Source organism: Vagococcus sp. AM17-17 (assembly GCF_003471765.1).
Classification (GTDB): domain Bacteria; phylum Bacillota; class Bacilli; order Lactobacillales; family Vagococcaceae; genus Vagococcus; species Vagococcus teuberi.
The window spans coordinates 57,672-115,342 of record NZ_QRJY01000003.1 but is presented as its reverse complement, the minus strand read 5'-3'; the positions used below and the strand labels follow the sequence as shown (position 1 = coordinate 115,342).

At 32.9% G+C, this 57,671-nt stretch carries 50 protein-coding genes, 1 pseudogene and 1 CRISPR repeat array (2 of these 52 cut by a window edge); of the genes and pseudogenes, 16 read left to right on the top strand and 35 right to left on the bottom strand.

Annotated features, from left to right (window positions below):
- A CRISPR array of direct repeats spans nucleotides 1-201; the repeat unit is 36 nt; unit sequence GTTTTGGAAGCATTCAAAACAACATAGCTCTAAAAC (it extends 100 nt beyond the left edge of the window).
- A 110-nt stretch (nucleotides 202-311) separates the two neighbouring features.
- The 6 genes and pseudogenes from csn2 to DW196_RS06200 all read right to left on the bottom strand — a co-directional run bounded on the left by csn2 (nucleotide 312) and on the right by DW196_RS06200 (nucleotide 8,771).
- Nucleotides 312-968, bottom strand: a complete 657-nt coding sequence (csn2, locus tag DW196_RS06225; protein WP_158563535.1) for a type II-A CRISPR-associated protein Csn2 — start codon at nucleotides 966-968, stop codon at nucleotides 312-314.
- Complete coding sequence (cas2, locus tag DW196_RS06220) at nucleotides 961-1,296, bottom strand: CRISPR-associated endonuclease Cas2 (RefSeq protein ID WP_071456516.1); 336 nt, start codon at nucleotides 1,294-1,296, stop codon at nucleotides 961-963. Before cas2 ends, csn2 begins: the two co-directional genes overlap by 8 nt.
- Entirely contained in the window at nucleotides 1,293-2,162 is an 870-nt protein-coding gene (cas1, locus tag DW196_RS06215; RefSeq protein WP_199566562.1) for a type II CRISPR-associated endonuclease Cas1, read from the bottom strand. The genes cas2 and cas1 overlap by 4 nt, the downstream gene beginning before the upstream one ends.
- Nucleotides 2,159-6,166 (bottom strand): annotated as a pseudogene (gene cas9 / locus DW196_RS06210) (type II CRISPR RNA-guided endonuclease Cas9). Before cas9 ends, cas1 begins: the two are co-directional and overlap by 4 nt.
- A gap of 265 nt (nucleotides 6,167-6,431) precedes the next feature.
- Nucleotides 6,432-8,432 carry a transketolase gene (tkt, locus tag DW196_RS06205; protein ID WP_118250642.1) on the bottom strand — a complete coding sequence of 667 codons (2,001 nt, stop codon included), beginning with the start codon at nucleotides 8,430-8,432 and terminating at the stop codon, nucleotides 6,432-6,434.
- Between the two features lie 96 nt (nucleotides 8,433-8,528).
- Nucleotides 8,529-8,771, bottom strand: coding sequence for a DUF896 family protein (locus DW196_RS06200; protein ID WP_071456512.1), 243 nt, complete (start codon nucleotides 8,769-8,771; stop codon nucleotides 8,529-8,531).
- A gap of 146 nt (nucleotides 8,772-8,917) precedes the next feature.
- Here DW196_RS06200 and lexA point away from each other — a divergent pair, with 146 nt between their 5' ends.
- The 6 genes from lexA (at nucleotide 8,918) to DW196_RS06170 (ending at nucleotide 14,534) form a co-directional block, all read left to right on the top strand.
- Nucleotides 8,918-9,538, top strand: coding sequence for a transcriptional repressor LexA (gene lexA, locus DW196_RS06195; protein ID WP_118250641.1), 621 nt, complete (start codon nucleotides 8,918-8,920; stop codon nucleotides 9,536-9,538).
- Between the two features lie 109 nt (nucleotides 9,539-9,647).
- A complete protein-coding gene (locus tag DW196_RS06190; protein WP_071456510.1) occupies nucleotides 9,648-9,836 on the top strand; it encodes a hypothetical protein in 189 nt (62 codons plus the stop codon).
- Between the two features lie 48 nt (nucleotides 9,837-9,884).
- Nucleotides 9,885-10,928 carry a M42 family metallopeptidase gene (locus tag DW196_RS06185; RefSeq protein WP_187363585.1) on the top strand — a complete coding sequence of 348 codons (1,044 nt, stop codon included), beginning with the start codon at nucleotides 9,885-9,887 and terminating at the stop codon, nucleotides 10,926-10,928.
- Between the two features lie 359 nt (nucleotides 10,929-11,287).
- Nucleotides 11,288-11,911 carry a 50S ribosomal protein L25/general stress protein Ctc gene (locus DW196_RS06180; protein WP_118250639.1) on the top strand — a complete coding sequence of 208 codons (624 nt, stop codon included), beginning with the start codon at nucleotides 11,288-11,290 and terminating at the stop codon, nucleotides 11,909-11,911.
- Nucleotides 11,912-12,063: 152 nt separating this feature from the next.
- Nucleotides 12,064-13,236: a hydroxymethylglutaryl-CoA synthase gene (locus DW196_RS06175; RefSeq protein ID WP_118250638.1), complete on the top strand. Its 1,173-nt coding sequence runs from the start codon at nucleotides 12,064-12,066 to the stop codon at nucleotides 13,234-13,236.
- Between the two features lie 20 nt (nucleotides 13,237-13,256).
- Nucleotides 13,257-14,534 carry a hydroxymethylglutaryl-CoA reductase, degradative gene (locus DW196_RS06170; RefSeq protein ID WP_071456506.1) on the top strand — a complete coding sequence of 426 codons (1,278 nt, stop codon included), beginning with the start codon at nucleotides 13,257-13,259 and terminating at the stop codon, nucleotides 14,532-14,534.
- A 37-nt stretch (nucleotides 14,535-14,571) separates the two neighbouring features.
- On the opposite strand, the gene DW196_RS06165 is transcribed toward DW196_RS06170, so the two are convergent.
- From DW196_RS06165 to DW196_RS06150, 4 genes are all read right to left on the bottom strand, one after another.
- The gene (locus tag DW196_RS06165) at nucleotides 14,572-16,353 is read right to left on the bottom strand and encodes an oleate hydratase (protein ID WP_118250637.1); all 1,782 of its coding nucleotides are present in this window, start codon (nucleotides 16,351-16,353) and stop codon (nucleotides 14,572-14,574) included.
- 130 nt (nucleotides 16,354-16,483) lie between these two features.
- The gene (locus DW196_RS06160; protein ID WP_118250636.1) at nucleotides 16,484-17,263 is read right to left on the bottom strand and encodes a sulfite exporter TauE/SafE family protein; all 780 of its coding nucleotides are present in this window, start codon (nucleotides 17,261-17,263) and stop codon (nucleotides 16,484-16,486) included.
- A 68-nt stretch (nucleotides 17,264-17,331) separates the two neighbouring features.
- Nucleotides 17,332-19,485 carry a UvrD-helicase domain-containing protein gene (locus tag DW196_RS06155; RefSeq protein ID WP_118250635.1) on the bottom strand — a complete coding sequence of 718 codons (2,154 nt, stop codon included), beginning with the start codon at nucleotides 19,483-19,485 and terminating at the stop codon, nucleotides 17,332-17,334.
- A gap of 153 nt (nucleotides 19,486-19,638) precedes the next feature.
- Complete coding sequence (locus tag DW196_RS06150; protein WP_187363584.1) at nucleotides 19,639-19,782, bottom strand: hypothetical protein; 144 nt, start codon at nucleotides 19,780-19,782, stop codon at nucleotides 19,639-19,641.
- On the opposite strand from DW196_RS06150, the gene DW196_RS06145 reads away from it, so the two are divergent.
- The 4 genes from DW196_RS06145 to DW196_RS06130 all read left to right on the top strand — a co-directional run bounded on the left by DW196_RS06145 (nucleotide 19,782) and on the right by DW196_RS06130 (nucleotide 24,146).
- A complete protein-coding gene (locus DW196_RS06145) occupies nucleotides 19,782-20,237 on the top strand; it encodes a hypothetical protein (protein WP_118250634.1) in 456 nt (151 codons plus the stop codon). The genes DW196_RS06150 and DW196_RS06145 overlap by 1 nt on opposite strands.
- A 203-nt stretch (nucleotides 20,238-20,440) precedes the next feature.
- On the top strand, nucleotides 20,441-21,076 hold the full coding sequence (locus DW196_RS06140) for a TrkA C-terminal domain-containing protein (protein WP_117973103.1): 636 nt from the start codon (nucleotides 20,441-20,443) through the stop codon (nucleotides 21,074-21,076).
- Nucleotides 21,077-21,214: 138 nt separating this feature from the next.
- The gene (locus DW196_RS06135; RefSeq protein ID WP_071456500.1) at nucleotides 21,215-22,432 is read left to right on the top strand and encodes a glycine betaine/L-proline ABC transporter ATP-binding protein; all 1,218 of its coding nucleotides are present in this window, start codon (nucleotides 21,215-21,217) and stop codon (nucleotides 22,430-22,432) included.
- Nucleotides 22,425-24,146: an ABC transporter permease/substrate binding protein gene (locus DW196_RS06130; protein WP_118250633.1), complete on the top strand. Its 1,722-nt coding sequence runs from the start codon at nucleotides 22,425-22,427 to the stop codon at nucleotides 24,144-24,146. Before DW196_RS06135 ends, DW196_RS06130 begins: the two co-directional genes overlap by 8 nt.
- A gap of 39 nt (nucleotides 24,147-24,185) precedes the next feature.
- On the opposite strand, the gene DW196_RS06125 is transcribed toward DW196_RS06130, so the two are convergent.
- The 4 genes from DW196_RS06125 to ahpC all read right to left on the bottom strand — a co-directional run bounded on the left by DW196_RS06125 (nucleotide 24,186) and on the right by ahpC (nucleotide 27,553).
- Nucleotides 24,186-25,007: a hypothetical protein gene (locus DW196_RS06125; protein WP_118250632.1), complete on the bottom strand. Its 822-nt coding sequence runs from the start codon at nucleotides 25,005-25,007 to the stop codon at nucleotides 24,186-24,188.
- Nucleotides 25,008-25,011: 4 nt separating this feature from the next.
- Nucleotides 25,012-25,332: a PadR family transcriptional regulator gene (locus tag DW196_RS06120; RefSeq protein WP_071456497.1), complete on the bottom strand. Its 321-nt coding sequence runs from the start codon at nucleotides 25,330-25,332 to the stop codon at nucleotides 25,012-25,014.
- Between the two features lie 120 nt (nucleotides 25,333-25,452).
- On the bottom strand, nucleotides 25,453-26,979 hold the full coding sequence (gene ahpF, locus DW196_RS06115; RefSeq protein ID WP_118250631.1) for an alkyl hydroperoxide reductase subunit F: 1,527 nt from the start codon (nucleotides 26,977-26,979) through the stop codon (nucleotides 25,453-25,455).
- Between the two features lie 10 nt (nucleotides 26,980-26,989).
- Nucleotides 26,990-27,553, bottom strand: coding sequence for an alkyl hydroperoxide reductase subunit C (gene ahpC, locus DW196_RS06110; RefSeq protein WP_118250630.1), 564 nt, complete (start codon nucleotides 27,551-27,553; stop codon nucleotides 26,990-26,992).
- A gap of 251 nt (nucleotides 27,554-27,804) precedes the next feature.
- On the opposite strand from ahpC, the gene DW196_RS06105 reads away from it, so the two are divergent.
- Nucleotides 27,805-28,416: an HAD hydrolase-like protein gene (locus DW196_RS06105; protein WP_118250629.1), complete on the top strand. Its 612-nt coding sequence runs from the start codon at nucleotides 27,805-27,807 to the stop codon at nucleotides 28,414-28,416.
- Nucleotides 28,391-29,380 carry an aldose epimerase family protein gene (locus DW196_RS06100; RefSeq protein ID WP_118250628.1) on the top strand — a complete coding sequence of 330 codons (990 nt, stop codon included), beginning with the start codon at nucleotides 28,391-28,393 and terminating at the stop codon, nucleotides 29,378-29,380. The genes DW196_RS06105 and DW196_RS06100 overlap by 26 nt, the downstream gene beginning before the upstream one ends.
- A 43-nt stretch (nucleotides 29,381-29,423) precedes the next feature.
- On the opposite strand, the gene DW196_RS06095 is transcribed toward DW196_RS06100, so the two are convergent.
- Entirely contained in the window at nucleotides 29,424-30,284 is an 861-nt protein-coding gene (locus DW196_RS06095; protein WP_118250627.1) for an ROK family protein, read from the bottom strand.
- Nucleotides 30,285-30,703: 419 nt separating this feature from the next.
- Here DW196_RS06095 and DW196_RS06090 point away from each other — a divergent pair, with 419 nt between their 5' ends.
- Nucleotides 30,704-32,038: an FAD-dependent oxidoreductase gene (locus tag DW196_RS06090; RefSeq protein WP_118250626.1), complete on the top strand. Its 1,335-nt coding sequence runs from the start codon at nucleotides 30,704-30,706 to the stop codon at nucleotides 32,036-32,038.
- A 60-nt stretch (nucleotides 32,039-32,098) separates the two neighbouring features.
- Here the strand turns inward: DW196_RS06090 and DW196_RS06085 are convergent, their stop codons facing one another.
- Entirely contained in the window at nucleotides 32,099-32,911 is an 813-nt protein-coding gene (locus DW196_RS06085) for a hypothetical protein (RefSeq protein ID WP_071456490.1), read from the bottom strand.
- A gap of 500 nt (nucleotides 32,912-33,411) precedes the next feature.
- Between DW196_RS06085 and DW196_RS06080 the strand changes: the two genes are divergently transcribed.
- Complete coding sequence (locus DW196_RS06080) at nucleotides 33,412-33,981, top strand: LysM peptidoglycan-binding domain-containing protein (RefSeq protein ID WP_118250625.1); 570 nt, start codon at nucleotides 33,412-33,414, stop codon at nucleotides 33,979-33,981.
- Nucleotides 33,982-34,005: 24 nt separating this feature from the next.
- Here DW196_RS06080 and DW196_RS06075 read toward each other — a convergent pair whose 3' ends face one another.
- From DW196_RS06075 to DW196_RS06005, 15 genes are all read right to left on the bottom strand, one after another.
- Complete coding sequence (locus DW196_RS06075; protein WP_118250624.1) at nucleotides 34,006-36,465, bottom strand: heavy metal translocating P-type ATPase; 2,460 nt, start codon at nucleotides 36,463-36,465, stop codon at nucleotides 34,006-34,008.
- A gap of 11 nt (nucleotides 36,466-36,476) precedes the next feature.
- Complete coding sequence (locus DW196_RS06070) at nucleotides 36,477-36,917, bottom strand: CopY/TcrY family copper transport repressor (RefSeq protein ID WP_118250623.1); 441 nt, start codon at nucleotides 36,915-36,917, stop codon at nucleotides 36,477-36,479.
- A gap of 89 nt (nucleotides 36,918-37,006) precedes the next feature.
- Nucleotides 37,007-38,788: an ATP-binding protein gene (locus DW196_RS06065; RefSeq protein WP_118250622.1), complete on the bottom strand. Its 1,782-nt coding sequence runs from the start codon at nucleotides 38,786-38,788 to the stop codon at nucleotides 37,007-37,009.
- Nucleotides 38,788-39,495 carry a response regulator transcription factor gene (locus DW196_RS06060; RefSeq protein ID WP_071456485.1) on the bottom strand — a complete coding sequence of 236 codons (708 nt, stop codon included), beginning with the start codon at nucleotides 39,493-39,495 and terminating at the stop codon, nucleotides 38,788-38,790. The genes DW196_RS06065 and DW196_RS06060 overlap by 1 nt, the downstream gene beginning before the upstream one ends.
- Nucleotides 39,496-39,605: 110 nt before the next feature.
- Nucleotides 39,606-40,505 (bottom strand): phosphate ABC transporter substrate-binding protein PstS family protein, encoded by a 900-nt coding sequence (locus DW196_RS06055; protein WP_118250621.1) that lies wholly within the window; start codon nucleotides 40,503-40,505, stop codon nucleotides 39,606-39,608.
- A 210-nt stretch (nucleotides 40,506-40,715) separates the two neighbouring features.
- A complete protein-coding gene (gene clpX, locus DW196_RS06050; RefSeq protein WP_071456483.1) occupies nucleotides 40,716-41,981 on the bottom strand; it encodes an ATP-dependent Clp protease ATP-binding subunit ClpX in 1,266 nt (421 codons plus the stop codon).
- 151 nt (nucleotides 41,982-42,132) lie between these two features.
- A complete protein-coding gene (gene tig / locus DW196_RS06045) occupies nucleotides 42,133-43,416 on the bottom strand; it encodes a trigger factor (protein WP_071456482.1) in 1,284 nt (427 codons plus the stop codon).
- A gap of 108 nt (nucleotides 43,417-43,524) precedes the next feature.
- Nucleotides 43,525-44,475: a hypothetical protein gene (locus DW196_RS06040; RefSeq protein ID WP_071456481.1), complete on the bottom strand. Its 951-nt coding sequence runs from the start codon at nucleotides 44,473-44,475 to the stop codon at nucleotides 43,525-43,527.
- 75 nt (nucleotides 44,476-44,550) lie between these two features.
- Nucleotides 44,551-44,784 carry a YkuJ family protein gene (locus tag DW196_RS06035; protein WP_071456480.1) on the bottom strand — a complete coding sequence of 78 codons (234 nt, stop codon included), beginning with the start codon at nucleotides 44,782-44,784 and terminating at the stop codon, nucleotides 44,551-44,553.
- An 89-nt stretch (nucleotides 44,785-44,873) separates the two neighbouring features.
- Nucleotides 44,874-45,740 (bottom strand): NAD(P)-dependent oxidoreductase, encoded by an 867-nt coding sequence (locus DW196_RS06030; RefSeq protein ID WP_118250620.1) that lies wholly within the window; start codon nucleotides 45,738-45,740, stop codon nucleotides 44,874-44,876.
- 108 nt (nucleotides 45,741-45,848) lie between these two features.
- Nucleotides 45,849-46,895: a lysylphosphatidylglycerol synthase transmembrane domain-containing protein gene (locus DW196_RS06025; RefSeq protein WP_118250619.1), complete on the bottom strand. Its 1,047-nt coding sequence runs from the start codon at nucleotides 46,893-46,895 to the stop codon at nucleotides 45,849-45,851.
- An 18-nt stretch (nucleotides 46,896-46,913) separates the two neighbouring features.
- Nucleotides 46,914-48,119, bottom strand: a complete 1,206-nt coding sequence (locus DW196_RS06020; RefSeq protein ID WP_071456477.1) for a glycosyltransferase family 4 protein — start codon at nucleotides 48,117-48,119, stop codon at nucleotides 46,914-46,916.
- Entirely contained in the window at nucleotides 48,120-49,148 is a 1,029-nt protein-coding gene (locus DW196_RS06015) for a glycosyltransferase family 4 protein (protein WP_071456476.1), read from the bottom strand. It lies immediately after the preceding gene.
- A gap of 171 nt (nucleotides 49,149-49,319) precedes the next feature.
- Nucleotides 49,320-51,041 carry a phosphoenolpyruvate--protein phosphotransferase gene (gene ptsP / locus DW196_RS06010; protein ID WP_071456475.1) on the bottom strand — a complete coding sequence of 574 codons (1,722 nt, stop codon included), beginning with the start codon at nucleotides 51,039-51,041 and terminating at the stop codon, nucleotides 49,320-49,322.
- Nucleotides 51,041-51,307, bottom strand: a complete 267-nt coding sequence (locus tag DW196_RS06005) for a phosphocarrier protein HPr (protein ID WP_071456474.1) — start codon at nucleotides 51,305-51,307, stop codon at nucleotides 51,041-51,043. The genes ptsP and DW196_RS06005 overlap by 1 nt, the downstream gene beginning before the upstream one ends.
- 434 nt (nucleotides 51,308-51,741) lie before the next feature.
- Between DW196_RS06005 and DW196_RS06000 the strand changes: the two genes are divergently transcribed.
- Nucleotides 51,742-53,901: an ATP-dependent Clp protease ATP-binding subunit gene (locus tag DW196_RS06000; protein WP_118250618.1), complete on the top strand. Its 2,160-nt coding sequence runs from the start codon at nucleotides 51,742-51,744 to the stop codon at nucleotides 53,899-53,901.
- Nucleotides 53,902-54,018: 117 nt separating this feature from the next.
- Complete coding sequence (locus DW196_RS05995) at nucleotides 54,019-54,327, top strand: DUF1827 family protein (protein WP_071456472.1); 309 nt, start codon at nucleotides 54,019-54,021, stop codon at nucleotides 54,325-54,327.
- A 54-nt stretch (nucleotides 54,328-54,381) separates the two neighbouring features.
- Here DW196_RS05995 and DW196_RS05990 read toward each other — a convergent pair whose 3' ends face one another.
- From DW196_RS05990 to DW196_RS05975, 4 genes are all read right to left on the bottom strand, one after another.
- On the bottom strand, nucleotides 54,382-55,827 hold the full coding sequence (locus DW196_RS05990; protein ID WP_118250617.1) for a DUF4179 domain-containing protein: 1,446 nt from the start codon (nucleotides 55,825-55,827) through the stop codon (nucleotides 54,382-54,384).
- The gene (locus tag DW196_RS05985; protein ID WP_118250616.1) at nucleotides 55,824-56,372 is read right to left on the bottom strand and encodes an RNA polymerase sigma factor; all 549 of its coding nucleotides are present in this window, start codon (nucleotides 56,370-56,372) and stop codon (nucleotides 55,824-55,826) included. Before DW196_RS05985 ends, DW196_RS05990 begins: the two co-directional genes overlap by 4 nt.
- Nucleotides 56,373-56,474: 102 nt before the next feature.
- Nucleotides 56,475-57,560 carry a non-hydrolyzing UDP-N-acetylglucosamine 2-epimerase gene (wecB, locus tag DW196_RS05980; RefSeq protein WP_118250722.1) on the bottom strand — a complete coding sequence of 362 codons (1,086 nt, stop codon included), beginning with the start codon at nucleotides 57,558-57,560 and terminating at the stop codon, nucleotides 56,475-56,477.
- A gap of 29 nt (nucleotides 57,561-57,589) precedes the next feature.
- A protein-coding gene (locus DW196_RS05975) for a hypothetical protein (RefSeq protein WP_118250615.1) crosses the window boundary here: on the bottom strand, nucleotides 57,590-57,671 show its end. Its footprint extends 476 nt past the window's final position; the window shows 82 of its 558 coding nt (coding positions 477-558); the start codon falls outside the window, past its right edge; the stop codon is at nucleotides 57,590-57,592.

Here is a 57,671-nt window from a genome sequence, read left to right as displayed (position 1 = left end):
ACAACAATACGAAATAAGGAGAATAAATCATGGTTTTGGAAGCATTCAAAACAACATAGCTCTAAAACACGGGTAAAGCAACCCTAACAGTATATCTTGTTTTGGAAGCATTCAAAACAACATAGCTCTAAAACTGTTATTTACTTTGTTAGCAGAGAAAACAGAGTTTTGGAAGCATTCAAAACAACATAGCTCTAAAACCTCGTAGAAAAAGATTTCGTAATCGCACTATAGAGACTCATAGCAGGTCTTTTGTTTTAAATGCTTCATTTTTAATTTTTCAAAGAGCTCTATTTGTACTTATTATACCATTAATTCTTATAAAAATAAAAATCCTCATCCAATATATAATTTGAGAAGCCTTTCATCTCATATCTTTCAATAAATAACACATCAACTTGATTTAAGCTAATAAATTCTAATAAAGACTTCATTTCATTGATTGATAAATACACACTAACATTTATAAAAACTAAACATTTTTTCTTATTTAAATATTTATAAACCTCAATAATCGTCAATATTTTTTGAAAAATAGATCCTTGCTCCACATCTATTTTTATGCCTAATGATTTAAATAGCTCTAGTATAGTTATCTCATCCATAATTAAATCTAGATTGTGGTCTACCAACTCATCTGAAATTATTGTTGTTATCTGATTTGTTAAAAACTCTATCTTTGTTTTCGTTTCAATATCGATATTTAATTGATTTTCTAAATCAGTATATATTAGCTTAATTATTGATGACGAATTAACATCAAATCTTAAAATATCTGTAATTAAAATCATGTCATTTGATTTCAAGTTATTATACTTAGAATCAAATAGTTTAATATCATTTGTTTCATCTATCCGATACAATTCTTGGACTACTTTAGTAAAATACGGTTGATTCTTGATAACAAAATATAATGGGCCATCAATCACAATAGGCGTATCTAATAAAGAAATATTCAATTTAATCATAATCATCACCTAAAAAAACAACTCTACTATCAGAATTACCGATACTCATATCTTTTTCTCCTGATAAATAAACCATACGTGCAAACTGTTTCTCTGTAATATTCAATACAGTTATAAGACCATCTTCAGGATTATTCTTTTGTAGTCTGGCTAGCATCGCTTTTGAAGATGTATCATTAAGTAATAGCTTGCTATAAACAGAAAATTGATGCATTAAGAATCCCTCATTAATCAAGAACTTTCTGAATTTACGATAAGCTTTTCTGTTTTCTGCTGTTTCTGTTGGCAAATCAAACATTACTAACATTCTCATATATCTATAACTCATATCCTGAAACTAGGAATACCTTCCATCTCTCCGTTTAATTTTTTTACCACTTTTTTGGTATAGTCACTTACAATATTAGTTAAATACATATTTTTATTATCATATTTATATGTATTACTAAATAATTCAAATAAATGTCGTTTTATTTGAATGAAATCTTTGCCTTGATGCTCATAGACTAGTTCATCAACAAGACAACGAAAAGGTTCCATCACATCACTTGCTAAATTATAGCTATTAAACTGATTACTATGCTTTAATCCCAATTGCGTAATACAACCATTTTTCACAATCTCTCTAGCAAATAAGCTCATAATTAAAGTATATCCATAATTCAGAGCACTGTTAATATCAGAATCATCACTCCTAGAAAAATCGGAACCAAACAATGTATTGAAATAAACTCTTGCAGCATGACCTTCACGGTTAGATGGATCAAGTGGTTGCAACTCATCATGTAAATATAAAAGGGAATCTGATTTTTCATGATAACTCTGATACTTTAAAAAAGTACTTTGGTTCAAAATTTTCTGCGAAATAATATCTGTCCATACTTCAATCTTAATTTCTTCTCCCCAATTAACTTGCTTAGATACTTGTAAACTACTATCATGTCTTCCATAGAAAGGAAGTAACTTACCAATTGGCAAACGATGGTCGTCACAAAATAGTATCAGAATATTTTCATCAACTAAACGCTTAACCAACATAGTAGTCAATGTAATATCTGTTGTTTCAAGTAATAGTATATCTATTTCAGATAGATGTATCATTTCACTTTGTTCGGGTGAGCGATATATTAAATGATTGTTTTTATAACTTATTTTTGAATGCGTGTTTATTACTATAACCCGCCAACCCATTATAATTTCTCCAAATCTATGCGAGTTTCATATAATCCGGTAATTGATTGGTAAATCAGTACACTTTCAAAAAGCTCTTTGATATCTGAAACTCTAGTATATCGGTATCTATTAATTTTCACTCCAAAATAATCAAAATCCATTGCTACCCCAAAACTAGTAAATTTCATTAAATTCAGACTGGATTTCGCTACGTCTAATATATTTACTTCCTTATTTTCACTATACTGTTTGTTAATTTTATTTAGGTTATTATCTGCTCCTATTAATTCTTTGGAGTAAGTATTTACTTCGTCCATCAATTTATCATAGTTTTGTCTATGCTCATTGATATATGTTAGGCTTTCTTTATTGCCATCGATTGCTTTTTGAGAATGATACAATAGTTCTACTAAAAAGCTAGGTAAAACAAATTGATTTCCTTTTTGTAACTCAGTTGCACTAGCTAACATCCGTCTCTTACCAGTCTTTGTTTCAAATAAACTGTATTTGGATAATTCTAGTAAAATCATCGGATTTGTATACCCTGTTTTTTCTAAATAGCTTTCTTTATCTTTTTGATATTCTATTATTTTAATCAACGGAATACCTACTACTTCATTTGTTAAAATTTGTTTTTTACCTTTTTTATATCGAATAAATAAACTAAGTGCAATCATGGGTTCTTTATAGCCACCATATTTTTTTGTATCTAGATTATTTTTAATCGGTATCAGTTTATTAGAATTACTGTGCGGATGAATCGTTTCTTTATAAAAACGCCCTTTTTGTTGTTCCACTTTTTTTACTATGTTCATTTGTCTATATTCTAATACTTTTTTAACCATCGAAATATCTTTATGTGACCATATTATTTCGCCGTTCTCATCTACTGATGGGGTTTCAGCATCAAAAAAATTCATAATATTTGTATACATATTTAATTTATCAGTTGCTGATAATCGTTTTTTTAATCCTTGCTTAGAAAATTCACCGTAGACAAATTCCCCCCTTAAATTTGGATACTTTTTCAGTAGTGTTGTCCCAACTACAGCATTTAGATAGGCATCATGAGCATGATGATAATCATTTAAATCTCGTAATTTATATAACCTGAACTTACTTCGAAATTGACTAGTTAGTGACGATTTTAATGTCAATACATTCACTGTTCGTTTTATATTTCCTTTTTCATCTTTTTCAACATTAAACTTTTCATCTAATAAACGTGCAACGTGCTTTGTAATCTGTCTTGTTTCAACTAATTGCCGATGAATAAATCCGGCTTTATCTGCTTCTGTTAACCCACCTCTTTCAACTTTTGTTAGATTATCAAATTTTCTTTTCGACATAGCTCCACTTTTTAATAATTTTTGCCAATAAGGCTTATTTCTCTTAACAACTTCTTTACTAGGAACATTATCTTTTTTCCCACGATTTTCTTTTGACGATACTAACACTAAGTTATCTAATGAATTGTCAGTAATAAAACTTTGTGGAATAATATGATCAATATCATGAGAAGATAATTTTGTAATATCCAAAGATTGTCCCGTATATAAGTCAATTCCATTTTGTAAGTAGTACAATAATAATCGATTACTTTTTAGTTCTTCATTTGACGGTAGTTTATTTTTCAATAAATCACTTTCAAGTTCCTTTAAACTTTTTTCTATCTGAGATTGTCGTGTATTACTTCTGTTAGTTCGTTGATTTTCTCGTGCCATCTCAACCACAATGTTACTTGGGTGTGCACCCATAATATCAACAATTTCATCGACTATTTTTAAACTCTGTAATATCCCTTTTTTTAACGCTGGACTCCCTGGTAAACTATTAACTAAATCTTCTTGTGATTTAAACTCTTTCTCACGTTGTTCTTCTGCAATAATATCGTTAAATGACAATAATGGGTCATTGATTAATTGCATAAAGTTCCTATTATTATTGGTTGGAAAACCATCATCATTTATTAAAAAATCAAGAATTGTCTTTTGACTTTCTTTGTCTTTTATACCTACTAATAATTTTTTTGATAACCTTCCCCAACCTGTATAATGACGTTTCTCTAATTTTTTTAACGTTTTATCAGATAATATCCCTTTGTACTGTGTTAATTGTTCCCGTATCATTTTTCTATCTTCAAAGAGGGTTAATATTTTAATGATATCTTCAATTATCTCTTCATTAGATGATTCATCTAAAAATTCCTTTGGTACACCTTGCTTAATCAAATCATGGTATGTGCTATAAACAGCATTAAAAGATTCTTCTATCCCTTCAACTGTTGTAACAGTAATTAAGTACTGATTTTCTAAGTAATTAATTAAATCTTTCTTAGTTACTTTTCTCTTTGATTTAAATAACTCTTCAAATATAGATATTTTTTCATCACTTGAAAAATTTAAAATTTTGCCTCTATCATCTTTATACTTAACTTTTGTCAATTCGTTAAAAATAATATATTTTTGATAAATTAGACTATTCTTTGGTAGCACTTTTTCATTTGGTAAATACAAATCGTAATTAGTCATTTTCTCAATAAACTTTGTGGCTGATTGAGATAAATCTACCTTTTCTTCCAAGTTCCAAGGAGTAATACTCCCTTTTTCTTTTCGAACAACCCATGAAAATCTACTGTTTCCATAAGCTAATGGGCCAACATAGTAAGGTATTCTAAACGTTAAAATCTGTTCAATCTTTTCTATATTTTCTTTTAAAAATGGGTAATGTTCACTTTGATTATTTAAAATTGCACTTAATTCTTCTAAATGAATTTGATATGGAATAACTCCATTATCATATGTCCTTTGTTTCCTTAAAAAGTCCTCATTTTCTATGCTATTTAAAAAAGATTCAGCATCAGATGTTTCAGAAAGTAACTTTTTCATATATTTATAAAAATCTTCTTCTCCTACTCCACCATCAATATAACCAGCATATCCATGTTTACTAGAATCTTTAAATACCTCATAATACCTATCAGGTAAATAAGATTTAATATAGTTTTTTAATTCTGCTAATTCCTTATGATGTTTCTTATATCTACTAATCATGCTAGATGATAATTTTGCATGACTTGATTCGTCAGTATTAGATAAAATATTAGACAATTCTATCGCGTCATAAACTGCCTTTGCAGATTCAAACAAATCTGCATAATCATCCCCAATCAACCCCAAGAGTATTTCAATATCTTGCTCATATTCTTCAGATGAATACTGTAGTTTTATTCCTTCCTCTAAATTGAATATTTTAGTAAAGTTTCCTTGGTTTCCAACAATCATTTTTACTAATTGTCCAAATAATGAATTAGATTTTTCTTTGGGAAAGTTATTTAATATACTCTCAGATTTCTTACTTCTTGACCCTTGTTCATTGATAATTTGATTTATTCTAATTTCACTATTTAAAGTTTGATAGTTTTCTTCGTCAATAAAGTCACTTTGATTATATACATTAATAAATTTTTCAAAACTATCATTAATAGAAACATTATTTGTCGAAAAGTTTCCTTCTATCAAAAAGTGTCCTCTATATTTTATAATATGAGAACAAGCTAAATAAACTAATCATAAATCTGCTTTTTCAGATGAATCTGCTAATTTTTTACGTAAATGGTAAATAGTAGGATAGATTTCATGGTACTCCTTATCTAACTTTTCCGTACCAAAAATTGGATAATGTTGGTATTTTTTATCTTCTAATCTTAAAAATGTTTCTCCTAACCTATCAAAAAAGTGTTTATCAATTTCAGACATAGGGACAGAAAAGATTTCTTGCAAGTAGTTTATTCTATTTCTTCTTCGAATGTATCTTCGGCGAGTTACTCTTTTTATACGTGTATCCTCTGCTGTATGTCCTTCTTCAAATAAACGAACTCCCCAGAAATTCTTCTTAATATATTTCTTAGTAGTATTGCCTTTTATTAACATTTTCTTTTTTATTAAGTCATTATTACTACCAATCACACTCCACCCCACACTACTTGTTCCTATATCTAATCCAATAGAATACTCCTTCACCATTTAATCTCCTCCGATTTTCCATTTGCTTTTTTATCAAAAAGACCCTATAATAAACTTGTTGGTAGCATTCAACACAACATAGCAAGTTAAAATAAGGCTTAGTCCGTAATCAACTTCTGTGGCGCTGTTTCGGCGCTTTTTTTATTTTATCTAGTAATCTAATTATACATCACTCTGTATAACTAATATACCTTTCTTTAACAAAACTGTTTTTTAAAACAAAAGAACCCCAACAATCATAAAAATTGTCGGGGTTTTATTTATATTATAATGAGTTAAATGTCTTCACTACATTTTCTACTGTAAAACCATATTCTTCAATCACTCTATTACCTGATGCACTTGCTCCAAATTTATCGATACCAATTGATTTACCTGATAAGCCAACATAACGGCCCCATCCAAATGTTGTTCCCATCTCGATTGACACGCGTTTACTGACAGATGATGGTAACACACTTTCTTTATAAGCTACATCTTGTGCGTCAAATAAAGTAGTTGATGGCATTGAAACGACTGACACATCCACGCCTTCTTTTTCATATAGTTCTGCTTGTGCATCCATCGCTAATTTCACTTCTGATCCAGTCGCGATTAAAATACCATCTGGTGTGTCACGTCTTGATGGTGACAATACGTATGCACCACGTGCCACGCCTTCATATGCTTTTTCTGTTGTGCCTTCAAGAACTGGTAAGTTTTGTCTTGATAAAGCTAAAACAGTTGGTGTTTCTGTTGATGTTGCAGCCAATTTCCATGCTGCTGATACTTCATTCCCATCAGCCGGACGAATTAAATTCACATTTGGCATACCACGTAAACTTGATAATTGTTCGATTGGCTCATGCGTTGGTCCATCTTCACCAACTGCAATTGAATCATGTGTTAACACAAATGTTACTGGTGCTTTTTGAATCGATGATAAACGTAATGCTGGACGTAAGTAATCAACGAATACAAAGAATGTTCCACCATACACGCGTGTTCCACCATGCAATGCAATACCATTCATCGCTGCCGCCATTCCAAATTCACGAACACCAAACCAAATATTACGGCCTTCGTATTGTCCAGGTTCAAAATCTTTCTCAGCTGCTACCATGGTATTATTCGATGATGATAAATCTGCAGATCCTCCCCAGAATGATGGGATTTCTTTAGATAATACTTGAATGGCTTCTTTACTTGTCACACGACTTGCTGCACTTTCACCAAGTTCGTATGTAGGTAAAACAGATTCCAAATCAATTGTCACGTCACCTTTGAATGCTTCTTCAAATTGTTTCGCTAGTTCTGGATAAGCAGCTTTGTAATCAGCAAATAGTTTTTGCCACTCTGCTTCTGCTTTTCCACCTTTTTCTACCATATCAGCGTGGAAACGTGTTGCCACTTCTTCTGGTACAGTAAATGCTGGGTAATCCCAACCGTAAGATTTTTTAGCAAACGCCACACCTTCAGCTCCAAGTGGCGCACCATGCACTTTGTTTGTTCCTTCATTTTCAGCACCAAAACCAATCACAGTTTTGACTTCAATCATGGTTGGTTTCGTTGTCTCTTTTTGCGCTGCTTCAATAGCATTTGCGATTTCTTCTAAATCATTGCCATCTTTTACTAAAATATGTTGCCATCCTGATGACTCAACACGACCCCTTACATCTTCAGTAAATGATTTATCTAAAGGTCCATCTAAAGAAATATCATTTGAATCATATAAAACGATTAATTTACCAAGTTTCAAATGACCAGCTAAACTGATTGCTTCTTGAGAAATACCTTCCATTAAATCACCATCACCACATAAAGCATACGTGTAATGGTCAACAATGTTAAATTTATCTTTGTTATATGTTGCAGCGAGGTGCGCTTCTGCCATCGCAAACCCAACACTCATTGCAATCCCTTGACCTAATGGACCAGTTGTTGCTTCAACACCATCAGTATGATGTACCTCTGGATGTCCTGGTGTTAAACTATCCCATTGACGGAATTTTTTTAATTCCTCCATTGGTAATTTATACCCTGACAAATGAAGTAAACTATAAAGCATTGCTGAACCATGTCCTGCAGATAAAACAAAACGGTCACGGTCTGCCCATTGTCTTGATGTCTTAGGATTTACCTTTAAGAATTTTGTCCAAAGAGTGTAAGCCATTGGTGCAGCTCCCATTGGTAATCCTGGATGTCCTGAATTTGCCTGTTGAATCATGTCTAGACTAAGTGTACGAATTGTGTTAACACCTAGTTGATCAGTTTGATCAAATAACATATAACGCCCTCCTATTTAGGTTTTATTTACCTTTATTACATTCTACATCGGATATTTTATTTTTACAAGCGTTTTTACATAAATAAAAACATAATGTTATCTGTCATGTAACCCTTTTTCTTTTTGAATTTGTTTTAATTTTTCAGGCGTAACATCTGTTCCTTCTTCATCAACGACTTTCATTCCTTCAATATGATTTCTCATACCTTTTCTAAAACTATTTAGATACTCTTCTCGAAGTAATTGTTGCTCTTTTTTTTCAACGTCAGTTAATCCTTCCGTTGTTTTTGATTTGTTTGCTAATTCGTTTATTCTTGCTAATTTTTTTTCGCTTAACATGAGTGTAAACCTCCTTAAAGTTCTAATTAAATAGTATCTTAAAAGGAATAAAAAAACAATTAATTGCAACAAAAAAGTACGAACATGCGTTTGATTTTAATGAAAATTTATGTTACACTCAAAAAAAAAGGAAATGAGGTATCATTATGTCAACTAAACGTTCCTCTAGACAATTAGACGTTTTAAAATACATACACGAACAAGTTGAAGAAAAAGGGTATCCTCCAACTGTTAGAGAAATCGGAACAGCTGTCAACCTTTCATCAACGTCAACCGTTCATGGACATCTTTCTCGTTTAGAAAAAAAAGGCTTAATTAGTCGTGACCCTACTAAACCAAGAGCTATTGAATTAACAAGCGAAGGATTAAAAATGATTGGTATCAACTCACCTTTCATTCCAATGTTAGGTGTAGTAACTGCTGGTGAACCAATTTTAGCTGTTGAAGAAGCATCAGACTTTTTCCCACTACCACCTGACTTAAAATATGAAGAAAACAGTTTATTCATGCTTACGATTCGTGGTGATAGTATGATAAACGCTGGCATATTCGATGGTGATCATGTTATTGTCAGAAAACAATCGTCAGCTATTAACGGTGAAATCGTCATTGCCATGACAGATGAAAACGAAGCAACATGTAAGAGGTTTTTTAAAGAAAAAAATCATATTCGTTTGCAACCAGAAAATGACACAATGGAACCTATCATATTAAGCAATGTCTCAATTTTAGGCAAAGTTGTCGGCCTTTATAGAAATCATATTTAATAAAGCATGATGTTATGCTTTATTTTTTTCTTTACAAAGAGAACAGATGTTTGTATAATATTTTCATAAAAAAAGAACGCACGTTCGTAAAAATTTAAGGAGTGTTTATATGTTTGCTATTAGACGATATGCTTTAATCTTAATTGTTTTAATTATTGGGATTATTTTAGGTACTTTAGGACTAGATGTGGCTCTGATTATTTTGACCCCTCTTGTATTACTCTGGTTAATGCTTTGGGATGAGAAAAGTTATAAACGTTCACAACAAAAAAATCACCATTTATCTTATAAAAAATAGTCATTGCTTTTTATACACGATTCATCTAACCTTAACTTAAAAGAAAGGATGATACGTTTGTCAAAAGAAACAATTGAACTAACCCGTGAATTAACCAATATACCTTCTCCAACTGGAGATACATCAACCATTATTGATTTTATTTATAATGAAATGACATCTCATGGTTATGAACCAACTATTAATAATAAAGGCAGCCTAATTATCACTGTTCCAGGTAAAACTTTAGATAAAGAAAGATTTATTACGGCTCACATTGATACATTAGGTGCAATGGTTCGTGCCATAAAACCAGATGGTCGATTGAAACTTGATTTAATTGGTGGATTTAACTTTAATGCCATTGAGGGTGAATATTGTACGATTCACACGCAAGACAATAAAACTTACACCGGAACCATCTTAATGCATCAAACGAGTGTCCACGTTTATAAAGATTCAGGAACAGCAAAACGCGACCAACAAAACATGGAAGTAAGAATTGATGAAAAAGTTTCTTCTAAAGAAGATACAGAAAATTTAGGTATTCAGGTAGGTGACTTTATTAGTTTCGATCCACGAACAGTGGTCACACCTTCTGGATACATAAAATCTAGACATTTGGACGATAAAGTTAGTGCGGCTATTCTAATGAATTTTTTAATTAATCTAAAAGAAACTAATCAAACGCTGCCATACACAACTCACTTTTTCTTCTCAAACAATGAAGAAATTGGTTATGGTGGTAACTCTAATATTTCTCCAAATGTTGTTGAATATGTCGCTGTTGATATGGGAGCTATGGGTGACGATCAACAAACAGACGAATACACTGTATCCATCTGTGTAAAAGATGCTAGTGGACCTTATCATCTTGGTTTAAGAAATCATTTTGTTTCTATTTGTAAAGAAAAAAGTATTCCTTATCAACTTGATATCTATCCATATTATGGAAGTGATGCCTCTGCAGCTATGAAGGCTGGAGCAGATGTGAAGCATGGATTAATTGGAGCAGGCATTGAATCTAGTCATGCTTATGAAAGAACACATAAGGAATCAATCCAATCTACTGAACACCTAGTATCAGAATACTTATTTAGTTCTTTGTCATAATAAAAAAACAAACTCTATGATGTTGTTCTTTTATATAAAACTATTTCACTTGACCTTTTCTTGTTTTCGTCGTATGGTTAGTCCATAAGCTTATATTATAGTGTGGTTTTTTAGCCATGATGAGCAGGCAATATATGGGTTGCTTAAGTCCTTAGTCTCCATATTTAACTTAGTAATTAGTATTTAATTGTTAAGATTGCCTCAAAAGGTATAATATAGTCTTATCGTTCGTTATTGATATGTTTAACACGCTTATCAATATCACTAGATTAATCGACTAGCTCATCACAACGATTACGTCTACATGAACTAAATAACGAACTAATTAAGATGTTATATTCTAAAGGAGGAAATTATTTATGTCAGTAGTGTTAAAAGTAGAAGAAAGAGCGACTAGACCAAGATCTATCCGCAAAAAATTAAGAGAAGAAGGTCGTGTACCAGCTGCTGTAAACGGCAATGGTATCCAAAACTTATCTATCTCTGTAAATGCTCGTCAATTGGAAAAAGATATCCGAGAAAACGGTATGAACGCGGTATACGTACTAGATTTAGACGGTAAAAAAATTAGTACATTATTACATACTTATGAATTAGATACATTTACTAAATCTTGGGTTCATGTTGAATTCTTAGCTGTAGATATGTCTCAAGAAACTGAAGTTGAAGCAGAATTGGCACTTGTTGGCACTCCTAAGGGGGTTAAAGCTGGTGGGGTTCTTGAACAAAACTTATACACCGTAGTTGTTTCTGCAACTCCTGATAAATTACCAGAACGTGTTGAAGTTGATATTACTAACTTAGAAATTGGTGATTCTTTAGTAATTGCTGATATTCCAAAACACGAAGAATTCTCTATCGTAACAGATGCTGAAGAACAAATCTGTTCTGTATCTGAAATGTCAGCTGCTGTTGAAGAAGATGCTGAAACAGCTGAAGCTGCTGAACCAGAATTAGTTAACGCTAAAACTGAAGAAGACTAATTTTATCATAATGCAAACTGGACTTTTATAAGTCCAGTTTTTTTATACCTTAAGAGATTCCTAAAATTGACAAATATCTCCTACTCTTTTGTTCTTTGTATGATAAAATACTTAGTGAATTACTCTTATTTAAAAGAAAGTAGGTTAATTGTATGGTTGGTATAGATAAAATAAATTTTTACACTCCAAATACGTATATCGATTTAGAAGAATTGGCGAAACATCGAGGCGTTGATCCTGCAAAATTTACAATAGGTATTGGTCAATCTAAAATGTCAGTCCCACCTATTAGTCAGGATACTGTCAGTATGGCAGCTAATGCAGCCTACCCTCTACTTACGGAAAATGATTTAAATAACATAGATTTAATTGTCGTAGGTACAGAAACAGGTGTTGATGAGTCTAAGTCTGTTGCCTCATTTATTCATGATTTGTTGGATATACATCCTTTCGCTAAATCCGTTGACTTGAAACAAGCATGTTTTGGTGCAACTGCTGGACTTATGATGGCTGTTGATTTTGTAAGATTACATCCTGATAAAAAAGCCCTAGTTATTGGGTCTGATATTTCAAGATACGGTCTTAATAGTTCTGGAGAAGTAACACAAGGTGCTGGATCAGTTGCCATGATAGTGAGTTCTAATCCAAAAATTATTGAAATCGAAGAAACTTCTGTATCAATGACAAAAAGTATTTTTGATTTTTGGCGTCCAAACTATTCTAAAACTGCCATTGTAGATGGAAAATTCTCAAATGAAGCGTATATTTCTTTTTTCAGTGAGTTATGGGTAGAATATTCTAAACGGACTAATCTATCACTAGAAGATTTTTCTGCTTTTTGTTTCCATTTACCTTATACCAAAATGGGGAAAAAAGCTTTACTACCAATTTTGGAGAAAGAGGCACCAAAAAACAAAGACTTATTACTAGAAAACTACCAATATAGTACAAACTACTCTCGTGATATCGGAAATATTTACACTGGTTCATTGTATTTAAGTTTTATGTCCTTGATTGAACATGCGTCATCTTCTCTTACCGCAACTGATCGCATTGGTTTCTTTAGTTACGGTAGTGGTGCTGTAGCAGAAATATTTACCGGAAAATTAGTTGATGGTTTTAAAGATTCTTTATTAGTAGCTGAACATGAAAAACTATTAACCAATAGAATAGATTTATCTATCGAAGACTATACGACGATGTTTACCAAAGAATTAAGCATCGATTCAGATGGTAATCATTTGTTTAATCAAGATAAAACAGACAATAGCATCTTTTTCTTTAAAGGTACTGATAATCATCAACGTCTGTACGGTAAAAACTAAATTTCAAGGAGAATATTTTAGTGACGAATTTATTTAATAAGTTTTATAAGAAAACACGAGATGAAAGACTCTCTATCTTACTTAGTGAGCATTATCTAGACGACAAAGACTATTGCTTGTTTAAAAACAATTCACCTTTAGATAATGACGTGGCTAATTCTCTGATTGAAAATCAATTAACTCAATTTCCACTTCCTTTAGGTGTTGCACTGAATTTTCTGATTGATGGTGAAGAAAAAATCATTCCAATGGTTGTTGAAGAGCCTTCTGTTATAGCTGCTTGTAGCAATGCTGCTAAATTAGCTAGACCCAATGGTTTTAAAACATCTATCGAAACTTATTTGAAACGCGGGCAAATTATCTTAACAGGCGTAACGAATCCAAATGACGCTAAAAAGCTAATTTTGTCACAGGTTGATAAAATTAAAGAAGTCGCAGATAACGCTCACCCATCAATCGTAAAACGTGGTGGCGGGTTAAAAGAGATTACTTGCGACATTTTTGAATCTGAAAACGGTGATGATACATTTTTAACTGTGTATTTATTAGTAGATGTCCAAAAAGCTATGGGAGCGAATATTATTAATACGATTCTTGAAGGGGTCACCCCACTTATTGTTGATTTAGTCGGTGGTGAAGCACTGATGTCTATTTTGAGTAACTATAACACCGAATCCCTTGTCACTTCGACTTGCTCGATTCCTTTTGATAAACTTGGAAATCAATCAACTAGTGGGAAAAACATTGCTCAAAGAATTGAAAAAGCCACTCAATATGCCAACCTCGATACATATCGTGCTGTCACTCATAATAAAGGCATCATGAATGGTATTGATTCTGTTGTTATTGCAACAGGAAACGATCCGCGAGCTGTCTCGGCTGCTGCTCATGCATATGCTAGCAAGAACGGTACGTATCAAAGTATGACAGAATGGCACGTGCAAGATGAGTACTTAGTTGGGAAACTGACTTTACCGATGTCAATTGGTAGCGTGGGAGGAGCTATTTCGGTTCTTCCTATGGCACAAGCAAATTTAAATATGATGTCTATATCAACGTCTGAAGAACTTGCTAGAATAATTGTTTCAGTAGGTCTTGCTCAAAACCTTGCCGCACTAAAAGCACTGGTTAGTGATGGTATTCAAAAAGGGCATATGAAATTACATGCAAGCTCTTTAGCTATACAAGTTGGCGCCACTGGGGATGAAATAGAACAAGTCACAGAAAAACTAAGACAGTCTCCCCATATGAATACCCAAACAGCCACAGATATTTTAAACCAATTAAGACAAAAATAAAAAGCAACTCCAGTTTCATTTGGAGTTGCTTTTTCAATTATAATAAATGATTATCTTTTAATAACTCTTCAACAAATGTGCCTTGAATTTTTTTCAGTTCATGTTTTTCAACCTTACTCATTAACCAAGGTACTTTTATTTCAGGGAGAGTTTTCTTATCTGTTAAATAATAAGTTGCACGAAGTAATGTTCGAATATCAAATGCTGATGCGAATACTTCAGGTACGCCTCTATCAACGTCCATTAATTCATACACAGCTTCCATCGCTGTTCTAACAGAATACTCTGTTGTAAACACTGTGTCTCGTTTCGTTTCAGCAAAATTTCCAATGAATGCTAGATTTTTAGAACCATTTGGGACAACTAATGGTCTATCACCATTTGCTCTTGGCATAAAGTAAGACGTAATAAATGGCATATAAGTTGGGATAACATTAACAGAATTTTTAGCTAAATCATCAATCTTATCAACGGGTACCCCAATATGATACAACCATTCTTTCGCTATTTCTTCACCAGTACATGAGGTAATTGGTTTCTTCACATAATTTCCATCTTTGTTTGAACACAATGCGTAAAACCAGATAACTAATTCATCTTTAGGTTGTTTTTTAAAGTGCGGTTGACGATTAATAGTGTAACTTTGACGCCAATTTGAATCTTCAGAATAGACAATCCCACCTGTCACAACACGACCAGAATAAGGATCTCTTTTACTGATATTTTCAAGATATGGTGCTATTTTTTTATCTAATGTTGTAATTGTAGCTGATATAACCCAGCTTTCACTTGGTAAGTTTTCACAGAATTTTTCTGGGTGACCAAATTCATCACATTGTTCAGCTAATTTTTTCCATAGATTCCAACTACCACCAAGATCTTCTGTACTTGGAATTGGCGCTGGTGTTGTTTGTGTACCATAAGTTGAACTTTCAGTGATTGAACCATTTGTTACAAACACTAAATCGTCTTCTTTTAACTCGATTGTTTGTTCTTTACCGTCTACTATTAATTCTAATTTTTCAGCTATTTTTTGATTGTTAGAACAATTCACGATGATATTATCAACTTTTGTATTGTATTGGACTGTCACACCTTGCTCAGTTAAATAGTCAACTAATGGCATCACCAGAGATTCATACTGATTGTATTTTGTGAATTTCAATGCACTAAAATCTGCTAATCCATCAATATGATGAACAAAACGCATTAAGTAGCGACGCATTTCCATTGCTGAGTGCCAGTTTTCAAAGGCAAACATTGTACACCAATATTTCCAAAAATTAGAGTCAAAAAATTCTTGTGAAAAGACTTCATCAATCCTCTTATCTTGTAAGTCATCCTCTTTAGTTAAACACAATGAGATAATTTCTTTTAATCCTTTTTCAGTCAATGTAAATTTTCCATCAGTATCTGATTGAATACCTTGGCTATGAATCAAGCGACATTCTGATGAGTTTGGGTCTTCTTTATTTAACCAATAAAATTCATCTAATACTGAGGCATTTTCTACCTCTAATGATGGAATTGAACGATATAAATCCCATAAGCATTCAAAGTGATTTTCCATCTCACGTCCACCACGTATAACAAAACCATAATGATTTTTATCAATCCCATCAAGAGACCCACCTGGAAGTGGTAATTCTTCTAAAATCGTAATTTTGTTACCCGGTAATTGAGCATCTCTGATTAAAAAAGCTGCTGCAGATAATGAAGCTAATCCTGATCCTACTAAATAGACAGCTGAAATTTTATCTGTTCTTTCTGGTTTCTTTGGTCGAGCAAATGCTTCATAATTTCCATTACTTGTATACATTATCATAACCTCCAGTATTTGTTTCTACCCTTACTAAAGACTATTTTAACGCACATAATCTAAATAAACATTTTATTTAATGCGTTTAAAATGACGAAAAAGACTATTTATTCAACAAAAGTTAAAATTCTTATAAGAACAATTTGTACGCATTATAAAAATTGACAAGAAGGACACCAATTATCACAAATTGATAAATTGTCGTCACTTTTTCTGATGATACTATTTTACTTAAATAAGCTCCTAAAAAACCACCAATAATACCAGCTGGAATGATATACATAAGTAAACTTAAATCGAATTGAGAAAATCCGGTACTTACTGAAATCGTGATAACCTTTGATAATTGTGAAAAAAGAATCGTAATAATAGAATATACTGTGGCATCTTTAATGGGTACTTGAAACAGCATCATCAATAGAGCCACATTTAAAGGTCCTCCCCCTATTCCTAGAAAACTAGCAATCGCTCCTAAAAATAACCCACATCCTAGAATAGAAATCGTACTGTTTAACTGGTACCCTCTCCAGTGCTTTTTACTATATGCATATGAAAAGAGTAACGTTGCAACAATCAAGACGATTTGAACCAATGAGACAATCTTTTCAGAAGGCATGATGCCAACTAATTTGTCCAATCCAAGACTGCCAAATATACCACCTAAGACAGAACCAAAAGATAGCCATAATGCAAATGACCAATTTATTTTAATCCCATTTTGTGCTTGCCTAATTGTTGAGACGATCGACATACTTAAAACAGCTACAGTTGAGTAAAATGAAATACTTAATACGTCATGAAATCCTAATATATCAAATAATGGTTTGATGATCACTCCTCCACCCATACCTGATACGGCACCTATACTATTTGCAAAAATAATAATGAAAAAATAAATCCAACCAACCATGTTTTCCCTCCTAAAAAAGACTACTTACCTCCTAGTTTATCGGGTGATCAGTAGTCTGTCTATTAATATTAAAGCAAATAAGATAGAAGTGGCGAGATGTTTTTATCGTACGCAATATACAGTCGATTCATAGCACGAGAAAAGGCTGTATATAGTATTTTTTGATCTCTAATGTCATGGTAATGCTCACTTGACGCACCCCAGAGTAGCACATTATCAAATTCAAGACCTTTAGCTAAGTTAATACTTGTCACCTGCACATTCAATGACTCGTCAAACCAATGTTCAAGTAATTCTTTTTCGTCCTCTGTTTTAACAATAATGGTTAATATTTCGCCGTCCAATTCTGTTAAAATATCCGTTACGATTGTGTTGATATCAGATAACTCGTTATACTGAATCAGCACAGGTTCGTCTCCTTGTGGTCTGATTGGCACAATTGTTGCATTTTTTGATAAAGATAATTCATTAAATGCTTTCGTAATAGCCCCTGTCGAACGATAACTCGTCAATAGTTGATAGGTCGTTAATTCTTTACCATCAGAGGTAAACAATGCTTCAATTGCTTTAAATGGTGTGTTTGTATTAAAAATAGCCTGATTCTCATCCCCCACCATAGTAAAATCACTTTTTGGAAACAACAACAGTAAGAATTGTAACTGTGCTGGAGTGTAGTCTTGCACTTCATCCACTAAGACAAATCGCATATTTGGCATAGTAAGTCGTTCTACGTAATAGTGCGTAATTGTCAGAATCGCAATGGCCTCATCTAACGTAATAGGAGCCATTTGTCTTTGATACGTGACACCTGAAAATCCTTTAAATAATTCATTAAATAAAATCTCCTGATTTAGCCAACGATAACGATTGATTTGCTGCGTTACTTTTTTATATTTCTTCCTTAAAAGCTGTTCAGCATAGCGTGTTAAACTTTTTTCAGAATCATCTTGGATTAAATGACCAAAGTATTTTTCTTGTTGTTCTTCTGTTAAAGATGTGACTTGGTCATGGATTTTTTTAGTTCTAGATTGTTGGATTAAGCGTTGATTCCAACTGCTTAACAAGCGTTGTTTTACTCCTTGTACTCGGTCAACATGCGGACTATTGTTTGGTGTTTCATCAAATAATTTTTTGATATGCTCTTTTGGAATAATCGTTTTATCACGTAATGTAATATCATCAAACAATTTACTGCTATCAAACTCACGATAAACATTATCTTTTATGTAATGAATAAACTGACCATCTCTTAAATACTCTGTTTCTTTTGACACGCTTTCTTTGGAGATTCGTTTGAAATAATTTTCTTCTGACTCAATATGTCGACGCATATAACTTTGAGCAAATTGTAACAGTGTTATGTTGCGTGGATTTTTTTCTCCTAATGATGGCAATACGTCTGACACGTATTGAATAAATGCTTTGTTTGGAGACAGTATCAACACATCATCAGAGGTAATGTCATCTTGCATATTATATAGTAAATACGCAATTCGTTGCATGATAGCAGATGTTTTCCCACTACCTGCGACTCCATTGACTAGCATATAAGGCGTACTTGTGTCACGAATAATTACATTTTGCTCTTTTTGAATTGTCGCTGTGATGTCACGCATTTTTTTGGTATCATCTTTTGCTAAAGCATCGAGCAATACATCGTCTTGAATCGACACCATCGTATCGAAATAAGTAATCAGCTTGTCTTTTTCAATGACAAATTGACGTCGTTCTTCAATGGATGTTTCAATGGTATTTCCTCTCACGTCATATGATGAAGGGCCTATTTCATTATTATAGAATAATTCAGCTATTGGAGAGCGCCAATCATAAATCAAGTTATCATTATTAGCATCTGAAAAACCATGCATCCCAATATAAAAAGACTCTGGCTCTTCTTCATCTAAAAAGTCGACTTTAATTTTTCCAAAATATGGATTTTCTAATAATCGATTAACTTTATCTAAAGTGACTTCACCATTTCTAATTTTGATATTATACTGATCAATTTCACGATTTTTCATTTCTATTTGCGAAAAACTATCTAACTTATCAGATATGCCATCTACATTTAGTTTAATGTCTTCTGTAATTTTGCTCATCATCGTTTGACCAGATTGCTTTGTTTCATTTAACCACTCACCAAGTGTTTTTTGTGTTTTCTGCAACTGATGATACGTTGATTTCAAATAATCTTCTTCTTGTTGTCGAATTTTTTCAGACATTGATGTTCATTCCTTTCAACATGGAACTGCATTATTAAAGAATAACCATATCATCATTTTTTTTCTAAGACAAGATAAGAACACTCGTTTAGCCAAATAATCTAAAAGACTGCGGTAAATACTTAAAAAGTATCCCCGCAGTTTACCCTATTTTCATTTATACATATGTAATGGATAAGTAGTAAATTCTACTTCGTTTAATTTTTCTGCTGTGATAAATCCTGCTGGTGCTTGTAATAATGATGGAATACGATTCACAACAGTCGCACATGTATGAGCCAAGGATACATGAAACATTGGCGTTAAATCTTAACGCATTAAAAGAACAACAAAAAAAGATTCAGCAACAAATCAATATCACTGAAACGTTTTTAAATAATAACATGATTTACCAAAAAAATAGAGAAATTCAATCTTTTGAATACCAATCATTCCCAACTCGTTACCTATATACGTACACAATTGATGTCAATATCTATGATTTATCGAGTATGGAGTACGAAAGTTATCTGAGACAGTTCAAACAGTCACTTGCAACACATCATTTACCTAATCTACAGTTCAGTCATGTTGGCACTATCATCAAACAGACTGATTTACTTCAAGATAATCTTTACTCCAATACTTTTTTCGTTTTTTGTTCGGCTGATTTGAACCATTTATCAAATGTTGTGACTTTAAAATCTAGCGAATTTGTAATTGATTACTATCAGTCTTTCGTTAAAGAAAAAAAGATGTTTCATAGCCTTTAAAGACAAAGTGACTACCTCACACAGACGAATTAATGGTGACTATTTATGTGAAATTATCAGAAAAATGTCACATACTTCAAAACTAGAGAGAAATATGTTTATTAGAATCCAAATACCAGTTAGTCAATAAAAAACCTTTTTGCATTTTAGTTCTTTTTTTAGTACGATAGCGATAATAAGTAACGTAGAAAGGGTCGAGCAACATGGTCAAACATAAAAAAATTATATTACCTAAGTATCAACAAGTGGCAATTGAAATTGCTGAACGAATTGATACGAATTACTATAAAGTTGGTGACAAAATTCATGCCAGATCAACTTTAGCTAATACTTTTAGTGTATCACCCGAAACAGCCAGAAAAGCTGTCAATATTTTAGTTGATGTTGGTATTATGGAAGTCAAACATGGCAGTGGTGTCATTGTAGCATCAAAAGAAAAAGCAACCTCTTTTTTATCACAATATAAAGATGTCCAAAATATTGAAGAAATCAAACAAGACTTACTAATGAATATTCAACAACAAAAAAAGGAATTGGATGACTTAACTGATTTAGCGAATTTACTTGTTTCTCAAACAAAAAAAATCAATCATGCCAATCCACTTCTTCCATCTGAGCTACTTTTAACAAACGAAGCAAAGTATCTCAATCAAACCATCAAAGACTTAAATCTATGGCAAGAAACATCCGCAACAGTTGTCGCTATATTACATGACCAACAGCTTCTCGTATCACCTGGTCCTTACGCAAAAATAACTGCTGGTGACATTTTATATTTCATTGGAGATGAATTTTCAAAACAACGTCTCTCAAATTTTTTTTATCCATCTGAATCCTAGTTATATCAAGCCTTATTATCATTTTATTTTCAGAAAATATGATAATAAGGCTTTTTTATCTTTGACAAAGTGACCATTTCGTTATAACATAGTGTGGTCACTTCGAGTAAAAAAGAAATTATATAAAGGAGTTTTGTAATGACTAAAGTAAAGGTTGAAAATTTGACCAAAATTTTTGGTAAAAAACAACAACAACAGGTTGCTTTACAAATGGTAAAAGAAAAAAAATCCAAAACAGACATTGTCAAAGAAACTGGGGCAACTGTTGGTGTATATGATGTTAATTTCGACGTCAAAGAAGGCGAAATTTTCGTTATCATGGGGCTTTCTGGTAGTGGTAAGTCAACATTAATTCGTCTAATTAATCGAATTATTGAGCCAACTTCTGGTGATATTTATATTGACGGACAAGATATTGCCAAACTTGATAAAGATGAATTAAGAGAAGTAAGACGTCATAAAATGAGTATGGTATTCCAAAATTTCGGCTTATTTCCACATCGTACAATTTTAGAAAATACAGAATATGGTTTAGAAGTTCGTGGTGTTGAAAAAGAAGAACGACAACAACGTGCCGAAAAAGCATTAGAAAATTCTGGTTTACTTACTTTTAAAGATCAATACCCTGATCAATTATCAGGTGGGATGCAACAACGTGTAGGATTAGCACGTGCCTTAGCAAATGATCCAGAAATCTTATTAATGGACGAAGCCTTTTCAGCTCTTGATCCATTAATTCGTCGTGAAATGCAAGATGAGTTAATTGAATTGCAAGATAAAGTGAAAAAAACCATCATCTTTATCACCCATGATTTAAATGAAGCTTTAAGAATTGGTGATAGAATTGCTTTAATGAAAGATGGTCAAATTATGCAAATTGGTACTGGTGAAGAAATCCTAACAAATCCAGCCAATGATTACGTCCGTGAATTCGTTGAAGATGTTGACCGTTCAAAAGTCTTAACGGCGCAAAATATCATGGTGCCCGCAATAACAACTAATCTTGATATTGACGGACCAAACGTTGCCCTACAACGTATGAGAAGTGAAGAAGTCAGTATGTTAGTTGCTGTAAATAAAAAACGTGAATTACTAGGTACTATTACAGCAGATGCTGCGGCACAGGCTAGAAAAAATAAACAAACATTACATGATGTTTTAGATAAAAATATCATTACAGTAGAAAAAGATATGCTAATTAGTGATATTTTCCCTCTCATCTATGATTCTCCAACACCACTAGCTGTTGTTGACAATGAAGATAACGATCGCTTGTTAGGTGTTGTGATTCGAGGAAGCGTGATTGAAGCACTGGCTGAAACAACTGATGAAAATGAGGTGATGGATAATGAATAGTATACTAATGAATGCTTTACCAGTTGCAGACTGGGTAGAAAATATAACTGATTGGTTTACAAATACCTTTTCTGGATTATTCTCTTTAATTGAAACTTTAGGGAAACAAATAATGGGTGGTATGACAAATTTATTAACGGCCATTCCACCACTGATTTTTATTATTTTAATGACTGCTCTAGCTTTCTATATTTCAGATAAGAAAAAAGGGCTAACTGTTTTTACATTCCTTGGTCTATTGTTTATTTTAAACCAAGGTCTCTGGACTGATTTAATGAATACAGTGACACTAGTTTTAATTTCAAGTGTTTTCTCTATTATTATTGGTGTGCCACTTGGAATTTTAATGGCTAAAAGTGATAAAGCTCAAGCTATTTTAACTCCTATCTTAGACTTTATGCAGACAATGCCTGGTTTTGTTTACTTAATTCCAGCTGTTGCGTTCTTTGGTATTGGGATGGTTCCAGGGGTTTTCGCGTCCGTTATTTTCGCATTACCACCTACTGTTCGTTTTACCAATTTAGGAATTCGCCAAGTCCCAGAAGAATTAGTTGAAGCGGCCGATTCATTTGGTAGTACAGGAAAGCAAAAATTATTTAAATTGGAATTACCTTTAGCAAAAAGTACTATCTTGGCTGGTATTAACCAAACAACAATGCTTGCCCTATCAATGGTGGTTATTGCATCAATGATTGGTGCTCCTGGTTTAGGTCGAGGTGTATTATCAGCCCTACAACGTGCACAAGTTGGTAATGGATTCGTTAATGGATTAGCTTTAGTTATTTTAGCGATTATCATCGATCGATTCACACAGTATGTTAATAAACCACGTGCTAAAAAAACAAAAGCCACAAATCCTAAGCAGAAAAAAGTAACAATTATTGCAGCTGTTGCAGTTTTAGTTGCTGCCATTGGGTCATCTATGTTCCTATCTTCAAATAAATCAAGTGATAAAAAAATTAACTTGGCTTATGTTGAATGGGATTCAGAAGTTGCCTCAACACATGTATTAGCAGAAGTATTAAAACGTCAAGGGTTTGACGTTGAAACAACACCACTAGATAATGCTATTATGTGGGAATCTGTTGCAACAGGAAAAGCTGATGCTAGTGTGTCCGCTTGGTTACCAAGTACTCATAAAGCTCAAGCTGATCAATATAAAGATAAAGTTGATATTCTTGGCCCAAACTTAGATGGAGCAAAAGTTGGTTTAGTTGTTCCTAGTTATATGGATGTTTCTTCTATTGAAGATTTATCAAACCAGGCTGATAAAACTATTACGGGTATTGAACCTGGCGCTGGAGTCGTAACAGCTGCTAATAATACAATTAAAGCTTATCCAAACTTAAATGATTGGAAAGTTGAAACATCTTCTTCTGGAGCAATGGTAGTTGCTCTTGATCAAGCGATCAAAAATAAAGAACCAATTATTATTACAGGTTGGACTCCTCATTGGATGTTTAGTAAATATGATTTAAAATATTTAGAAGATCCTAAAGAAGCGATGGGCGCTCCTGAACAAATTAACACATTTACTCGTTTAGGGTTGAAAGATGATTCACCAGAAGCTTATAAAATCTTAAAAAACTTCAACTGGTCAACCGAAGATATGGGAACAGTTATGTTAGCTATTAATGAAGGAGAAAGTCCTGAAGTAGCTGCAAAAGAATGGGTCGACAACAACCAAGATAAAGTTGAAAGTTGGTTAAAATAGAACCAAACAAAGAAACTCGTAAATTTACGAGTTTCTTTGTTATTTGTCTTCTTCTAAAATAGATTTTTGAGAAAATCTTGCAGTTAAAAAACTACCTAATAATATCACTATGATACTTCCTATCATGACAGGCTCTGATTCAAACCATTTTTGTGTCTGTGGCAATCTACTTATTGTAGTAAAAAAAGTAATTCCCCATCCAAATACTAAGTAACTATAATAGGGTTTATTTTTTCTTCTGATAATAACATACGAAACAGCTATCATTGCAATAACTATAACAAAAATTGACAGGTATAAAGGAAGCGGAATAGATAAAAACCTATTTCCTATCATAACTGAACCAACATATCCTACTATTAACAATACACTAATAATAAAAACACCAATATATTCCATCATTTTTGATTGTTTATTTCCTTTAAACGTCATTTTTTCTAAATATTTAAACACGCTAAACACTAACAACATGCTAAGTACTCCATTTAATAAAATAGTCAAAATATTTATTGAGGGATTTCTTTGCGTGAGTGTACTATATAAAGAAAATCCAGAGCTTATTCCAAACACCATATAAAATATGGATAATTTTTTTCTTAAAGGAATTTGTGGCATCTCTTTGAACAACTCATCTAAATAACTTTTTGGTTCTTTACCGAAATAACCTTCAGCTGAAATACCTGATTCTTGTGCATCAAGTAAATCATATAAGATATTTAATAATGCCGTTTCAATCATCTCATCATCGCCAAACAATCCTTTAAATCGTGTATATAGTAATATTTTCTCATAATATTTTTTATTCTCTGGCGTTAATTTATCTCTTAACTCATTATTTTTTTCAATCATTTCCTCTATCATTACCTTATCCCCTTTTTAATATGACATTCACAATGTCACTGAGTTTTTCCCATTGATCATTAAACTCTTCCAAACGGTCTATTCCCTCTTCTGTGAGCGAGTAATACTTACGATTTGGGCCATCTGGCGAGGCTCTTAGTTCACCAGAAATCATATGTTGCTTTTCCAATTTTTGTAATAAAGGATACACTGTCCCCGCACTTAAATCGGCGAACCCAAACTGAATTAATTTTTGAACTAATTCATAACCATATGTTGTCTCATCTTTTAAGATAGATAGTACACACCCTTCGAGAATCCCTTTTAATAATTGAGTTTGTTTCATGTTTTCCTCCACTACTATGTCATACCAACTACTGAATATAATATATCACAATAAAACTACTATGTAAAACATAATAGTGTACAAAAAAACTGATTCCATAATCGGAATCAGTTTTTTTAGTTATTGACGAATTAAATAATCAAACGCTCCTAAAGCAGCTGTTGCGCCACTTCCCATAGAGATAATAATTTGTTTGTACGCACTATTTGTACAATCTCCTGCAGCAAAAACGCCTGGAACATTAGTCATACCATGGCTATCAACTAAGATTTCACCACGATCTGTTGTGTAAATGGTGTCTGGCAACCATTCTGTATTGGGGACTAACCCAATCAAAATGAACACACCACTGACATTTAATTCATGTTGTTCTTTCGTATTAACATCTTCATAAACTAATTTTTCAACACTATCACTACCCTCAATTGATTTAGTGGCTGCATTTGTTATCACAGTAACATTTGGTAGTGAATATAATTTATCTTGCAACACCTTATCGGCTTTTAATTCAGGTAAAAATTCTAGTACATAAACATGTTTTCCCATACCAGCTAAATCAATAGCAGCCTCAATACCAGAATTTCCTCCACCAATAACTGCAATATCTTTGCCTGCAAATAATGGGCCGTCACAGTGAGGACAATAGGCAATCCCTTTATTTTTAAATTCTTTTTCACCAGGTACATTGATGTTTCGCCATCTGGCACCTGTTGAAATAACTAATGATTTCGTTTTTACCACTGCTCCGCTTTCTAGAGACACTTCAACAAAATCATTTTTCTGAATATCTTTTGCTCGTTGATTTTTCATAATATCAACATTGTATTGGTTCACATGCTCTTCGACTTGATTCATCAACTGTGGGCCTTCTATATAAGGTGTGCCAATGACATTTTCAATACCTAATGTATCCATCACTTGGCCACCGAATGTATCAACTACCATTCCAGTACGGATTCCTTTTCTTGCTGCATAAATTGCGGCAGCTCCACCAGCAGGTCCTCCACCAATCACAAGCACATCATATGGATTTTCTTGATCGATATCACTGATATCAACACTACCAAGAATTTTTTCTAAAATAGTACTCAATTCCATACGACCACTTGAAAATTCCTCTCCATTTAGAAAAACGGTAGGCACTGCCATGACTTTTTTCTCATTAACTTCGTCTTGATACATACCACCTTCAATCATCGTGTGAGAAATGTTTGGATTAACAACACTCATGATATTTAGTGCTTGAACCACATCCGGGCAATTATGGCATGTTAAACTAACAAATGTTTCAAAACTCATCGGCTCATCAATTTTTTTAATCACATTAATTACAGAGTCTTCAACTTTAGGTGCACGTCCACTCACTTGTAATAACGCTAAAATAAATGATGAAAATTCATGTCCTAAAGGCAGTCCTGCAAACATCACACCACTTGTTTGACCTGGTTGATTAATCTCAAAACTAGGTGTTCTTTTTAATGTTTCTTCAACCAGTGTTAATCGTGGAGACAACTCACAAACTCCTGTTAGGAATTCTCTTACTTTATTTGAAGAGTCACTCTCATCCAAACTCGCTTTAAACTCTATGTCGGATTCAAGTAATTCTAAATACTGCTTTAATTGAGCTTTTGTTTCATTATCTAACATATTTTTCTCCTTATATTTTTCCGACTAAATCAAAACTTGGTTTTAATGTTTCACCATTTTCTTTCCATTTAGCTGGACAAACTTCACCTGGATTTTCACGTACATATTGTGCTGCACGAATTTTATCAACTAAAACACTTGCTTCACGTCCAATACCATCAGCATTGATTTCAATTGTTTGAACAATACCATCTGGATCAATAATAAATGTTCCACGTTGTGCTGCACCTGCTTCTTCATCTAAAACGTCAAATTGACGTGAAATGGTATGTGATGGGTCTGCTAACATGATGTATTCAATTTTACCAATCGCATCAGATGTATCATGCCACGCTTTGTGTGTAAAGTGTGTATCTGTTGAACAAGAATAAACTTCCACACCTAACTCTTTCAATGTTGCATATTGCTCTTGTAGGTCTTCTAACTCAGTTGGACAAACAAACGTAAAATCAGCAGGATAAAAACAAATAATACTCCATTTACCTTTTAAATCTTCATTAGAAACAGAAATAAATTCTCCTTTGTGGTAAGCTTGTGCGTTAAATTCTTCTACTTCTTTTCCAATTAATGACATAATAATAACCCTCCATATATTTATTCGCTCTAATTTAAATGAGCCTTATTTATAATAATTATAAACAAATAATCTTTTTAAGTCAAACATTAACTTATATAACTGACAACATTCATTAAAATAACACGTATTATCCATTTATATACTTTTAGCCTATTCTTATTATCACCTAATAACCAGTGACAAACGTTTATTATTTCGTTAAAATGAACTTAGTAAACTCTTTCATTACAGATATAGAGAGGTGTCTTGTGTTTTCAACAATTGTACTACCCTTAGATGGTTTAATAACGGATACAACTTATCTCCACTATGAATGTTTCCTAGATGCTTGTCGTTCTTTTAATATAACTATTCCAAACGAGTTGTCTTTTGAGGAACAAAAAGTATTTCGAAGTCATCAATGGTTAGAAGAGATAGATAACTTGTCACATCAACAAAAGGAGGAACTCATTTTAGAAAAAAATAGATTATATGATGACGAATTAGACGATATTGATGACGACGATATTTATCCTGGAATTCTCGCTTTAATAACTGACGCTCATAAACAAAATATATTGATTTATGCGATATCTGACGATGACTTGGCAAATAAATTAATCGAGCAATTAGAACTGCCGTCGTATATTAAGCTAATCACATCAAATGACTTAAAAAAAGTGACATATGATATTCTTGTTATAGATGATTTAGTAACTCTTAATGCTATGGATAATAAACCAATAATATCCATATTGTTATCACAGAATGACCTATCATATTCAACTGATTTCACCATTCAAAATACCGAAGAGTTAACATTATGTTTTTTAAAAAAAATTTGGGAGGAAACCAATGACTTACAATATTATTCACGATAAACAAACAGATATCCATTATATTACCGTTACAAAATCAAATCACAGTGTCACGTTCGTTGATTTTGGGGCTAGAATTCAAGAGTGGATCACCCCAGATAGAGTTGGTAATAAAGATAACATTTTACTTTCACCAGATACTCCGGAAGAAATTATCAATGATAATGCTCAATTTGGTGCACTAGTTGGACCTGTAGCTGGACGTATTAAAAAAGGAAAATGGAATGGGTATCAATTTGAAAAAAATAACGGTAATCATCACTTGCATGGAGGCAGTAATGGCTGGTGGCATCAATTTTGGGCATTTGACATTGAAGAACATGACGAAAATACGATTGTTCATTTTATGTTAAAAGACACATTAACAGATTATCCCGGACCAATTTATGTCAAAAATTCTTATAAAGTAACAGATGACGCAATTGAAATGACAACGAGTTGCCACTCTGACAGTGATACAATTGTCAATCCTACTAACCATATTTACTTTAATCTAAATGGTAAGGATAAAAAAGACATCACCAATCATCTATTAACTATCCACGCAGATAATATTTTAGAAACAGATGACGAAACGATTCCTACTGGAGAATTACTTGACGTAGTAAACACTGGTTATGATTTTAGACAACCTCGCTTACTAAAAGAAGCCCTAAATTCTTTACCTAACGGTATTGATGATGCTTTTTTACTGACATCTGAACAGCCTCAAATTATATTAAGTCAACCAAACAATGGAAGAAATATTCAGCTATTTTCTGATAGACAAGCTGCTGTTGTGTTTTCTACAACAGGTTTTGCTACTGATCAATCAGTATCGGGAGAAAAAATGCATTCTCAATTAGGTATCGCAATTGAGACTCAGGAATTACCTGATGTGGTAAATCATCCTCACTTAGGAAATATCGATCTCAAAGAACAACAAATTAAAACATGGCATACTACCTATCAATTCTTTGTTTCATGATGCTAAAAAGACAGACACCAAGTCATTATTGATGTCTGCTTTTTTATATTGTTTCGATAAAATTAATTGCTGCCCCGATTAAATTGGCATCATTTTTAAATTGGCATGCTGATACAACTGGTGTGATATGTTGTAATCGAACACTTGCTAACTTTTCATATAACCGTTTTTGTAACTCATCAATCACTTCTGGTCTTTCTGAAATAGCTCCACCAACGATAATCATCTCTGGATCCAAAGCCACTTGTAAATCATATAGTATTTGAGAGATGTTTTCATACATCGTATCCAATAATTTATTGGCTAATGGATCTCGTAAACCGGCTAATCTAAACAATTGTTTTCCATCAATTGCTTCGCCAGTAACTTTTTCGTATGCCTTAGTCGCCTTAACAATTGTACCAGTTTCACTCAATATTCTATTTGTATGATTTTTCATCAAACCAAATTCTCCACCAAATAAGTGAGCTCCTTTATAAAGGGAACCATTTATAAATACTGCTCCACCAACACCCGTTCCTAAAACAAGAAATAATGCGTGATTGACATTTGTCCCCACTCCACAATTCATCTCAGCAATCCCTGCACAATTCGCATCATTTTCAATTCGAATGGGCAACTTAAAAGCTTTTTCAAATATATCAAATATAGGGCAATTATGAAGATATGGTACTGCACTAATGCCATCAATTACCCGAGCTTTATCATCAACCACACCTGGAGCACTAATAGCTACTCCTTCTATATCAACTGGATAATGACTTATTACTTTTTTCATTTGTTCAATTATTGAATCTAAATTTTTTGGAGTAAAAAACTGTGTATTAAACGATAACCTGCCATCTTCCCATAAACCGCATTTTACTGCCGTTCCTCCTATATCAAATACAGCAAGATTTGCCATTGTATCACCTCATCAACTTATTTATCGACTGCCTTTATTTAATAATTAGTATATTTAACTCATTATCTAACAATACTACGATTAGTTCAACTAAGTCTTTCACTTAAAACAAAATGTGACACGTATTTTGTTTATAAGGTATTTTTTTTAATAAAATTTCACTTTTATTTTTAGATTGTGAAATTTTTTTATGAAAAATATTACACAATATAAAATAGATTTATCTATTCTTTCTATTTTTGGATGACATAACAAACAAAAAAATTGAAAAATTGGTCACATATTATTTAAAAAACTTACTTTTTATTTCATTAAATTCACAAGCATAAACATATACTAAGGTTTTACTTTCTGTTATATTTTGAACATATCACATATAGATATATTTGTGATAAAAAATACATGTAAGGGTGGATACAATGAAAGTTGTTGTTATAGGATGTACTCATGCAGGGACATCTGCGGTAAAAAGTATTTTAAAAGAATCACCAGAAGCTGAAGTGATTGTCTATGAAAGAAACGATAATGTGTCGTTCCTATCATGTGGAATCGCGCTCTACGTTGGTGGCGTTGTCAAAAACGCGCAAGACTTATTCTACTCAAATCCTGAGGAGCTAGCTTCTCTAGGTGCTACAGTAAACATGGAGCATAATGTGACATCCATCGATACTGAACTTAAACAAGTGACAGCTGTCAACTTGAAAACAAATGAAACAAGCATTACGTCATATGATAAATTAGTGATGACAACAGGATCATGGCCTATTGTTCCTCCTATTCCAGGAATTGAAGCCAATAACATTTTATTATGTAAAAATTATAATCAAGCAAATAAAATTATAGACTCTGCTAAAGATGCCAAAAGAATCGTTGTGGTTGGTGGTGGATATATTGGGATTGAGTTAGTTGAAGCGTTTGTCGAGTCAGGTAAAAACGTAACCTTAATCGATGGTCTTGACCGTATATTAAATAAATATTTAGACAAACCATTTACAGATAAACTAGAACAAGAGTTACTGAACCAAGGAGTCACACTAGCTTTAGGAGAAAATGTGGCACACTTTGAATCCGATGAGCACTCTAATGTGAAAAAAGTACATACGGCTTCTAAATCATTTGAAGCTGACATGGTGATTCTGTGTGTTGGATTTAAACCTTCGACAGAATTATTAGGTGACAAAGTGGATAAATTACCTAATGGTGCGATTAAAGTGAATGAGTATATGCAAACAAGTCAACCTGATATTTTTGCTGCAGGAGATAGTGCAATTGTTCACTATAACCCAACACAATCAGATAACTATATTCCTTTAGCAACAAACGCCGTTAGACAAGGCTTATTAGTTGGAAAAAATATTAAAAAACCAATTCTAGCTTATCGTGGGACTCAAGGAACGTCTGGATTATACTTATTTGGTTGGAAAATAGGATCAACCGGTTTAACCATAGAAAATGCATTAGCTCAAGGAATTAATGCTGATATGGCATATTTAGAAGATAACTACCGTCCAGAATTTATGCCTACAACGGAAAAAGTTATGATGCAATTGGTTTTTGACAAGGATACAAAACGCATATTAGGCGGTCAATTAATGTCGAAATATGATATCACTCAGTCAGCAAATACATTGTCTTTAGCCATTCAAAATAAAATGACTGTTGAAGATTTAGCTCTATCCGACTTCTTCTTCCAACCTCATTTTGATCGTCCATGGAACTATTTAAACTTATTAGCACAAGCAGCTATGAACTAGTTTCTACTATTATATGGGATAAAAAATCCTTAAAGCCGTTTAATCGACTTTAAGGATTTTTTATATTTCATCTGTAAAAGAAATCCGATCATGAACTTTCATGAAATTAGGTCTTGAAAAAAATAAATCATCATATACGGCAACTTTTTCACTTGCTTCTAACATCAAGATAGCAATTTTATTGGTAAATACTTCTATTTCCTTAATATCAAAAGGTGTATAAGATAATATGAATTCTTTTTCTAAATGAGACAATCGAGATTTTTCACCTTCATAGTTTCGCCAATCGTCATCTATATTTGGCTCAGTACCTTTTGATAAGTACCACATTGATACCAGATGTTGTTTAATAGACAAAACAATTGACTCGATATGATTACTTTCATTTCTTCTCCATGCACGATATAAATTAAAATAATCTGCATAGTATTGATTTAATATATGATCAAAGACTTCTTGCGTCACAACATATTGCATATCCTTTGATAGATTATGTAACTCAGTTAAAGTCCCATCATCTTTAATAATCTCAATATGTTTATATAAAATACTAGGCTCTAACATTTCTAATGTATATACCATCAAATCAAGTTTGATAAATGTTGCATAATGAATAATCGAATGATTATAATCAAATAATTCGATAAATAGATAATCGCCAATTGAGCGAATAATCTCACGTTGCTTTTGCTCTATTTGAATACCTGGTTTTAGAATAATACGTGCATTAATATCAGAATAAAAATCTTCCGTTTTATTACCAATTGAGCCACTAAAATAGGCTCCAATGATATCATTGTCTTCCTTTACTAGTCTAGCAAATCTATTTTGTAATTTATCTCTTTCAATGGGTAAATTTGAATCCACTAACATACTAACCAATCCCCCTTCAATATCTACTACATACAGTATATTCAAAAATAACTGGTTTTACAAAAGATTTTATAAATAAATCAACAATTTTATCATTTTTTTCACTTATTCGATGGTTTTATAAAAAGACAACAATGTAACAAAACAAATTAACTTAGTAACATCTGTAATAATTATCAGTTTATTATAATAACTTATAATGAAAAACAATTAACAATTTCACTCAAAAATTATCATATTAGATTGTTTTTATTACATAAAAAAAAATATTTTAGTCATTTTATGTTAAATAAGTAGCAAAAAAACATTTTCTAGTTCATTACATATTATGAACAAACAAATATTTCTATATGTCAAAAATTGTAATATTAAACTATATCTTGTTACCAAATTTCACTCATTCTTTCACCTAAGAAATATGATTCGATGGTAAAGTATATCTTGTCGTTGGATATCAACGAAATAAATTAAAACAATTTTAAAAGGAGATTTTTAAATTTATGAAATCACTAAAAACATTAATATTTGGTAGCACATTTGCATTAGGACTATTATTCAGTACAACTGTACTTGCTGACTCTGTATACACTGTAAAAAATGGAGATACTCTTTCTTCTATCTCATTAGAATTTTTTGGCTCAAACAACAACATCGAACAAATTGCTAAAGACAATAACATTAAAAATGTGAATATGATCTTCCCTGGTCAAGAACTAACCATTAAAACAGATGTAAAAACAGAAACACCTGTTGAAGCATCAGCTGTTTCTTCTGAACCTGTACAAGAAGAAAACACTTATGTTGCACCACAACAAGAAACTCAAGCGGCTGTATCTTCAGCTCCTGCTACGACTTCTAATGCAAAAGAATGGATTGCTCAAAAAGAATCAGGTGGTGACTATAACGCAACTAATGGATACCATATCGGACGTTACCAATTAGACCCAAGTTATTTAAATGGTGACTACTCTCCAGCAAACCAAGAACGTGTTGCAGATCAATATGTTGCTGGTCGTTATGGTTCATGGGAAAACGCTCAAGCATTTTGGATGAATAACGGTTGGTACTAAAAAAAACCTCATTTGAGGTTTTTTTTATTGTTTTGGTTTAAATCTTTTTAAACGAAGTGCATTCAATAAAACAGAAACGGAACTAAAACTCATCGCAGCTCCTGCAATCATAGGGTTAAGTAGTGGGCCGCCAAATAAATGTAACACACCCATTGCTACAGGAATACCTAATATATTGTATCCAAATGCCCAGAAAAGATTTTCTTTAATATTTCTCATTGTCGCATCAGATAGCTCTATTGCTGTTGCGACACTTTTTAAATCATCATTCATTAGCACAACATCGGCAGATTCAATCGCCACATCTGTTCCATTACCAATTGCTAACCCGATGTCTGCTTGAGCCAATGCTGGTGCATCATTAATCCCATCACCAACCATACCAACTTTCTTACCTTGTTTTTGCAATCGTGCCACTTGATTTGCTTTATCTTCTGGCAATACCTCACTGACAACTGTATCAATACCTACTTGACTAGCGATTGCTTCGGCTGTCAACTCATTATCTCCCGTTAACATCACCACTTGTTTTCCTAATTTTTTTAATGTTGTAATAGCTTTAATGCTACTTGGTTTAATCGGATCAGCTACTGCAACAATCCCAATTACTTTTTGTTTAGTTGCCACATACATCGGTGTTTTACCCTCTTGTGCTAATCTATTAACTGTTTCTTTTTTGTCATCTAAATTGATTTTTTGCTCAGTCATTAAACGTTTATTTCCAATAAAATACGAAATGCCCTCAACTGAAACAGTAAGTCCTTGACCTGGTATCGCTAAGAAATCAGAAATTGATAATAAATCAATTGCCATCTCTTTTGCTTTTTCAACAATCGCTTGTCCTAATGGGTGTTCAGAATGAACTTCTGCTGAAGCAGTTAACTGAAGAATATCATGTTCACTTAACTCATCAAATACTAAAACGTCTGTTACAACAGGCTTGCCTTCTGTGATTGTTCCAGTTTTATCAAATACTATAGTATCGAGTTGGTGAGCTATTTCTAGTGCTTCACCACTTTTTATCAAAATACCATTTTCAGCACCCTTACCTGTTCCAACCATAATAGCTGTTGGTGTTGCGAGACCTAACGCACATGGACAAGCGATAACTAAAACAGAAATGGTTATAGTTAGAGCAAAAATCCATGATTCTTGTCCTAAAAAATACCATAACAAGCCTGATACAATCGCTAAGACAATAACAATCGGAACAAATACTCCAGATACTTTATCAGCTAATTGCGCAATCGGTGCTTTAGATCCTTGTGCTTCTTCAACTAATTTGATAATTTGTGATAATGTTGTATCTTGTCCAACTCTAGTCGCTCTAAATTTAAAACTTCCTGTTTTATTCAAACTAGCACTAACCACATTATCTCCGACTTTTTTCTCAACTGGAATACTCTCACCAGTAATCATTGATTCATCTACTGCACTATTTCCTGAAATAATCTCGCCATCCACAGGGATTTTTTCACCCGGACGCACGATTAATACATCCCCTAAGACCACTTCTTCAACTGGAATACTAACTTCTACATCATCACGAATTACGGATGCTGTTTTTGGTGCGAGATTTATTAGAGTTTTAATCGCCTCAGATGTTTTCCCTTTTGACACAGCTTCAAAATATTTTCCAAGTGTAATTAAAGTCAGAATAGTTGCGGCCGATTCATAATACAGATTCATTGCAAAGCTACTATCTCCTAAAATCACTTGAATTGTCCCATAGATACTATAAAGTGTGGCAGCACTTGTTCCTAATGCTACAAGGGAATCCATATTAGGATGTCTTTTGACTAATGCTTTAAAACCTACCGTAAAAAATGACCATCCTATTGCGATAACGGGAATTGTTAAAACCAATTGGATTAACGCAAATGCTACTGGTGAATGAATCGGATCAATAACTGTTAGTAAAGGTAGACCAACCATATGCCCCATTGAGATATAAAGTAGTGGCACAGTGAAAAGTGCTGAAGAAATAAATCTCTTCCACATAACTTTTATGTGTTTTTCTTTATTATCTTCTTTTGTCTCTGTACTGCCTTTCTCTACTTCTCTATCAGTTGCTGAGTATCCAGCATCAGATACAACGTTAATAATATCTTCTTTTGATGTGACGGCTGAATTAAATAAAAGTGTCATACTTTCTGTTGCTAAATTAACAGATACTTCTTTTACTCCATCCATCTTACTGACAGCTTTTTCAACTGTACTTGAACAGGATGCACAACTCATTCCTTCAATATCAAATGTCGCCGACACGTATTGTTCAACAATATCATACCCTGCATCTTTCACCGCTTTAGCGATATCTTCTTCTTTTAAAAAATCTGTATCATAGGTTACATCTAATTTTTCAGTAGCCAAATTAACACTGGCTTTTTTTACACCTGAGAGTTTTGATACAACTTTTTCTACTGTACTCGAACAAGATGCACAGCTCATTCCTTCTACTGGCAAAATAATTCTTTTTTCCATTTGTATACACCTCACTTATGACAATTACACTGACCAACGACACAATTACACGCTAATTTTTTTGGTGCATTTCTTTTTTTTACCGTTAACAAATCAACTAAATTATCAATATCTTGTTCTGATAACTCTTGTTCTTCTATTAATTGACAAATCATTCGGCCTTTTTTCTTTTGACAAATTTTGTCTAAATCTTGCTCTAATAAAGTATTGACTGCAACTTCTTCATTCACTAATGCTTCATAAATAAATTGCTTACCATTTTTTTGAGTAGTTAAATATTCTTTATCTACAAGTCTTGCCAATAATGTTTTGACTGTCGACATACTCCATTCCATCTTATCTCCTAATATATCTAAAACAAATCGACTAGTGACTGAATCATTTGCCCAAACAACTTTCATTATTTCCCACTCTGCTTGAGTAATGGAAACATGTTTCTCTTTGGTTACCATGAATTCACTCCCTTAATTATTTTATAAGTACACTATAAACCTATCGTCTACATTTGTCAACGATAAGGAAATAAAAAAAGAAATAGCTACTAACTATTTCTTAATTGCTTTTCTTCGTATTTAGATTTTAACACGTCTAAATTCATTTTCACAATCACCGTTGTTCCTTCACCCAACTCACTAACAAGTTTCACACGACCACCTAAAATAGTAGCATAGTGTTGCACTAGAGATAGCCCTAAACCAGAGCCACCGCTATTACGTTGTCTTGAGTGACTAACACGATAAAATCTTTCAAAAATACGTTTTTGATCTTTTTCAGAAATACCTATTCCTGTGTCTTCAACTTTTAAAATTAATTCATTATTCGTTTGTGTTAAATAAACAAATATTTTACTATTATCCTCAGAATACTCAATCGCATTTTCTAATAAATTCTTGACAATAATTTGAAATGAATCATTTGGTATAACTAAATCATCTGAAACATGACAATCAAAAATCACTGTGATATTTTTATCATAGGCTTTGAATCGGTAACGATCAATTTCATCTTCTACAACAAGTTTAGGATGAACGACAAATGAGTCCATTATATAAATATCTTTTTCTGTTTTCAACAACATCATAATGGTTTGAATTAAATTCATTAATCGCTGTGCTTCACGTTCAATGATTGTTAAAAACTCTTTGCTTGCTTCAGGATCATCTTTAGCACCAGCTAACAGTGTTTCAGAAAAACCAATGATAGATGTCGTTGGTGTTTTTAATTCATGAGAAATATTGCTAATAAAATCTTCATGAAACCGCTCAACTTGTCTTACTTCCGTGACATCATAAATAATCCCAACATACTCATTATTTTCAATCGATAATTGTCGAATAACTATCTTTAAGTCTTGTGTCAGTGGTTTTTCAATACGAATCTCGCCTTGAATGGGCTCTCCAGTTTCATATGCTTGTAGAATCAATTCATTCAAAGTCGGTTCATTAAACCATTTATCATATGGAGAAACGGTCCATTTTTTATGAAACATCTCTTCAATCACTCGATTAGCAAGAGTCAATTCTAAACTGTCATTTAAAATAAAAATACCGATATCTAAGTTTTCAAATAAAAAATGCAGTGTCTCTTCATTTTTTAACTGCTTATAATACAGTAAATTCGTTTCTTCCATTAATTCATACACCGTTTGATAGAGTTCACGCCATTCTCCTGGTGCGTCTAGAACCTTTTGTTTTTTCTCTGGATTCTGAATTGCTTGTCTTAAAATGGGCAGCATAAATTGAATTGGTTTGTTCGTTTGACGACGAATGTAATATCCCATAACAAGGATGGCAACAAACAACAGAATCATAATAGAAATAACAATTCGTTGGAAATTTTCGACATATTGAGAAATTCCCTGATATGTTTCAGATAATCTTACAATTCCGATTAATTTATTATCCTTCTCAATTCGTCTAGATACATAAATTAATTTTTCATTAACTGTATCACTATTTCGAATAGCAACAGCTTCCGATTTCCCTTCTTCGAGTATTTCTTTTATTTCTGGACGATTCTTTCTTGTTGTTTTTACCAAATTATTTTTTGAAGAATCATACAAAATATCGCCATGCTCATCCATAATCGTTAATCGTTCATGATTTCCAATACTTTTTTCTAACCTCACTTCATCGATAATTATCCTTGTACCATCTGATATGAATGGTTCTAGCATTTGTATTTCTCTAGATAATTGCTTAGTTTGTTGCTCAATTACGTCTTTCTTAAAAAAGTAGGTGGTATAATAACCACCTACTAAAACGAGTATAATTGTTACAACGATAATCCAAACTGGCTTAATGACTTTTTGTAATTGTTTCATTATTCTGGCTCCTGGAATTTATACCCAAATCCTCTCACTGTCTTAATATATTTAGGACTTTTCGCATCATCCTCTATTTTTTCTCGTAAGTGACTAACATGAATATCAACTGTTCGTGATAGATGATACATATCGTCTTTCCAAACGGATAACATCAACTCATCTCTGCCGATAATTCGATTTTGACGTTCCATAAAATAGATCAACAATTCAAACTCTTTTTTAGTCAGATTAACTTCAATATTTCGTTTTAAGACTTTGTAATCTCTCGGATAAGCGATTAATTCTCCTATAATTAGTTGATTATTATCAAGACTAGATGTTTCTAGATCATCAGATTTATTTTCTAAACGCCTTTCTACAGCACGGAGTCTGGCAATCAACTCTCTTGGACTAAACGGCTTTGTTATATAGTCATCTGCACCTATTTCAAGTCCAATAATCTTATCGATTGTTTCATCTTTTGCCGTTAACATAATAATCGGTGTACTTACTTTTTCTTTTCGTAATTTTTTTGTCACATCAAATCCATTAATTTTAGGTAACATCAGATCTAATATAATAAAACTATACTTATTTGACATGGCATAATCTATTGCTGCTTCACCATCGTGAACAACATCAACTTCAAAGTTTTCTTTTTCTAAATTATACTTTAATAGTGTTGTAATTGATTGTTCATCATCAACTACTAAAATTCGTTTCATTCCTTGTATACGTCCCTTCCTTATCCTATTTAATTTGTTCCATTATATCATAAGTTAATATAAATAGAGGGAATTAGGAGTATACGGAAGGAAGATGACTCATGATTCACTTATTTAATATTTCCATCCAAATCACGTTCTACCTTCATATCTGATATAGCAATATAACCTAATTCATTAACCACATTTTTTTGTACATCATCTGATTTCATGTAATCAAGGAAAGCTAGTACATCTTTACTTGCATCTTTTTGTGTATACATATGCTCATAAGCCCAAATTTTCCATGAATTGTCTACAACTTTTTCATCTTTAGGTTCAACGTCATCAATTGAAAGTCCTAAAATACTGTCATCAATATAAGAAAATGCTAAATAGCTAATTGCTCCTGGTGTTTCAGAAACGATTTTTCTAACTGTACCTGAAGAGTCTTGTTCTTGTCCCTTAGCTGCTTTAGCTCCACCAATCCCCCACTTTTCAAAAGTTGCACGAGTACCACTTCCAGCTGCACGATTGATTAATTCAATCTTTTGATCTTTTCCACCAACTTCTTTCCAATTAGTCACTTTACCAGTAAAGATATCTTTTAATTGTTCTGATGTAATATTTTTAACACCGACGTCTTTGTTAACCACTGGTGCAACACCAACTACTGCAATTTTGTGATCTTCAATTTTAGACGCATCGATTCCATCTTTTTCTTCTGCATAGACATCTGAGTTACCAATGTCTACCGCACCTGTTGATACTTGAGTTAAGCCAGTACCACTGCCCCCACCTTGAACAGTGATTGTATAATTTGGATTATCAGTCATATAGATTTCAGCTACTTTTTCTACTAATGGTTGTAAAGCTGTTGATCCAACTGATGTAATGTCAACTTTTTTTGATGAGGATGATTTATCAGAACTATTTCCAGATAAACTGCTATCAGCGTTATCTCCACTGCCACATCCCACCAATGTAAATAAAGCTCCTACTGTAATGACTGATAATAATTTTTTCTTCATTTTTTCAAAACTCCTTAAAAGTTATTTGTTTGTATTATTTGTACAAACAGAGTGTAACAATCTTTTGTAAAGTTTATAGTCTTGAAATTGTAAAATAAAGGTAAACTAATTGAAAATGGCTAAAATTTTCAATTTTCTTCAAAAGAACGTAAATTTTATAACAATATTTACGTCAATCTAAACAATTATGACAAAAAAAAGAAAGCAATTTTACTTGCTTTCTTTTTTTGAAGCTTTTAATTTCAATTCAGGTTCTAAATCACTTTCAACAGCTTCTTTAGTGATAATGACTTTCTCAACATCTTCACGAGTTGGAATTTCATACATAATTCCCATCATCACATGCTCAATGATTGAACGAAGCCCACGAGCTCCAGTATCACGTTCAATTGCCTGATTTGCAATTGCTTCTAACGCACCTGGTGTAAATTCCAATTCAACATCATCTAATGATAATAATTTTTTATATTGTTTCACTAATGCGTTTTTAGGTTCAGTTAAAATTCTAACCAAATCTTCACGTGTTAATTTTTCAAGAGATGCTGTGACAGGTAATCGACCAATAAATTCAGGAATCAAACCAAATTTTAGTAAATCTTCTGGAATGATTTGTGACATAATACTTTTTTCTTCATCTCGTTTGTTTTTATTAGTTGAGCCAAATCCAATCACTTTCTCACCTAAGCGTTCTTTTACGATCGTTTCGATACCATCAAATGCTCCACCAACAATGAATAAAATTTCAGATGTATCAATCTGAATTAATTCTTGTTGAGGATGTTTGCGTCCTCCTTGAGGCGGCACACTAGCAACGGTTCCTTCTAATATTTTAAGTAAGGCTTGTTGTACACCTTCACCAGAAACATCACGTGTAATGGATACATTTTCACTTTTTCTAGCAATTTTATCAATTTCATCAATGTAGATAATTCCGCGTTGTGCTTTTTCAACATTAAAGTCAGCTGCTTGCAATAACTTTAAAAGAATGTTTTCAACATCTTCCCCAACATATCCAGCTTCAGTTAAACTAGTTGCGTCTGCAATAGCAAAGGGGACATTTAATGTTTTAGCAAGCGTTTGTGCTAAAAATGTTTTCCCAGATCCAGTTGGTCCAATCAAACAAATATTACTTTTTTGAAGTTCTACTTCATCAACTTCTTCATTATCTTCATCGATTGCCATTTGTTGCACTCGCTTGTAGTGGTTGTATACAGCAACTGATAGTACAATTTTTGCTCTTTCTTGACCCACAACATATTCATTTAACACATCTAATATTTCTTTTGGTTTTAAAACATTGATTAAATCAGATACTATCTCATCTTGCATCTCTTCATCAATAATTTCTTTGCATAAGTCAATACACTCGTTACATATATATACTCCAGGTCCTGCGACTAATTTCTTCACTTCATCTTGAGATTTTCCGCAAAACGAACAGCGTACTTCGTTATTTTCACCTGTATTGTCGTACATGTTTTCCCTCCTAATTGAAAAAAGACCTCATTTAAGGTCTATTTAACCAAAAGTCTCATCATCTTGTTTATAATAACATACTCTACTAGACAATGCATTAAAAAAGAAAAAACAAAGACAAGGCACATACACCTTGTCTTTTGGGTCTTTCCTAAGCTTCTTCTTTTACTGTTTTGACGATAGCATCAACAGCACGTTTCATCTTAATATCATGAGTTAACATTTCATCTGATAAAGCATTTCTTACAGCTGAAGCCTCCATGTTGTATTGAGATGCTAAATCATCAATCTCAGCTTGAATATCTTCGTCAGTTACGTCAAATTTTTCAGCTTCAACGATTGCTTCAATCACTAAGTTAGTTTTAACACGTGTTTCAGCTTCACCCTCAAATTGTTTATGCAAGTCTGCTTCAGTTGTTCCACTGATTTGGTAATATAATTCAGGTGAAATCCCTTGATTTTGCATGTTTGATAAAAATTCATTCATACCACGGTGAACTTCATCGTGAACCATTACTTCTGGTAATTCAACGATTTCAGCATTTTCAACTGCTTGAGAAATTGCTGCTTCTTCGATTGCTGCTTCAGCTGCAGCTTCTTTAGATGCCACTAATTCAGCTTTGATTTTTTCTTTTAATTCTGCTAGTGTTTCAACTTCGTCATCAACATCTTTAGCAAATTCATCATCTAATTCTGGTAATTCTTTTGCTTTTACTTCATGAACTGTTACTTTGAATACAGCTTCTTGTCCAGCTAAATCTTCAGCTTGGTATTCTTCTGGGAAAGTTACTTTAACTTCCACTTCATCTCCAGCTTTAGTCCCAACTAATTGTTCTTCAAAGCCTGGGATGAATGAGTTAGAACCTAATTCTAATGAATAGTTCTCACCTTTTCCACCTTCAAATGCCACATCATCTTTGAATCCTTCAAAGTCAATAACCACTGTGTCGCCATTTTCAGCAGCAGCTTCTTTAATCACTAATTCTGCTTGTGATTGTTGTTTTTGAGCTAAGTTTTCTTCAACTTCTTCATCCGTTACTGAGCGGTCTTGTTTGGGAACTGTTAAGTTTTTGTAGTCACCTAATTTAACTTCAGGTTTTACAACAACTTCTGCTGTGATAACCCATGGTTGACCTTTTTCCATTGATTCAACATTGATTTTTGGTTGAGCAACTGGCTCAATTCCCGCTTCTTCAATTGCTGCTTCATAAAGTTCAGGTAGAACAAAGTTTAATGCATCTTCATAAAGTGCTTCTTCACCATACATTTGGTTAAACATTTGGCGAGGTACTTTCCCTTTACGGAATCCTGGCACGTTTAAATCTTTCTTCACACGATCAAACGCTGCTTTTAACCCTTTTTCAATATGTTCTGTAGAAACTTCAAACGTTAAAACACCATCGTTTGTTCCTTTTTTTTCCCATTTTGTAGACATATAATGTACCTCCAAGTTATCTATTCGTTAATAGTTTTTACACTATTTCATACCATACAATCTTACACTAAAGACCTTTAATTGTAAACATTTTTCACTAACAACTCACTATTTTGTCATCGTATTCATCATGATAGTATCTAAGTGTTGAATGCTAGATAAAATATGCATAGCTCGTTCTTCTACTCTGTTATCTAATGTTAGATCAAAACCGAAATAGATTAAATAAGCTTGTAACCAATCATCTACATTAACAATACACCGTTCTAAACATGGATACATCATACCTAAGTGAGCTTTTAAAACACCCAATACCATTTGCTCTTGGCTTGTATAGTTATCTTCCATATAGTGAGATAACTTTTGATACAAAGGATGTGTCAAAATTGTAGGCATCAATCGATCCGTATCATCTAGATTAACCGTCACTAACTGATTAAATACCGTAAGTACTTCAACTGTTGATTTCTCTTTTAATTGAACGAGTTCATCAATAAATTGATTTCTAATAAAAATAGAAACCTGGTCATCACACAAAATACGTTTAGTGACTATTTCGATAAAATCTGCTTTTGTTAAGTAATCACATTCTTTTGCCAACTTAATTTGTTGAACCATCTCTTCATTAACCAAGTTTTGACAACGAGAAACATGATGTCGATACTCGTTATTATCTACCATTGTCCAATAGTCTTGTGTTTTATCTAGTGTATCTTTAAACGCATCTTTTAATTGATGACTCTCATTTAGTTGAACGAACCATTTTTCAACTTGTAAAAATAATCGTTTCTTTAACAAAACATCCAAATAGATTGGTTGAAGCCTTTCGTGGTTTCGATAGTCTTGTTCGAACTCTTTGACATAATCTAATGCTTCATCAATCTGCCCTAGTTTTAATGATATTTTTACAAGATAAGTATTTACTTCTAGTGTTAACTCTTCTTGATAATGCCCTTTAAAACACTCTAAAGATTTTAAATAGTCCTGTTGGTCATAATATTTTTTTCCTAAATACAAAAGACGTTCTAATTCGTTAGGAAATTCAATTGTATCACCCATCTTATCTAACCTCCTTTTTTATTCTAAATAATCATAAAAAAAAAGTGCAACACATCCGTGCACACTTTTTAATCGTTAGTCTTGTAATAATTCAAAAATTTCTAAAGTGACTAAATCAATGTCATCAAATTGATAGACTTCTTGAGAACCTGCTTCTGTTAATTCAAACATCTCGCTATTCCCATCAAACGTCACGATGCATCGCTCTTGTCCTTCTCTTTCAAATCGACGAACTTGTACCTCATTGTCGCTAGATTCCACCATTGCATTCAATCGTTTAATAATTGCTGCTAACTGTGAACTTTTCATAGAGCTAGCCTCCTTCGCATTTCTTCTGTTTTATTGTAACAGAAACATACCTAACATGCATTGAAAAAATGCCTCATTTTATAACTTTTTTAAATATCCCACCAAAGTTTAATCAACGCTTGTGTTCCATCATTTTCAAAACCTTGGTCAACTAATGCCTGATAAAGGTTTCTAGCTTCTTTTGTCGCTGGTAACTCAATTGACATTTTCTCAGCTTCTTCTAATGCAATATTTAAATCTTTTAAAAAGTGTTTCGCAAAAAATCCTGGCGTAAAATCTTCTTTTAAAATTCTTGGTGCATAGTTTGCTAAAGACCAGTTAGCTGCACTTCCCCCACCAACTGTATCCAATACTTTTGCTAGGTCTAAACCTGCTGACTTAGCATAAACCAATAATTCTGTCATACCTGTCATAGTCCCTGCGATCATGATTTGGTTTGCCATTTTAGTATGTTGACCACTTCCAGCTTTACCTTGTAAATTCACTTTACTACTGAAAACATTCAGTATCGGCTCAACTTTGTCATAAACTTCCTTCTTACCACCAACCATAGTAGTTAGAGTACCCTTTTTAGCTCCTAAGTCTCCACCTGATACTGGCGCATCCAAACTTTCAGCTCCAAGTTCCACCGCAGTTTCTTCAATTTTTTTAGCTAAAGATGGTGTACTTGTCGTCATATCTATTACAATTTTTCCATCTACTTTTCCTGAGAACACACCATTTTCTCCATAATAAATCTCTTCAACGTCTTTTGGATAACCAACCATTGAAAAAATAACGTCACTTTTATTTGTCACGTCTTTTGGTGTATCTTGCCAAATAGCACCTTCTTTAACCAATTCATCTGTTTTTGATTTTGTGCGATTGTATACGTTGACTGAATAGCCTGCTTTTAGTAAATGCTTAACGATTGATGCTCCCATGACACCTGTTCCGATAAATCCGATTGTTTCCATATCCTCACCCCATCTAATAAGTTTGTCTCTCTCCATTATAAGAAAACTAATTTATTTAATAAAGTCATATCACTTGTTTTTTACGGAATAAAAAAAACATCCAAGATGTTACTCGGATGCATCTAGATTGGCACGTTTCTTAACTTTAGGCTGTCCATTCTGATGGAAGGTTAATGCTACCAATCCTAGAATAATTCCTAAATAATATGTGACCCCTCGCCAAAGAAAAATTGCTAACACTAACTTACTTTGGGATAAGGTGAAGGTTCCAAATAATAAACTAAAACTATATTCAGCCCCACCAGTTCCTCCTGGGACAGGAAATAACGATATTAGCATGGTAATAAACGCATGAAGCACAACCACATGGAAAATACTCATTTCCTTAATACCTAACCCATATAAAATGAAGTATGGGATAATATAGTAAGATACTAACTGTAAAATAGTCAGTACGCTTACTTTAAACATCAATACCGGTTGCTCTCGCATATAACGACTTTCTTCATAAAATGTATCCATTTTTTCAATGGTTTTCTGATAGAGTGCATCAATTTTTTCACCCTTAGCAAACAGTCGAATACCTTTAAATATGATATCTACTAATTTTCTAGTAAATGAATACCAGTACATAATCATTAATAAACCGATCACAATCACAAAATGAATAATGAAACTTAATAAAATAAGTATCTTTAATTTTGATAAACTACTGGATAAAAAGCTATAGCCACCGATTAAACAAATGAGAAAATTGATAACTACCCAAACTTGATACACAACAAATTTCATTAAACTGACTGATGTTGCAACTCCTGTATCAACACCAAATTTAGCCATTGCTATTATTTGTGCTGGTTGTCCGCCGGTAGAAAACGGGGTAATCGCATTGAATAAATGTTCAATCAATGGGATTCGATAGCTTGTTGAAAAGCTAAATGACGGATTGCTTCTTTTTAACAACACTTGAACTATTTTAGCTTCTATCCCCCAATAAACAAGGACACATAAGATAGAAACAACTATCCACCACCAATTTATACTAGAAAACTCTGCTGCCATATCTTCTAAGCTGACCTTTTTCATTTCGTTTCCAATTACTATTAGACCTAAAATGACCGCTAATATTAGGTACCACCTATTTTTTTTGGTCATAGAGTTCCTCCTATCACACTACTTTTTAAATAATTTTAATGAATAGATGCTACTATCTTCTTCATAACCTTGATGTCTTTCTTCAAAATATATAAGTGCTTTCTGATAAAAGTCTTCAACTTTTTTACCGAATGCCTCGCTTGAAATATCGTATAATTTATCTTTTAATACTTCTTGATCTGATACAATGTCTTCTCTTATATAATCAATTAGTGTATCAGCAAAATCGACATTATCGGCATAAGTGACACCTAAACTTTTATCATTAAGTAAATCATCTAAATATTCATTTCCTTTTGCTACAACTTTTGTTTTTGCCGCCATAGCTTCTGTATACGTCAATCCTTGTGTTTCAGAGTCTGAAGCACTGACAAAATAATCAGCAGCCTGATAAAATGGTGCAATATCTTTATTAGGAATCTCGCCTGCAAAAATGACATAGTCTGTGAGTGATAACTCTTCCACTTGTTTTTCTAGTTTACTCTTAAATGGTCCATCACCAACAACTAAAAGTTTTACATGCGGTAATTCTTCCACAACCTTCGATAAGCCACTTATAATAGTTTGAATATTCTTCTCATAAGATATACGGCTCACAGAAAGTAATAAACAATCGTTAGAATTTATCTGATACTGCTCCTTTACTTCGTTAATTAATTTTTCCTCTACCGGTTTAAATTGTGACACGTTTATTCCTGTCGGGATAACAGACATCGGACGTTCTATTCCATACTCTTTTAATTTAGTTACCACACGTTGACTAGGGCAAATAATACCTGACATATGATTAGTATATAATTTCGATAATTGCTTAACATGTACGGGTTTCAATACTTTTCCCTTCGCTATATAATGTAGATAATCTTCATACATAGTATGATATGTGTGAACGACAGGAATATTTAACGCTTTAGCTGTTTGTTTACCTAAGACTCCCACTCCAAATTCTGTATGCGTGTGTACAATATCTAAGTCGATTTCTTTAGCAATATGATAGGCATACAACATTCCCCTTATCACAACACGCCTATCTTTAAATGAAACAAACGGAATACTAGGCATTCGTATGATTCTTGATTCTACTTCTTTTGCATCGGGATCTGTTGTGGTGAAAATATACACGTCATGCCCTAATTTCTCAAGTTCATCTTTAAGTGTTTTTATTGAAGTCGATACTCCACTAACTTGAGGAAAATATGTATCCGTAAAAAAACCTATTTTCACTTATTTCTCCTCCTTAGCATTCTTTTTATAGTAGTCATACCAGATTTTCGCAACATTTTCTTCACTATAATATAAAGCTGATTTTTTTGATTTCTGTTGATAGTCTTCTAATATTTCTGGGTTTTTTCTTATCATTTTAATGGCATCGTTCATGTCATCAATATCTTGTGTCGAAATATATTGGTTATCAATAATAGCATGGTATAATTCTAAATCTCGTAACATGACAGGTGTACCACAATTAAAAGCTTCTAAAATACTCATTGGAAATAATTCATTATAGGAAGGTAGTAAGAAAATATCAGCTAAATTATATAATCGCATAATTTCTTCTCTATCTACAATTCCAGTAAATAATAAGTTATCAGGCGGATTATCATATATTTTTTTATACCGATCATATCCATCTGTTATTTTTCCAAAAGAAAAGCCTCCTGCCCAAATAAATTGAACATCTGGATTATCAATAGCTAATTGAACAAAATCATCAATTCCTTTTCTTTGTTGGATTTGACCTGTTCCTAAAATAACTAGACGATCCTCAGCTATCTTATATTTTTCTCGCCATGATTTTTTTTCTTCAGACGTTGCTTCATAAAATTTCTTATTTGAAACAAAATTTGGAATATAAGTAATTCGCTCTTCTTTTAAACCAGCTGCTACTAACTTAGGAATAAAGGTTGGATTAACAACAACTAATTGATCCATTCTCCCATAAAAGCTGATTAAATACCAATCAAATATTTTTTTAAATGGTGAGAAAAGATTTAAACTACCTTCCAATGTTTCTGGTAAAAAATGAACATATCCAATCGTTATTCCACGTTTCTTTTTATGAAAAGTAGACAGATAAAATTGTGGATCTACAGTATGATAGTGTGAAATATCTGCTTGACTATATTTATTAATTGAAATATCAAATTCAGTTGAAAAATGTTTATTGAGCATATTAACTAACTCGGTATAAGCACTACCAACTCCCTGTCCCTTCACTTTATCAGCTGATGAAAACATATTTATCCTTAACAAAAAATCCACTCCTAATATCTACTATAATACGTAAAATAATACCACAATTCATCATCCTACAGACTCATTTTATATCGAAATTTATACATCATTATACATCTTAACACGTAATAATAAAAAAAAACTATAATTTACTGTTTAAAAACAGTAAATTATAGTTTTCAGATTACATTACTTAGTATATTCTTCAACTAAGGCAACAACTTCATCAGCCGTATCACATTCTGTGATCGCTTTTTCAGCTAATTCTGCCATTTTCTTAGAATCAAGACGACTCATTAAACTACGTGTACGTAAGATACTTGTTGCACTCATAGAAAATTCGTCTAATCCTAATCCAACTAATAATGGTACAGCTGTTTGATCTCCAGCCATCTCTCCACACATACCAGCCCATTTACCTTCAGCATGAGCTGAATCAATGACGTTTTTAATTAAACGTAAAATTGCAGGATTATATGGTTGATATAAGTAAGAAACACGTTCGTTCATACGGTCTGCTGCCATTGTATATTGAATTAAATCATTTGTTCCAATACTAAAGAAATCAACTTCTTTAGCGAAGCGATCAGCAATTACTGCCGCAGCTGGAATTTCAATCATAATACCTACTTGGATATCATCAGAAACGTCCACACCTTCAGCAACTAATTTAGCTTTTTCTTCTTCAAGCAACGCTTTAGCTTCTCTAAATTCAGCTAAAGTAGCAATCATTGGGAACATAATACGTAAGTTTCCATATACAGAAGCACGTAGCAATGCACGTAATTGTGTACGGAACATTTGATCTTCGGCTAAACAAATACGGATAGCACGGTATCCTAGGAATGGGTTCATCTCTTCAGGGAATTTCAAGTAAGGTAATTCTTTATCCCCACCAATATCCATCGTACGAACCACAACTGGTTTACCTTCCATACCTTCCAAGACAGCTTTATACGCTTCAAACTGTTCGTCTTCAGTTGGAAAATCAGGAGAGTCCATGTACAAGAATTCAGTACGGTATAAACCAACTGCCTCTCCACCATGACTTAAGACACCATCTAAATCTTTAGGTGTTCCGATATTTCCAGCTAATTCTAAATGTTTACCATCAGCTGTCACTGTTTTAGCATGTTTTAATTTGTCCCATTCAGCTTTCAATTCATTGAATGCTTTTTCTTTTGCTTTAAAATCAGCAACCTGTGCTTCAGTTGGGGTAACGATAACGTCTCCTTCACTTCCATCAACAGCTAAAACGTCACCTTCTACAACATACTCAGTAATGTCTTTTGTTCCAACAACTGCTGGAATTTCTAAAGAACGAGCCATGATAGCAGAGTGAGATGTACGTCCGCCAATATTAGTTACAAAAGCACGAACAAAATTACGATCTAATTGTGCTGTATCACTTGGAGTTAAATCTTCAGCAACAATAATGACTTCTTCGTCAATCATTGTTAAATCAGGTAATTTAACACCTAACAAATGACTCATAACACGTTTTGTTACGTCACGAATATCAGCAGCTCTTTCTTGCATGTAAGGGTTATCTTCCATAGCCTCAAACATTCCAATAAACATGTCTGTAACTTCTTTTAATGCTGATTCAGCATTAACTTTGTTATCTTTGATATTTCCTTCAATTGCACTGATTAATTCAGGGTCAGATAAAACCATTAAGTGAGCATCAAAAACTTGTGCTTCTTCTTCACCTAAAGTTTTCACCGCTTTGTCTCTGATTGCTTGCAAATCTTTAGTTGATTGACTAAGAGCATCTGAAAGACGTGCTGCTTCGGCTTCAACGTTTTCAACTGAACGTTTTTCAAATGATAAATCCGGCTCAACTAAAAGATATGCTTTAGCAACTGCAATACCATCACTAACTGCAATACCTTTCAATTGTTTAGTCATTATTCAGATAGCCCTTCTTTTTTCATTGTTTCTTCGATAGCTGCGATTGCGTCTGCTTCGTCAGCACCTTCAGCTGTAATTGTAACGTCAGCACCTTGGCCAACACCTAAAGACATGACACCCATAATTGATTTTAAGTTTACAGATTTACCTTTATATTCTAAGTTAACATCTGAACTAAATTTGCTAGCTGTTTGCACCAATAAAGTTGCTGGTCTAGCGTGAATACCTGTATCTGCTACTACGTGAAATTCTTTTTTTTCCATAATTATCTTCTCCTTTGTCATGTGAAAAATTTTTATGATGGATTATTTATTTAAACAAAAATTGTCCTAAAAAAATAACCCTTTCAATGATAAAGAATACCATGTTTTTCTATTACTTACAACTTTTTTCCCATGTTCTCTATAGAACTTTAAAAAGCTTTTATAAACTTTTCATCTCCATTTCAGAAAATAATTCGAATTTAATTCATAATTATTTTGATATATTCCTTTTTTTGTGTACTAAATAGCCATTTCAAACTTTATGTTAAAAAAACGTTTTTTGGTACAAGTGATTTTCAACGAATGTTACACCTTTTCAATCAATAAAAAGAGCATAATTTTTGCTTCTTATATTCAAAAATTATATAATAATCATAAGGTCAAAACAGGTCAAACTGTTTTGGTAAATCATTTGATTAAAGGAGGATTTACCTATGATATGTAAAAACTGTAAAAAGAATGATGCAACAATTCACTTACACGCATCAGTTAATGGAGAGAAACAACAAATAGATTTATGCCAACAATGTTATCGTGACTTAAAATCTCAAGAAGATCAAATGAATCGGGAAAAATTTGCTCAAGATCCTTATGGTTTTGGTCAATTAAATGATTTTTTCAAACAGTTGGCCCAACAATCAATGAAACAAGTGCAACAACCAACTATGCAAGCTCAACAAGGTGGTGGTGGAAATGCTTCTATCCTGGTAGAATACGGGGAGAACCTAACACAACTTGCTCGTGATGGAAAAATTGATCCGGTCATCGGTCGAGATGCTGAAATTAAACGTGTGATAGAAATATTAAATAGACGAACTAAAAACAATCCAGTACTTATTGGTGAACCTGGTGTTGGTAAAACCGCGGTCGTTGAAGGGTTAGCGTTAAGTATTATTAATGGTGATGTCCCACAAAAATTAGAGAATAAAGAAGTCATTCGTCTTGATGTTGTGTCACTTGTTCAAGGAACAGGTGTTAGAGGCCAGTTTGAAGAACGGATGAAACAACTGATTACTGAACTAAAAGAACAAAAGAATGTCATTTTATTTATTGATGAAATCCATGAAATTGTTGGAGCTGGTTCTGTCAACGATGGCTCGATGGATGCTGGCAATATCTTAAAACCAGCCTTAGCTCGTGGTGAATTACAATTAGTTGGCGCAACAACATTTAATGAATATCGTATCATCGAAAAAGATGCAGCACTTGAACGACGTTTACAACCTGTAAAAGTTGATGAACCTACTATTGAAGAAACCATTCATATATTAAAAGGTATTCAAGAAAAATATGAAAATTACCATCATGTGAAATACACAGATGAAGCCATCGAGGGGGCTGTACACTTATCTAGTCGTTTTATACAAGACAGACATTTACCGGATAAAGCTATCGACTTACTAGATGAAACAGGTTCTAAGAAAAATTTAACCATTCCTTCTATTGATCCAAAAATTTTAAATTCTAGAATTGCACGAGCTGAAGCTAACAAACAAATTGCTTCAGAAGAAGAAGATTTTGAAAAAGCGGCTTATTACCGTGATCAAATCAAAAAATTGGAAGACTTGAAAATTCACCAAGTATCTGAAGATAGTATGCCTACTGTCACAATAAACGACATGGAAGAAACCGTGGAAACCATGACAGGAATTCCGGTTGGTAAATTAAAAGAAACAGAGCAACAACAAATGAAACATTTAGCAAGTGATTTGAAAAAACATGTCATTGGGCAAGATGATGCCATTGATAAAGTATCACGTGCTATTAGACGAAATCGAATTGGTTTAGGAAATAAAAATCGTCCGATTGGTTCATTTCTTTTTGTTGGACCGACTGGTGTTGGTAAAACTGAGCTAGCAAAACAACTAGCGACAGAGTTATTTGGGCATGAATCTAACATGGTTCGTTTTGATATGAGTGAATACATGGAAAAACATAGTGTGTCTAAATTAATTGGTTCGCCACCTGGTTATGTTGGTTACAATGAAGCAGGACAATTAACTGAAAGAGTGAGAAGAAATCCCTATAGTTTAATTCTATTAGATGAAGTCGAAAAAGCTCATCCAGATGTTTTACATCTATTCCTTCAAATCCTTGAAGATGGACGATTGACAGATGCGAAAGGTAGAACTGTTAGTTTTAAAGATACTTTGATAATCATGACAAGTAATGCTGGAACTCAACATGTTGAAGCAAGTGTTGGATTTGGTGCTATCAAAGAAGGGACGACTCAATCAGTTCTAAACCAGTTAAGTCATTACTTTAAGCCAGAATTTCTAAATCGATTTGATGGAATTATCGAATTTAAACCCTTAAGTAAAGAAAATCTATTGTCTATTGTGTCATTAATGCTTGATGAGATAAACATAAAATTACAAGAACAAGGTATTCATATTGATACGACTGAAGAAACAAAAGAAAAATTAGTTGAACTTGGTTATGATCAAGCTATGGGTGCAAGACCTCTTAGACGTACCATTCAAGAATATATTGAAGACGGGATTGCTGATTGTTATTTAGATAACCCTTCTGCAAAAAGATTATCTGCTGATTTAGTAGATGATACTATTACAATAACTGAACAAATGAACTAATACATGTTTTAAGGAGAAAATTCTTCCTATTATATGGGAAGGTTTTCTCCTTAATTTTTAATCATTGTGGTATAATTAATCTATAGAAAAGGATACAACTAAATTGGGGTGATATTAATGAAATTGATTGACGTTACAAATAGTTATGCTACTTTGGTTTCTAAACAATTGGAAAACACAGATGCTAGATTTGTCAGTGTCTATTCATTAGGTAAAACATTAGTGATTCACAGTACGGCAGACACTCATATCGATGTTGTTTTAGTGAATAAGACACGTGATATTAAAGATTTAGAACTAAATGCTGTATTAGAAGAACTATTACATACCACAGTGGATAATCCAGAGTTAGAAATCATTCGAACACACGGTGTTATAGAAGTTGAAATTCCTGTCAAACCGAAAAAAACAAAAAAAATTAGTTAAATAAAACCATTCCTATGCTTTAATTGTCGTTTGCACAGGAATGGTTTTATTTTTTTATTCTACTTTGAGTGTTTGTCCATTAATGATAACAGAGTCAATGTCACTTAATTCAGTGTAATCATATATCAAGGATACGTGGCTTTCTCCGTTTTCAGTGTATATATTACCGTCACCATCTTTTGTTAAATCAATTATCTCCCCATCTTTTTTAACTAGTTTTACATCTAAATTCAACTCCTTCATTTTTTCTGGAGAAGAATCTTTTACATCAAAACTTAAAGATAAACCGGATAGATTTATATTAGATAATGCTAAGTTTTCTTTTTTAAGTATGATACCTTTTAATGCTTTTCTTTCTATTTCTTTTGGTTCTTTCAATTTTATTGCCCAATTACCAGAAACAACTGTTTGAGTTTTTGCAGATTCTACTTTTAAATCATAATTTTGTAACTCTGATTCTTTGATATCAAAAACAAATTCCTCATAATCACTTTTTCCTGTTTCGTTTTTATGTGTTTCATTATTATAAGCTGAATAAGAAGCAATGTATGGCCATAACTTATTACCATTTCTTTCTGGTTTTTTTTCACTAGAATTTTTAGGTTGAAAATCTAAGTTTAAGAAATTGTACCCTTTTATATTGGGCCATTTCACCAAAATATGTAATAAGCCGTCTTTATAAGCCATATTTTCAATAAAATAATCTTCGCCAGGAATTAATGGAATCGATAATCGTTTGTTCGGTAAGTATTCACTATACAACGCCTCATAGTCGACATTCAATTTCTCTAGAATTGAATCCTCAACACTTCCACCTCCTACTCCACTTTTTCCATCATATTTTTTCCATTTAACATTTGTCGCCAAATTTTTTTTCCAATCAATTGATACAATATTTTCCATTTCTTTGGTATGAGAACCAAAACCTGTTAGTATAAACCCAGTATCTTTATGTTCTTCCCATGCTACTGAACTGACTAATAACGTCGCTGTCTTTGTTTTTGTATCATAGTTAATCACTTGCGTGTTCCCACCATTTAACATGGACCAATCCTCAATAATGGTATCTTCAGACAATCTATCCCCAGTTAAATCTTGCAATTCCATTAAAACATAAGTGGTATTACCATCTTTGAATGTATTTTTAGCCGTTAATTTTAATCCTTGATCTTCTACTGAATAATCAAGTTTTTCTGCATTTACTAATATCTTATCTGCTTCTGTACCAAAAGCTTTGGTATAAGCTACTTTTATTGTATCTAACTGCGTATACCCAACCATCAAACTAAGCACTGCCACTGCCCCAAGAATAGCTGCCCATTTCTTCTTTTTAGGTTTTAGTGGTTTGACTTTCTCTGCTTTTTTATTGATATCTTCAAATACTGTTTGTTTTATTTTTTCTTTTGACTCATTAGGCATCTCTTGATTCATTTGCGCCAACAATTCATCTAATTGCTCATCTGTTAATTCTTCAAATGGTTCTTTTTGATATTTATTCATCCCAATTCTCCTCCTAATTCTTTAAACTGTTTTTGTAGTTGTTTCTTACCTTGATACAGTTTATTATCAATTAGTTTTGAGTCATAACCTGTCTTTTCTTGAATGTCTTTTGGTTTCATTTCATAGAAATAACGTTTAATAATAATTTCTCTCATAGGTTCTTCAAGTGTCATAACCGCTTGATAAAAAGCTTGCCAATCCATGTTACTTTCTTCTATTGTTAATGTGGCTGTGATACTATCATCTAACTCTACTGTCATATCTTTAGCTACTTGTTTCAGTTTATTTAACGCCATACTTCGTGTCATCATGCATAGATACGTTTTTAACGTGCCTTTACTTGGATCAAACCCCTTTGGATTTTTCCACAATCTAATAAATACATCACTGACTAATTCCTCAATGTCTTGAATCCCCATTACTTGCTGATGATTTAAATATTTTGAACCAACTGCCCACAATAGCTTCGTGTATGTATCCATCAATTGACTCAATGCTTCTTCATCTTTATTAAGCAAGCTAGTCAGGTATTCTTCATCTGTCATGTTATCTCCTCCTTTTGTTTCTCACTTACAGTACAATGATTTTTATTAAATTCCTTAGATGCATAAAAAAAGTTCTAGAGAAATCTCTAAAACTTTTGTTTGTTATAGTTTCTTCTTTAAAATAGTCGCAATTTGTTGTGAAGCTGTCCCATCACCATAGGGATTACTAGCAGTCGACATCTCAAGATACGTTGCTTCATTTGTTAGTAAGTTGTCTAGTGCTTCATAAATGATGTCTTCTTTTGTTCCAACTAGTTTTAATGTCCCTGCTTTTATTCCCTCAGGTCTTTCTGTTGTGTCACGCATGACTAACACAGGTTTACCAAGCGAAGGGGCTTCTTCTTGTATTCCACCACTATCGGTTATGATCAAATAACTTTTAGCAAGTAAGTTATGGAAATCTATCACATCCATTGGTGGAATTAATTTAACTCGATTCGTCTGACCAAATACTTCTTTGGCAAGTGTCTGAATGGAAGGATTCATATGAATCGGGTATACTACTTTAACGTCTTCATGTTTATCAACCACTCGTTTGACAGCTTGAAACATTTCTTTCATCGGTTTTCCTTGATTTTCTCGTCTATGAGCTGTTAGTACGATTAGTCGGCTATCTCCTACCCACTCTAATATCTCACTAGTATATTCATTTTTAACCGTTGTTTTTAGCGCATCAATCGCTGTATTTCCTGTGACAAATACTGTGTCTTCTTTTTTTCCTTCATTAAGCAAGGTTTCTTTTGCTTGATTAGTTGGTGCAAAATCAAGTGATGACATCAAACTAATTGACTGCCTGTTAAATTCTTCAGGAAATGGTGACGAAATATTATGCGTACGCAGGCCTGCTTCAACATGCCCTACTGGTATTTGAAGATAAAACGCAGCTAAAGCTGATGCATAAGACGTACTCGTATCACCATGAACCAGTACCATATCAGGTGTTTCTTTTATTAAAATAGGTTTGATTTTTTCTAAAATATTTGTCGTGACATCAAATAGATCTTGTTGTGTTTTCATAATATCCAAGTCATATTTGGGTACTACATGAAACACACTCAATACTTGATCCAGCATTTCCCTATGTTGTCCTGTCACACAGACGACCGTTTCAAATTCATCCTGTTTTTCTAATTCATTAACAAGTGGGCACATTTTTATGGCTTCTGGACGTGTGCCAAACACTAACATTACTTTTTTCTTCAATTTTGGTCACCTCGTTATTTAATTAGTTGCTTTATTTTCATTTTGTCGTCACTATAAATGATATATCCCCTATCATCATATATATGTATCATCGTA

Bases quoted from the DNA above. Each gene is read 5' to 3' on its own strand.
- csn2 (WP_158563535.1), bottom strand. From the start codon at position 968: ATGATTAAATTGAATATTTCTTTATTAGATACGCCTATTGTGATTGAT.
- cas2 (WP_071456516.1), bottom strand. From the start codon at position 1,296: ATGAGTTATAGATATATGAGAATGTTAGTAATGTTTGATTTGCCAACA.
- tkt (WP_118250642.1), bottom strand. From the start codon at position 8,432: ATGTTATTTGATCAAACTGATCAACTAGGTGTTAACACAATTCGTACA.
- DW196_RS06200 (WP_071456512.1), bottom strand. From the start codon at position 8,771: ATGTTAAGCGAAAAAAAATTAGCAAGAATAAACGAATTAGCAAACAAA.
- lexA (WP_118250641.1), top strand. From the start codon at position 8,918: ATGTCAACTAAACGTTCCTCTAGACAATTAGACGTTTTAAAATACATA.
- DW196_RS06190 (WP_071456510.1), top strand. From the start codon at position 9,648: ATGTTTGCTATTAGACGATATGCTTTAATCTTAATTGTTTTAATTATT.
- DW196_RS06185 (WP_187363585.1), top strand. From the start codon at position 9,885: ATGATACGTTTGTCAAAAGAAACAATTGAACTAACCCGTGAATTAACC.
- DW196_RS06180 (WP_118250639.1), top strand. From the start codon at position 11,288: ATGTCAGTAGTGTTAAAAGTAGAAGAAAGAGCGACTAGACCAAGATCT.
- DW196_RS06175 (WP_118250638.1), top strand. From the start codon at position 12,064: ATGGTTGGTATAGATAAAATAAATTTTTACACTCCAAATACGTATATC.
- DW196_RS06165 (WP_118250637.1), bottom strand. From the start codon at position 16,353: ATGTATACAAGTAATGGAAATTATGAAGCATTTGCTCGACCAAAGAAA.
- DW196_RS06160 (WP_118250636.1), bottom strand. From the start codon at position 17,263: ATGGTTGGTTGGATTTATTTTTTCATTATTATTTTTGCAAATAGTATA.
- DW196_RS06155 (WP_118250635.1), bottom strand. From the start codon at position 19,485: ATGTCTGAAAAAATTCGACAACAAGAAGAAGATTATTTGAAATCAACG.
- DW196_RS06150 (WP_187363584.1), bottom strand. From the start codon at position 19,782: ATGTTTCATGTATCCTTGGCTCATACATGTGCGACTGTTGTGAATCGT.
- DW196_RS06140 (WP_117973103.1), top strand. From the start codon at position 20,441: ATGGTCAAACATAAAAAAATTATATTACCTAAGTATCAACAAGTGGCA.
- DW196_RS06135 (WP_071456500.1), top strand. From the start codon at position 21,215: ATGACTAAAGTAAAGGTTGAAAATTTGACCAAAATTTTTGGTAAAAAA.
- DW196_RS06130 (WP_118250633.1), top strand. From the start codon at position 22,425: ATGAATAGTATACTAATGAATGCTTTACCAGTTGCAGACTGGGTAGAA.
- DW196_RS06125 (WP_118250632.1), bottom strand. From the start codon at position 25,007: ATGATAGAGGAAATGATTGAAAAAAATAATGAGTTAAGAGATAAATTA.
- DW196_RS06120 (WP_071456497.1), bottom strand. From the start codon at position 25,332: ATGAAACAAACTCAATTATTAAAAGGGATTCTCGAAGGGTGTGTACTA.
- ahpF (WP_118250631.1), bottom strand. From the start codon at position 26,979: ATGTTAGATAATGAAACAAAAGCTCAATTAAAGCAGTATTTAGAATTA.
- ahpC (WP_118250630.1), bottom strand. From the start codon at position 27,553: ATGTCATTAATTGGAAAAGAAGTAGAAGAATTTAACGCACAAGCTTAC.
- DW196_RS06100 (WP_118250628.1), top strand. From the start codon at position 28,391: ATGACTTACAATATTATTCACGATAAACAAACAGATATCCATTATATT.
- DW196_RS06095 (WP_118250627.1), bottom strand. From the start codon at position 30,284: ATGGCAAATCTTGCTGTATTTGATATAGGAGGAACGGCAGTAAAATGC.
- DW196_RS06090 (WP_118250626.1), top strand. From the start codon at position 30,704: ATGAAAGTTGTTGTTATAGGATGTACTCATGCAGGGACATCTGCGGTA.
- DW196_RS06085 (WP_071456490.1), bottom strand. From the start codon at position 32,911: ATGTTAGTGGATTCAAATTTACCCATTGAAAGAGATAAATTACAAAAT.
- DW196_RS06080 (WP_118250625.1), top strand. From the start codon at position 33,412: ATGAAATCACTAAAAACATTAATATTTGGTAGCACATTTGCATTAGGA.
- DW196_RS06075 (WP_118250624.1), bottom strand. From the start codon at position 36,465: ATGGAAAAAAGAATTATTTTGCCAGTAGAAGGAATGAGCTGTGCATCT.
- DW196_RS06070 (WP_118250623.1), bottom strand. From the start codon at position 36,917: ATGGTAACCAAAGAGAAACATGTTTCCATTACTCAAGCAGAGTGGGAA.
- DW196_RS06065 (WP_118250622.1), bottom strand. From the start codon at position 38,788: ATGAAACAATTACAAAAAGTCATTAAGCCAGTTTGGATTATCGTTGTA.
- DW196_RS06060 (WP_071456485.1), bottom strand. From the start codon at position 39,495: ATGAAACGAATTTTAGTAGTTGATGATGAACAATCAATTACAACACTA.
- DW196_RS06055 (WP_118250621.1), bottom strand. From the start codon at position 40,505: ATGAAGAAAAAATTATTATCAGTCATTACAGTAGGAGCTTTATTTACA.
- clpX (WP_071456483.1), bottom strand. From the start codon at position 41,981: ATGTACGACAATACAGGTGAAAATAACGAAGTACGCTGTTCGTTTTGC.
- tig (WP_071456482.1), bottom strand. From the start codon at position 43,416: ATGTCTACAAAATGGGAAAAAAAAGGAACAAACGATGGTGTTTTAACG.
- DW196_RS06040 (WP_071456481.1), bottom strand. From the start codon at position 44,475: ATGGGTGATACAATTGAATTTCCTAACGAATTAGAACGTCTTTTGTAT.
- DW196_RS06035 (WP_071456480.1), bottom strand. From the start codon at position 44,784: ATGAAAAGTTCACAGTTAGCAGCAATTATTAAACGATTGAATGCAATG.
- DW196_RS06030 (WP_118250620.1), bottom strand. From the start codon at position 45,740: ATGGAAACAATCGGATTTATCGGAACAGGTGTCATGGGAGCATCAATC.
- DW196_RS06025 (WP_118250619.1), bottom strand. From the start codon at position 46,895: ATGACCAAAAAAAATAGGTGGTACCTAATATTAGCGGTCATTTTAGGT.
- ptsP (WP_071456475.1), bottom strand. From the start codon at position 51,041: ATGACTAAACAATTGAAAGGTATTGCAGTTAGTGATGGTATTGCAGTT.
- DW196_RS06005 (WP_071456474.1), bottom strand. From the start codon at position 51,307: ATGGAAAAAAAAGAATTTCACGTAGTAGCAGATACAGGTATTCACGCT.
- DW196_RS06000 (WP_118250618.1), top strand. From the start codon at position 51,742: ATGATATGTAAAAACTGTAAAAAGAATGATGCAACAATTCACTTACAC.
- DW196_RS05995 (WP_071456472.1), top strand. From the start codon at position 54,019: ATGAAATTGATTGACGTTACAAATAGTTATGCTACTTTGGTTTCTAAA.
- DW196_RS05990 (WP_118250617.1), bottom strand. From the start codon at position 55,827: ATGAATAAATATCAAAAAGAACCATTTGAAGAATTAACAGATGAGCAA.
- DW196_RS05985 (WP_118250616.1), bottom strand. From the start codon at position 56,372: ATGACAGATGAAGAATACCTGACTAGCTTGCTTAATAAAGATGAAGAA.
- wecB (WP_118250722.1), bottom strand. From the start codon at position 57,560: ATGTTAGTGTTTGGCACACGTCCAGAAGCCATAAAAATGTGCCCACTT.